A 57,084-nucleotide genomic window follows, 5' to 3' on the forward strand; every position below is an offset into this window, starting at 1 on the left:
GAGGCGGTGGGCGACGACGAGGGTCGTGCGGCGGCCGGCGAGCCGGTCCGTGGCCTGGTTGACCTGTGCCTCGGTGGCCAGGTCCAGTGCGGCGGTCGCCTCGTCGAGCAGCAGCACGTCCGGGTCCACGAGCTCCGCCCGCGCCAGGGCGATGAGCTGGCGCTGGCCGGCCGAGAGGTTGCGGCCGCGCTCGGCGACCTCGTGGAGATAACCGCCGTCCAGCGTGGCGATCATGTCGTGGGCGCCGACCGCGCGTGCCGCCGCCTCCACCTCCGCGTCGGTCGCCTCCGGACGCCCGTACGCGATGGCGTCGCGCACCGTGCCCGGGAAGAGGTACGCCTCCTGCGGGACGACACCGAGCCGGTGCCGGTACGCGGTGAGGTCCAGCTCGCGCAGATCGGTGCCGTCGGCGGTGACCCGTCCGCTCGTCGGGTCGTAGAACCGCGCCACCAGCTTGACCAGCGTGGACTTACCGGCGCCCGTCTCCCCGACGAAGGCGACCGTCTGCCCGGCCGGGATCCGCAGGTCGACTCCGGTCAGGGCCTCTTCGTCGTCGCCGTAGGCGAACGACACGTCCTCGAAGGCGATCTCGCCGCGCAGCGACAGCACATCGAGCGGCTCGCGTGCCTCGGCCGTCGACGTCGGCTCGCGCAGCAGCTCCTGGATGCGGCCCAGCGACACCGTCGCCTGCTGGTAGCCGTCGAAGACCTGCGACAGCTGCTGCACGGGCGCAAAGAACAGGTCGATGTACAGGAGATACGCCACCAGCGCACCCGTCGTGAGGGTCCCCGCCTCGATCCGCCCGGCGCCGACGATCAGTACGGCCGCGGCCGCCACCGACGACAGCAGCTGGACGAAGGGGAAGTACACGGAGATCAGCCACTGGCCGCGCACCCGCGCCTCGCGGTAGCTCTCGCTGCGCTCCACGAACCGCCGGTTGCCCGAGCCCTCGCGGCGGAACGCCTGCACGATCCGCAGCCCGCTGACCGACTCCTGGAGGTCGGCGTTGACGACGCTGATCCGCTCACGGGCCAGTTCGTACGCCTTCACCGACTTGCGGCGGAAGAAGAACGTGCCGACGAACAGGACCGGCAGGGTCGCGAAGACCACCAGCGCCAGCTGCACATCGATCACGACCAGCACGGCCATGATGCCGAAGAAGGTGACGACCGACACGAAGGCGGTGACCAGACCCGTCTGCAGGAAGGTGGACAGGGCGTCCACGTCCGTCGTCATCCGGGTCATGATCCGGCCGGTCAGCTCGCGCTCGTAGTAGTCGAGCCCGAGCCGCTGCAGCTGCGCGAAGATCTTCAGCCGCAGCGCGTAGAGGATGCGCTCGCCGGTGCGCCCGGTCATCCGGGTCTCACCGATCTGCGCGGCCCACTGCACCACGACCGTGAGCATGGCGAAACCGGACGCCGCCCACACCGCGCCCAGCGCCACCTTCTCCACACCGTCGTCGATGCCGTGCCGGATCAGCACCGGCAGCAGCAGGCCCATGCCCGCGTCCATCGCGACGAGCAGCAGGCTGACCAGCAGCGGCGGTCCGAAGCCGCGCAGCAGCTGGCGCAGCCCGTACGCTTCCTCGGCCCTCACCGCCCGTGCCTCGTCGACCTGGGGAGTGTCGGTGGCCGGGGGCAGCGCCGCGACCTGGGCCAGCAGCTCGGGGGTGGCGCCGGTGACCTCGTCCTCCTCGGCCTCCTCCTTGCGCACCCAGAGCGGGGGCGTGATGCCGCGCTCGGCGTCGAACTCCGCCTCCAGCTCCTCCAGGACCGTCCGGTCCTCAGGCAGCTCCACGGGAACGGCGTGTCCCGGCGACACACCGCCCAGCTCGTCGGGGTCGGTCAGCAGCCGCCGGTACAGCGCGGACCGTTCCTGCAGCTCCTCATGGGTGCCGATGTCGGCCAGCCGGCCCTCGTCGAGGACGGCGATCCGGTCGGCGAGGCCGAGCGTGGAGCGGCGGTGGGCGATCAGCAGAGTCGTGCGCCCGGCCATGACGCCGCGCAGCGCCTCATGGATCTCGTGCTCGACGCGCGCGTCCACGGCGGACGTCGCGTCGTCGAGGAGCAGCAGCCGGGGGTCGGCGAGGATCGCGCGGGCGAGGGCGATGCGCTGGCGCTGGCCGCCGGAGAGGGTGAGGCCGTGCTCGCCGACCTTGGTGTCGTAGCCGCCCGGCAGCTCGTCGATGAAACGGTCCGCCTGTGCGGTGCGCGCGGCCTGGACGATCTCCTCCTCCGTCGCGTCGGGCTTCCCGTACGCGATGTTCGCGCGGACGCTGTCGGAGAAGAGGAAGCTGTCCTCCGGTACGAGGTCGATGGCGGCCCGCAGTGAGTCCAGGGTCAGTTCGCGGACGTCGTGGCCGCCGACGAGGACGGCGCCGCGCGTCACGTCGTAGAAGCGCGGCAGCAGCAGCGAGACGGTGGACTTGCCGCTGCCGGAGGAGCCGACGACGGCGACGGTCTCGCCCGGTCGGATCTCCAGCGAGAAGCCGTCCAGCACGGGCCGTGCGGCGTCCCCGTCCCCGTAGGAGAAGCTGACGTCGTCGAACTCGACCGTCGCCGGGGCGTTCGCGGGAAGCTCCTTCGTACCGTCCTTGATCGTCGGCTCGGTGTCGATGAGCTCCAGGACCCGCTCCACACCGGCACGCGCCTGCTGGCCCACGGTCAGCACCATGGCGAGCATCCGCACCGGGCCGACGAGCTGCGCGAGATAGGTCGAGAAGGCGACGAACGTCCCGAGGGTGATCTGCCCGCGCGTGGCCAGCCAGCCGCCCAGCGCCAGCATCGCCACCTGCCCGAGCGCGGGGACGGCCTGCAGGGCGGGGGTGTACGTGGCGTTCAGCCGGATCGTGCGCAGCCGGCCGGCGAACAGCCTGCGGCCGACGTCCCTGAGCTTTCCGGTCTCCTGCTCCTCCTGGCCGAAGCCCTTGACGACGCGGACGCCGGAGACGGCCCCGTCGACCACGCCCGCGACGGCGGCGGCCTGCTGCTGGGCGTACCAGGTGGCGGGGTGCAGCTTCACCCGGCTGCGCTTGGCGATGAACCACAGGGCGGGGGCCACGGCGATCGCGATCAGGGTGAGCGGCAGCGACAGCCAGGCCATGATGCCGAGGGAGATGAGGAAGAGCAGGACGTTCCCGATCGTCATCGGGAGCATGAAGAGCAGGCCCTGGATGAGCTGGAGGTCGCTGGTGGCGCGGCCGACGACCTGGCCGGTGGACAGCTCGTCCTGGCGCCGGCCGTCGAGCCGGCTGATCGTGCCGTACATCTCGGTACGGAGGTCGTGCTGGACGTCGAGGGCGAGCCGTCCGCCGTAGTAGCGGCGGATGTACGTGAGGACGTAGACGACGACCGCGGCGGCGATCAGCAGTCCGGTCCAGACGGCCAGGGACCGTGTGTGCTCGACGATGATGTCGTCGATGACGACCTTGGTGATCAGCGGGACGACGGCCATCACGGCCATGCCGCCGAGGGACGACCCGAGGGCGAGCACGACGTTCTGCCGGTACCGCCAGGCGTATGCGGCCAGCCGTCGTGCCCACGATTGCTCTGACGCCGCCGCCACGGGTGCCTCCCGGCTCCGGATTTTGATCCTGATCTACCGGAAGGCACCAACGCGGGCGCGGGCGGATTTCATCCCGCCGCAACAAAGTACGGTCTCCGGTCCTAGGACCGGCCCTTGTGCGGGAGAAAGGCCTTACGAGGCCGGGCCGCGCTCCGGCACCGCCGGCATGGCCTCCTGCGGGACGGCGGGCGCGGGGACCAGCGAGTACGTCGACGCGGTCGGGTTGAGGTCCCTGTGCACGACGCGGGCGACGGCCTGGATGGTGTTGACGCCGTCGGTCATCGTCGCGTTGTCGTGCGTGAGGACGGTGATCGAGTAGTTCGCCGTGGTGCTGGTGAATGCGCCGATGCTGTGCACCCGCCAGCCGTGCGTGGCACGGGACAGCCAGCCGTTCTTCACGTGGACGGTCACGCTGGTGGGCGCGCCGACCGGGGTGCCCCAGCGCTGCGAGGAGATCACGCGTCGCATCAGGCTCTGCATGTACGCGCGTGAGCTGTCGCTGAGCACACCGTTCTTGTTGGTGACCAGGCCCAGCAGCTTGCGCTGGTCACGAGCGGTGATCTGGGTGAGCCCCCAGTAGCTGCCCGAGCCGGGAACGGTCATCGTCATGCCGGCGGTCTGCAGAAACGCCTTGATCTTGGTGACGCCGAGCTGGTTCCACAGCTGGGTGGTGGCGCTGTTGTCCGACTTGGTGATCATGGCGGTGGTGAGAGTGACCTCGCGGTCGGTCAGCCGCCGCGCCTGCTTGCCGGCGTCCCACAGCAGTGTCGCCAGCACGGTCGCCTTCACGACGCTCGCGGAGTCGAACTTCTGCGTGGCGCGGAGTTCGCAGTGGGTGTTGGTGGGGCGGTCGTAGACGGCGACGGCGGTCATCGAGGAGCGCCCCTTGAGCGCGGCGGCGATGTCGGCCGACAGCTTGGTCGCGAGTCCGGCCTTGTTCGAGGTACAGCTCACGGCTGGGGTCACGGCGGAGGCGGGTGCCGCCGACAGAGCTGTCGGCAGGAGCACTCCCACGGCCAGGGCCGCGCCGAGAGCGCCGCGTCTGCGGCGGCGGGATATGGAGTGGTGAGTCACGCATCGGAAGACTCACCGGATGGCGAAAAGTTGTACGGGAATACGGAAAGCCGTGCGGGCGCGGACACTGTGACGGCACAGTGCCCGCGCCCACACGGACCACGCCTCGAGGCCGCGCCGGATCAGAGGTGCGTCGGCGCGAACATCCTCAGCACGGCGGGCAGCACGACCACCGAAGGCCCGGGCTGGGCCAGCGACTTGGCCAGGTCCTCGCGCAGCGACTCCGTCGACGTGCGGACCGCGGGCACCCCGAAGGACTCGGCGAGCGCGACGAAGTCCGGGCGGGACAGCTCGGTCCCCGTGGCCTCGCCGAAGGCGTCCGTCATGTACTCGCGCAGGATGCCGTAGCCGCCGTCGTCGACGATCAGCCAGGTCACCGGCAGGCCGTACTGCTTCGCGGTCGCCAGCTCGGCGATCGAGTACATCGCGCCGCCGTCGCCGGACACCGCGAGCACCGGTCGGCCGGGGTCCGCCGCTGCGGCGCCGAGCGCCGCCGGGAAGCCGTAGCCGAGGCCGCCGGCGCCCTGGGCGGAGTGCATGGTGTTGGGGCGCCGGGCGTCGAAGGCGGACCAGGCCCAGTAGGCCAGGATCGTCATGTCCCAGAAGCTCGGCGCATCGTCCGGCAGGGCGTCCCGGACCGCGGAGATCAGCTGCTGCTCCAGGGTCAGCCCCTGGCCGGCGATCCGCTCCCGTACCTTCGCCAGCAGGGTCGCGACCCGCTCGGCGGCCGACGGGTCGCGCCGCGCCACCACCGTCTCGAGGAGTGCGGTGAGCGCGATACGGGCGTCGGCGTGGATGCCGAGGCCGGCGTGGTTGGACTCCAGCTTGCCGAGGTCCGCCTCGATCTGGACGACCCGGCCGCGCGGCGCGAACGTGTGGTAGTTCGAGGAGAGTTCGCCGAGACCCGAGCCGACGACCAGGAGGACGTCGGCGTCCTCCAGGAGGTCGGTGGTGTGCCGGTCCTCCAGCCAGGACTGCATCGAGAGCGGGTGCTCCCAGGGGAAGGCACCCTTGCCGCCGAAGGTGGTGACGACCGGGGCGTCCAGCTTCTCGGCGAGCGCCAGCAGCTTGCCGGAGGCGTCGGAGCGTACGACACCGCCGCCCGCGATGATCGCCGGGCGCTCGGCGTTCTGCAGCAGGTGCGCGGCGACGGCGGTCAGCTCCGGGCGCGGCACGAGGTCGCGCGGGGTCGCGTCCATGGCCGTGACGACCGGCAGGCCCGTCTCGGCGAGCAGCACGTCCTGCGGGATCTCCACCCAGACCGGGCCGTGCGGGGCGCTGAGCGCGGACTCCCAGGCGGCGGCGATCGCCGACGGGATCTGCGACGCCGTGCGCACCGTGTGCACGGACTTCACGATGTCGCGGAACGACGCCTTCTGGTCGCGCAGTTCGTGCAGATAGCCATGGCGTCCGCCGCCGAGGCCCGCGGACGGGATCTGGCTGGAGATCGCGAGTACGGGGGCGCTGGCCGCCGCGGCCTCCTGGAGCGCGGCGAGCGAGGTCAGCGCGCCGGGTCCGGTGGAGAGCAGAAGCGGGGCGACCTGGCCGGTGATCCGGCCGTACGCGTCGGCCGCGAAGCCCGCGTTGTTCTCGACCCGGAGGCCGACGTACCTCAGGTCGGAGCGGCGCAGCGCGTCGAACATGCCGAGCGCGTGCTGGCCCGGCAGGCCGAAGACCGTGGTCGCGCCGAGCCCGGCGAGGGTCTCGATGACGAGGTCACCGCCGTTGCGCCCGGCCGGCGGGGTGAGCGCGGCCGCGATCTGTGCCGCCGTGGGGCGCAGTACGAGGTCGTGGTCGTGGGTCATGGGGTGTCCCTTCCTTGATGCCCTTCCGCCGGAACGCGCCGGATGCGCCGGGGCCTTGGCGCGGCCGTTCCCCTGGTGCCGGACCAGCTGTGGCACGGGGGCCTTGGTGCTCCGGCCGCTGGGCCGCAGCCGGCATGGCATGGGCCGCTAGCGGCCCGGGGCGCCGGTGTCCGTTGATGCCTGCCCGGCCACCGGCCCCGGCGATCCGGCCGCGGGGGCCGGTGGCGGCATGGCGTGCGCGCGAGCGACTGGCGTGCCGGTGTCCGATCCTGATGCCGGGCGCCCCGGCCACCAGGGCCACGGGCCACGGTCGCGAGGCCGCCGGACCGCCGGGCGCGGCCCGGCGAGGCCCTGCGCGCGCGGCCGGCGGGCCTGCGCCGTGCCCGCAGGGCCGGGGGGTTACTTCGCGCTCTGCTCCGCGCCGGCGGCGCGGTTCGCGGCGATCTGGCGGGACATGATCGTGGTCAGCTCGTACGCGGTGTGGGAGGCCGCGACCGAGGTGATCTCTGCGTGGTCGTACGCGGGGGCGACCTCGACGACATCGGCGGAGACCAGGTTGCAGGAGGCGAGCCCGCGCAGGATCTCCAGCAGCTCACGGGAGGTCATGCCGCCGGCCTCGGGGGTGCCGGTGCCGGGGGCGTGCGCCGGGTCGAGGCAGTCGATGTCGATGGAGATGTAGAGCGGGCGGTCGCCGATGCGCTGGCGCAGCTGGTCGGCGACCTCGTCGGCGCCGCGGCGGTAGACGTCCGACGAGGTGACGATGCCGAAGCCCATCTTCTCGTCGTCGGTCAGGTCCTGCTTGCCGTACAGCGGGCCGCGGATGCCGACGTGGGAGAGCGCCTCGGTGTCGAGGATCCCCTCCTCGACGGCACGGCGGAACGGGGTGCCGTGGGTGTACTCGGCGCCGAAGTACGTGTCCCAGGTGTCCAGGTGCGCGTCGAAGTGGAGCAGCGCGACGGGGCCGTGCTTCTTGGCGACCGAGCGCAGCAGCGGCAGCGCGATGGTGTGGTCGCCGCCGAGGGTCATCATGCGGGCGCCGGTGCCGAGGATGTCGTCGGCGGCGGCCTCGATGGTCTCGACGGCCTCGTTGATGTTGAACGGGTTGGCGGCGATGTCACCCGCGTCCGCGACCTGGGCGAGCGCGAAGGGCGAGGCGTCCTGCGCCGGGTTGTACGGCCGCAGGAGCCTCGACGCCTCACGGATGGCGTTGCCGCCGAAGCGCGCGCCGGGGCGGTACGAGACCCCGGCGTCGAAGGGCACGCCGACGACGGCGACATCCGTGGTGCCGACCTCGTCGAGCCGGGGCAGCCGGGCGAACGTCGCGGGTCCGGCGTACCGCGGGACGCGGGACGAGTCGATGGGGCCGCGCGGCGTCTCGTTGCTGCTCATGACGTATGCCTTCTTCCTACGCTTTTCCTACTGTTCGCAGTCGTTCGACTGTAACGGGATTCAGAGGGTGGCCTGGACGGCCGGCTCCGCCACCGGCTCATCGACGGCCTCGGGCCCGCGGCCCGCGAGACGCTCGCGCCAGTTGGCCAGGATCGCCTCGTCCGTCGGCTTGGTGGCCAGCGAGACGACGACGTACGTGGCGAGCGAGGCGAGCAGGCCGTAGTAGATGGGCTCGTTGGCGAGGATGCCGTAGTGCCACATCAGGCCGATGACCGCGAGGCCGCCGACGATGACGGAGGACAGCGCGCCGTGGACCGTGCCGCGCTTCCACAGCAGTCCGCCGAGGATCGGGACGAGCAGTCCGCCGACGAGCAGGTTGTACGCGACCGTCAGCGCCTCGATCACATTGTTGAGGGCGATGGCGATGACGATCACCGCGACACCCATCATCAGGATGAACGCCCGGTTGCCCTTGACCTCGTCGTGCGCCTCGCCGTCCGCGCGGTCGTGGGTGATGGCGCCGCGCAGCCGCCGCCAGATGTCGTTGTTGGCGACCGTCGCGCAGGCGATCAGGGCGCCGGACGAGGTGGACATCACCGCGGCGAGCGCGGCGGCGAGGACCAGGCCGCGTACACCGAGCGGGAGTTCGTCCTTGACGATGGTGGCGAAGGCGTCGTCGGCGTTGGCGAGGTTCGGGTAGAGCACCTTGGCCGCGGTGCCGATGACGGCGCCGGCGAGGGCGTAGACGAGGCAGTAGGTACCCGCCACGGTGCCGCCGTAGCGGGCGACCTTGTCGTTGCGGGCGGTGAAGACGCGCTGCCAGATGTCCTGGCCGATCAGCATGCCGAACGTGTAGATCAGCACGTACGTGAAGATCGTCTCGCCGCCGATGCCGAGCGGGGCGAAGTACTCGGTGGGCAGCTGGGCCTTCATCTCGGCGAAGCCGCCGGCCTTGACCACGGCGATCGGGAGCAGCAGGAGCAGCACACCGATCGTCTTGACGACGAACTGGACCATGTCGGTGAGGGTGATCGACCACATGCCGCCGAGCGCGGAGTAAGCGACCACGATCGAGCCGCCGAGGATGATCGCGAGCGTCCGGTTCATGTCGAAGAGGACGTCGAAGATCGTGGCGTACGCGATGGTCGAGGTGACCGCGAGCATCAGCGTGTACGCCCACATCACGACACCGGTGATGAGACCGGCCCGGCCGCCGTAGCGGAGATCGAGCATCTCGGAGACGGTGTAGACCTTCAGCCGGGCGATGCGCGCGGAGAAGAAGATCGAGAGGGCGAGGAGGCCGAGGCCGATGGTGAAGACCATCCAGGCCCCGGAGAGGCCGTACTTGTAGCCGAGACCGACGCCACCGATGGTGGATGCACCGCCGAGCACGATGGCGGCCATGGTGCCGGAGTACATCCAGGGGCCGAGCCTGCGGCCCGCCACCAGGAACTCACTCTTGGACTTGGCGCGGCGCATGCCCCACCAGCCCATGGCCAGCATGCCGGCCAGATAGACGACGATCACTGCGTAGTCGACGGCCATGGGGCCCTCCTTCGCTTCACCTCAGTGGCGTGTCGTGCAGAAAATGAGGGGGACGCAGCGGCTCTTCCGCGGGGACATCCGCCCGTACCCGCGGCCGCTGGGACGTCTCGACGATAGGTGGCCGAAAAGCGACGATGAAGTGTACGTTTCCTCCATTCTGGAAGACGATCACAGATGGAACGTCCACCATGCCGGACCCCACCGCTCACCCCTCCGCCCCTTCGGCCCCACCGGCCCCACCCATCCCGCTGGCCGCACTGCTGGCCCGCGAGGACCTCGGCCTGCGGCTCGTCGCGGGCACCACGAACCCCGAGAGCGTGGCCATCCAGTGGGTGCACACCTCGGAGATGGCCGATCCGTACCCCTATCTGCTGGGCGGCGAGCTGCTGCTGACGGCGGGCGTCCTGCTGAAGGACCCGGAGACGTACGCGGCCCGGGTCGTCGAGGCCGGCGGTGCGGCGATCGGTTTCGGCGTCGCGCCGGTGCACGACACCGTCCCGGCCGCGCTGGTCGAGGCGTGCGAGCGGCACGGGCTGCCGCTGGTCGAGGTGCCGCCGCAGACCCCGTTCACGGCGATCGCCCGCGCGGTCTGGCGGCTGATGGCCCAGGTCCGCCTGCAGGAGGTGCGCCGCGTGAGCGAGGCCCAGCAGGGCCTGGCGACCGCGGCCGCCCGCCCGGACCCGGTCCCGGCGGTCCTCCAGCAGCTGGCATCCCGGCTCGGCGGCTGGGCAACGCTCCTCTCCCCGGACGGCTCGGTCCTGTACGCGTCGGGGCGCCGGCCGGCCGCCGACGCCCGCGAGGCACTGGCACGGCTGGCCACGGTGGTCGGGCCCGCGGCGGACGAGGAGCCCAGGGGCCCAACACCCGCGCCCCGTACGGCGGGAGCGGCCGGTACGGAGACCACGGGAGCCCCCGCCGACGTCCCCGTCGGCAGCGGCCGGCGCGTCGCGCCCTTGTCCGCCACCGACGCCGTCGGCGGGGTCGGCCTCGCGGCGTACGCGCTCGGCGGCGGCGAGCGCCTGGTCCTGGGAATCGCGACCGAGGCGCGGGAGCCCGGCGGCCACACCGTGGCCGGGATGGCCGTCGTCCTCCTGTCACTGCTGACCGCACCGCACCAGGGCGTGGACGCGACCGGGCGCTCGGCCGCGCTGGTGCGGTTGCTGCTGGGGGCGCCGCCCGCCGAGGTGGCGCCCGCGCTCGGGCCGGGCCCGTGGACCGTCGTGCATGCCGCACGGCCCGGCCCGCCGCCCGACCGGATCGCGGCGTCGGCGCTCGGCGCGGCACTGGGCAGCGCACTGGTGGACGCGGACGGCGCGACCGTACGGATCCTGCTCTCAGGGGACCGGCGGATCGAGCCGCAGCCGGGCTGGACCCTCGGTGTGAGCGCCCCCGCCGCCCCGGCCGACCTGACCGCCGCCGACACCGCCGCCGCACGCGCCTTGCGCCGGGCCGAGGCGACGCGGGAGCCGCTGGCCCGCCAGCGCGGCGCCGGGCTCGGCGAGCTGGTCGCACCCGACGACGCCGCCATCCACGCCCGCGCTCTCCTCGCGCCCCTCGCGGGCTCCCCCGCGCTCACCGAGACCCTGCGCGTCTGGCTCTCGCTGCACGGCAGCTGGGACCGCACGGCGGTCGCCCTGGGCGTCCACCGCAACACGGTGCGCCAGCGCATCGCCCGCTGCTCGACGCTCCTCGGGATGGACCTGGACGACGCCGACGTACGGATGGAGCTCTGGTTCGCGCTCAGATGGTTGTGATGTTGACAACCGATGCTGGACAGCGTTGCGAACCGCCGGGTAACTTAACCTGAGCAAGCGCTTAGACAGTGCGTACCCATGCAGTCATGAGGAGGCGTCCGTGCGCCGGACCGTATTCAACGAGGACCACGAGGCGTTCCGGGAGACCATCCGCGCCTTCATCGAGGCCGAGGTCGCCCCCGTCTACGACGAGTGGTTCGCCGCGGGCCAGGCGCCGCGCGACTTCTACTACAAGCTCGGCGAGCTGGGCATATTCGGCATCAACGTCCCCGAGGAGTTCGGCGGCGCCGGCCTGGACACGCACAAGTTCGAGGCCGTGCTCTACGAGGAGACCGCGCGCGCGGGCGTCAATTTCGGCGGCTCCGGCGTGCACGTGCTGCTCGCCCTGCCGTACATCAAGATGCTCGCCTCCGACGAGCAGAAGAAGCGCTACCTGCCGAAGTTCGTCAGCGGCGAGGAGATGTGGGCGCTGGCGATGACCGAGCCGGGCACCGGCTCCGACGTCGCGGGCATGAAGACCACCGCCAAGCTCTCGGATGACGGCTCGCACTACGTCCTCAACGGCGCCAAGACCTTCATCACCGGTGGCGTGCACGCCGACCGCGTCATCGTGTGCGCCCGCACCTCCGCCCCGCGCGAGGACGACCGCCGCTTCGGCATCTCCCTCTTCGCCGTGGACACCAAGTCCGAGGGCTACTCCATCGGCCGCAAGCTGGACAAGCTCGGCCTGCGCACCTCCGACACCGCCGAGCTGGCGTTCGTCGACGTGAAGGTGCCGGTCGAGGACCTGCTCGGCGAGGAGAACAAGGGCTTCCACTACCTCGGCCAGAACCTGCCGTCCGAGCGCTGGGGCATCGCCTTCGGCGCGTACGCGCAGGCCAAGGCCGCCGTCCGGTTCGCCCAGCAGTACGTGCAGGAGCGCACGGTCTTCGGCAAGCCGGTCGCCTCGTTCCAGAACACCAAGTTCGAGCTGGCCGCCTGCCAGGCCGAGGTGGACGCCGCCGAGGCCGTCGCCGACCGCGCCCTGGAGGCCCTGGACGCGGGTGAGCTCACGCCCGCCGAGGCCGCCTCCGCCAAGCTGTTCTGCACCGAGGTCGCGCACCGCGTCATCGACCGCTGCCTCCAGCTGCACGGCGGCTACGGCTACATGAACGAGTACCCGATCGCCCGCCTGTACGCCGACAACCGCGTCAACCGCATCTACGGCGGCACCAGCGAGGTCATGAAGTCGATCATCGCCAAGTCGATGGGCCTGTAGCCCAGGTGACGAAGGCGCTCGACGACCTGCTCGATCTGCTCGACCTGGAGCAGATCGAGCAGGACTACTTCCGGGGCCGCTCGCGCTCGGCGATCGTGCCCCGCGTCTTCGGCGGACAGGTCGCGGCCCAGGCGCTCGTCGCCGCGGGCCGCACCGTCCCCGATGACCGCACGGCCCACTCCCTGCACGCGTACTTCCTGCGGATGGGTGACCCGGGTGCCCCGATCGTCTACACGGTCGACCGCATCCGTGACGGGCAGTCCTTCACGACCCGGCGGGTCGTCGCCATCCAGCACGGCCAGCCGATCTTCCATCTCTCGGCGTCCTTCCAGACGTACGAGGAGGGGCTCGACCACCAGGCGCCGATGCCGGACGCCCCGGACCCGGACACCCTGCCGACGGCCGCCGAGACCCTGCCCGCGCACGCGGACCGGTTCATCCACCCGGACACGGCCCGGCGGATGCTGGAGGCGCGCTCCGCGGTCGATCTGCGCTACGTGGACGCTCCCCCGTACGCCAGCGTCGGCGAGCGCCGCGAACCGCGTTCGCAGGTCTGGTTCCGTACGAACGGCAAGCTCGCGGACGACCCGCTGCTGCACGTCTGCCTCGCCACGTACGTCTCCGACATGACGCTGCTCGACTCGGTGCTGCTGGCCCACGGGCGGGGCGGCTGGGCGGTCGGTGACGTCGTGGGCGCCTCGCTCGACCACGCGATGTGGTTCCACCGGCCCTTCCGTGCCGACGAGTGGCTCCTGTACGACCAGGAGTCCCCGAGCGCGCACGGCGGCCGCGGTCTGGGCCAGGCCCGTATCTACACGCAGGACGGGCAGCTGGCGATCTCGGTGATCCAGGAGGGCGTGGTCCGCGTCCCGCGCGGCTAGGCCGAGACGGACATACGCTCCCCATCATGGCGAGCGAGAAGATCACCGGTGGGCCGGAGGACGCGCCCGTGCCGCCGGCGGAGCGGATCTACCCCGGTGAGGTGCCGCAGAGCACCTTCACGGTGATCGTCGCGGCGCTGGCCAATCTGGGCATCGCCGTCGCGAAGGCCGTCGCCGGGGTCGTCAGCGGATCGAGCGCGATGCTCTCCGAGGCCGCCCATTCGGTCGCGGACACCGTCACCGAGGTCCTGCTGCTGACCGCCCTCAAACGGAGCGCGAAGCCGGCGGACGAGGAGCATCCGCTGGGCTACGGGCCCGAGCGGTACATCTGGGCGATGCTCGCGTCCGTCGCCACGTTCGTCGGCGGCGCGGTCTTCTCCGTCTACGACGGCGTCCACACGCTCACGCAGGGCGAGGAGCTGGGCAATCCGCTGCCCTCGTACATCGTGCTGGCCGTCGCCACCGTGCTCGAGGGCTACTCGCTGCGGACCGGCGTCCGGCTGATCCGCGGCGAGGCGGCCCGCTTCGGCACACCCGCGCGGCGCTATCTGCGCTACACCCCGGACACCGCGGTCAAGGCCGTGGTGATGGAGGACTCCGCCGCGATGAGCGGTCTGCTGCTCGCGGCGGGCGGCCTGGCCGGGACGCAGCTCACCGGCTCCTCCGTCTGGGACGGCGTCGCCTCGATCCTCATCGGTCTGCTGCTGGTCTACGTGGCCTGGGTGCTGGGCCGCAGCAATGCCCAGCTGCTCATCGGGCGGCCGCTGCCGCCGAGGATACGCGAGTCGGTGCGCGAGGAGCTGCTCACGGTGCCGCACATCGTCGAGGTGCTGGAGCTGACCACGCTCATCCAGGGACCGACCGAGATCCTGATCGCCGCGAAGGTGAACTTCCGGGACGTCGCCTCGGCCGAGCAGGTGGAGTGGGCGTGCGAGGACGCCGAGGAGCAGCTGCGCCAGCGCTTCCCGGCGATCCGCAGGGTCTACCTCGACGCGACGCCCGGGGTTCATCAGGTACGGCCCGGGGTGCCCGGTGGGCCCGGCCGGGGGTCCTGAGGTCATCCCCGGGTCAACGCAGCCGGCTCACGGCGGCGGGCGGGCAGCCCGGTCTCAGAGGAGACCCGCCGCGTCCAGGAGATAGGCCGTCATCGGCTCGTAGAAGCGAGGGTCCGTGACGTGGTCGTCCAGCGGGACCGTCACCCGGAGGGTCCCCTCCGCCTCGCCGATGAAGAGCGCCGGGTCGTTGCAGTCGGCGTAGCCGATGGCGTCGATGCCTCGCCGGCCCGCGCAGCCCGCCCAGCCGTGGTCGGCGACCACCAGGTCCGGCAGCGGCCGGCCCTCCCGCTCCAGGCCGTCGAGGATCGCGGCCATCGGCTCCGGCGAGTGGGTGTGCCAGAGGGTCGCACCGCGCTCCAGCATCGCGACATCGGCGAACTGGTAGACCATGCCCTCGTCGGCCGTGAGCCCGGACGGGATGCGGACGATCTCGCAGCCCGCGGATCTGAGCGCGTCCGCGGTCTGCCGGTGCACATCGAGCAGCCCGCCCGGGTGACCGGTCGCGAAGAGCACCGACTCCCTCGCGGCAGCCGCCTCCTTCAGCCGCGCCGCCATCCGGTCCAGGGCGTCGACCGTCAGCTCCGGGTCGATGGTGTCCTGCCCGAACCGGTGCTCCGGGTCGTCGTTGACGCCGCAGCGCTCGGCCATCACGGCCAGCACGTCCTGCTCGTCGGTCCAGCGGTCGCCGAGTTCGAGGCCCAGCCAGTAGTGGCGGTCGCCGTTGGCGAGCTTGCGGTAGTGGGAGAGGTTGTTGTCGCGGGGTGTCGCGACGTCTCCGGCGATACGTGTGCGGACGAGGTGGTCGACAAGGGCGGCACGGTTCGGTATCGGCATGCGCCCATTGTGCCGTCAGGTGTGCGGAGCGTGCTTGGCGTCCCAGCGTCCGGACGCCCGGGACTTGGTCCGGACGCTCTGATCCGGACGCCCCGCCGCGGTCAGGTCACGCGGACAGCGAGGCGAACGCCCCGTGCGCCAGCTTGCGCAGCAGGTCCTCCATGGAGGAGCGGCCCGGCAGCCCATTTCCGTACGACCCGAGGTGCGGGGTCGAGTTGAGCAGCCCGAAGACCGCGTGGACGGCCGCCCGGGCCTGGCCCTCGGGGACGTCCGGGTGCAGCTTGCGGACGACGTCCACCCACAGCTCGACGTACTGCCGCTGCAACTGGCGCACCAGCTTGCGGTCGCTGTCCCGGAGGCGGTCCAGCTCGCGGTCGTGCAGGGTGATCAGCGGGCGGTCGTCGAGGGCGAAGTCGATGTGCCCGTCGATCAGCGAGGCGAGCAGCTGCTCCGGGCCGCCGTCGCCGTCCGCCTCGGCGACGCGGCGCCTGCCGCCGTCCAGGAGCCGGCCGGAGATGCCGACCAGCAGCTCGGCGAGCATCGCGTCCTTGCCGGCGAAGTGGCGGTACAGCCCGGGGCCGCTGATCCCCACGGCCGCGCCTATCTCGTCGACGCCCACGCCGTGGAAGCCGCGTTCGGCGAAGAGGCGGGCGGCCTCCTTGAGGATCTGCTCGCGACGGGTCGGGGCGTCGGTCCGGGTGCTCATGGCACTGATTCTAGACAACGCAGTTAGCGGTCGTTAACCTGAAGGAAATGGGTTAACGCTCATTAACACGAAGGGAGCCCTGCCGGATGCAGCAGGCACCTGTGCTGACGAGCGCGGCAGATCCCGCGTCCGAGGCCTGGCAGGCCAATGAGGCGGCACACCGCGCCCTGGCCGACACACTGCGGGAGAAGCTGGCCGCGGCCCGGCTGGGCGGCGGCGAGAAGGCCCGTGCCCGGCACACCGCGCGCGGGAAGCTGCTGCCGCGGGACCGGGTGGACACGCTTCTGGACCCGGGCTCCCCCTTCCTGGAGCTGGCGCCGCTGGCGGCCGAGGGGATGTACGAGGGACAGGCACCCGCGGCCGGTGTGATTGCCGGGATCGGCCGGGTCAGCGGCCGCGAGGTGGTCGTGGTCGCCAACGACGCCACGGTCAAGGGCGGCACGTACTACCCGATGACGGTGAAGAAGCACCTCCGCGCCCAGGAGGTGGCCCTGGAGAACCGCCTCCCCTGCGTCTATCTCGTCGACTCGGGCGGCGCCTTCCTGCCGATGCAGGACGAGGTCTTCCCCGACCGTGAGCACTTCGGCCGGATCTTCTACAACCAGGCACGGCTCTCCGGCGCCCGCATCCCGCAGATCGCGGCGGTGCTGGGCTCCTGCACCGCCGGCGGGGCGTACGTCCCGGCGATGAGCGACGAGGCCGTGATCGTGCGGAACCAGGGGACGATCTTCCTCGGCGGCCCGCCCCTGGTGAAGGCCGCGACCGGCGAGGTGGTGACGGCCGAGGAGCTCGGCGGCGGCGAGGTCCACTCCCGGATCTCGGGCGTCACGGACCATCTGGCGGAGGACGACGCCCACGCGCTGCGGATCGTGCGGAACATCGTGGCGACCCTGCCGGAGCGCGGCCCGCTCCCCTGGTCGGTCCAGCCGGCCGAGGAGCCGAAGGTCGATCCGTACGGGCTGTACGGCGCGGTGCCGGTGGACTCCCGCACCCCGTACGACGTGCGGGAGGTCATCGCCCGGATCGTGGACGGCTCGCGTTTCGCGGAGTTCAAGTCCGAGTTCGGCACGACCCTGGTCACCGGCTTCGCCCGGATCCACGGCCACCCGGTCGGGATCGTCGCCAACAACGGCATCCTGTTCGCCGAGTCCGCCCAGAAGGGCGCGCACTTCATCGAGCTGTGCGACCAGCGCGGCATCCCGCTGCTGTTCCTGCAGAACATCTCGGGCTTCATGGTCGGCAAGGACTACGAGGCCGGGGGCATCGCCAAGCACGGCGCGAAGATGGTCACGGCGGTGGCGTGCACCCGTGTGCCGAAGCTGACGGTCGTCGTCGGCGGTTCGTACGGCGCGGGCAACTACTCGATGTGCGGGCGGGCCTATTCGCCCCGTTTCCTGTGGATGTGGCCCAACGCCAAGATCTCGGTCATGGGCGGCGAGCAGGCCGCCTCGGTGCTCGCGACCGTCAAGCGCGACCAGATCGAGGGCCGCGGCGAGGAGTGGCCGGCCGAGGACGAAGAGGCCTTCAAGGCCCCGATCCGCGCCCAGTACGAGCAGCAGGGCAATGCGTACTACGCGACGGCCCGGCTGTGGGACGACGGCGTGATCGACCCGCTGGAGACCCGGCAGGTGCTGGGTCTGGCCCTGACCGCCTGTGCCAACGCCCCGCTGGGTGAGCCCGGCTTCGGCGTCTTCCGGATGTGAGGGACGGAATGTTCGACACTGTTCTGGTCGCCAACCGTGGCGAGATCGCGGTCCGCGTCATCCGCACGCTCCGGGCCATGGGGGTGCGTTCGGTCGCCGTCTTCAGCGACGCGGACGCCGACGCCCGGCATGTGCGGGAGGCGGACACGGCGGTGCGGCTGGGCCCGCCGCCGGCCGCCGAGAGCTATCTCTCGGTGGAGCGGCTCCTGGACGCGGCGCGGCGCAGCGGGGCGCAGGCGATCCACCCGGGTTACGGCTTCCTCGCGGAGAACGCGCGGTTCGCTCGGGCGTGCGCGGAGGCGGGCCTGGTCTTCATCGGGCCGCCGGCCGAGGCGATCTCCCTGATGGGCGACAAGATCCGGGCGAAGGAGACGGTGCGTGCGGCCGGGGTGCCGGTGGTGCCGGGCTCGTCCGGTTCCGGCCTGACGGACGACCAACTGGCCGATGCGGCCCGTGAGATCGGCATGCCGGTGCTGCTGAAGCCCTCGGCGGGCGGCGGCGGCAAGGGCATGCGCCTCACGCGCGTCGAGTCGGCGCTGCTGGAGGAGATCGCGGCGGCGCGGCGCGAGGCGCGGGCGTCGTTCGGCGACGACACACTGCTCGTGGAGCGGTGGGTCGACCGCCCCCGGCACATCGAGATCCAGGTCCTCGCGGACGGGCACGGCAATGTGGTGCACCTCGGCGAGCGCGAGTGCTCGCTGCAGCGCCGCCACCAGAAGATCATCGAGGAGGCGCCCTCCGTCCTGCTGGACGAGAAGACCCGGGCGGCGATGGGCGAGGCGGCCGTGCAGGCGGCCCGCTCCTGCGGGTACCGGGGCGCGGGCACGGTGGAGTTCATCGTCCCGGGCGGTGACCCCTCCTCGTACTACTTCATGGAGATGAACACACGGCTCCAGGTCGAGCACCCGGTGACCGAACTCATCACCGGCATCGACCTGGTGGAGTGGCAGCTCCGGGTCGCGGCGGGCGAGAAGCTCCCCTTCGCTCAGGACGACATCAGCCTCACCGGCCACGCCGTCGAGGCACGTATCTGCGCCGAGGACCCTTCCCGCGGCTTCCTCCCCTCGGGCGGCACGGTCCTGTCCCTGCACGAACCGCAGGGTGACGGAATCCGCACCGACTCGGGCCTCAGCGAGGGCACCGAGGTCTCCAGCCTCTACGACCCGATGCTGTCGAAGGTCATCGCCTACGGCCCCGACCGGGCGACCGCCCTGCGCAAGCTGCGCGCGGCCCTGGCGGACACGGTCACCCTGGGCGTCCCGACCAACGCGGGCTTCCTGCGCCGCCTGCTGGCCCACCCCGCGGTCGTCTCCGGAGACCTGGACACCGGTCTGGTGGAACGGGAGGTTGACGGGCTGGTCCCGGACGGGGTCCCGGACGAGGTCTACGAGGCGGCGGCCCTGCTGCGCCGGCCGACCCCGTCCGCGGGTCCGGACGGCTGGGTCGACCCGTTCTCGGTCCCGAGCGGCTGGCGCCTCGGCGGCGAACCGGCCCCGAGGGTGCACCACTTCCGTGTGCCCGGCCACGATCCGGTGACGGTCCGCGTTCCCTTCCCGCCCGTCCACGGCTCGAGGACGGACAGCCGGGTGGCCGTCGAGGTCGACGGCGTCACCCACACCTTCACGTACGCCACGGCCCCCGGAGGGACCTGGCTCGGCAGGGACGGCGACTCCTGGCACCTCCAGGACCACGACCCGGTCGCGGCCGGCCTCAGCGGCGCCGCACACCAGGGCGCGGACACGCTCGCCGCCCCCATGCCCGGCACCGTCACCGTCGTGAAGGTGGCGGTCGGCGACGAGGTGACCGCGGGACAGAGTCTGCTCGTCGTCGAGGCGATGAAGATGGAGCACGTCATCTCCGCCCCGCACGCCGGCACCGTCACCGAGCTGGACGTCGCACCGGGCGCCACGGTCGCCATGGACCAGGTGCTCGCTGTCGTCACCCCGCACGAGGAGGACGCGGAATGACCGAGGCACTGCCGATGGAGGTCTCCGTCGCGGCCCTTCCGCCACGGGTACGGATCCATGAAGTGGGCCCGCGCGACGGGCTCCAGAACGAGAAGGGCGTCGTCCCGACGGACGTGAAGGCGGAGTTCGTCCACCGCCTCGCCGACGCAGGACTGACGACGATCGAGGCGACCAGCTTCGTCCACCCCAAGTGGGTGCCCCAGCTGGCCGACGCCGAGGACCTGTTCCCGCGGCTCGCCGACATCGAGGGCGTCACCCTTCCCGTCCTCGTGCCGAACGAACGCGGGCTCGACCGCGCCATCGCCCTCGGCGCACGCCGGATCGCCGTCTTCGGGTCCGCGACCGAGACCTTCGCGGCACGGAACCTCAACCGGACGATCGACGAGTCGCTCGCCATGTTCGAGCCCGTCGTCGCCCGCGCCAAGGCCGACAAGATCCATGTCCGCGGCTATCTCTCGATGTGCTTCGGCGACCCCTGGGAGGGCAAGGTGCCCGTCCACCAGGTCGTCCGCGTCGCCAAGCGGCTCATGGACCTGGGCTGCGACGAGCTGAGCCTCGGCGACACGATCGGCGTGGCGACCCCCGGCCATGTCCTCGCCCTGCTCGCCGAGCTGAACGAGGAGGGCGTGCCCACCAGCGCCATCGGCGTGCACTTCCACGACACGTACGGCCAGGCGCTGGCCAACACCTTTGCGGCGCTGGAGCACGGCGTCACGACCGTGGACGCCTCCGCGGGCGGCCTCGGCGGCTGCCCGTACGCGAAGAGCGCCACCGGAAACCTCGCCACCGAAGACCTCGTGTGGATGCTCAACGGCCTCGGCATCGAAACCGGGGTCGATCTCGGCCGGCTCACCGCCACCAGCGCGTGGATGGCCGGGCAGCTGGGCCGTCCCAGCCCGTCCCGCACCGTTCGTGCCCTCGCGGGCACGGCCTCCCACAAGGAGTCCTAGTCATGTCGCTCGACCACCGCCTCGCCCCCGAGCACGAGGAACTGCGCCGCACCGTCGAGGAGTTCGCCCACGACGTCGTCGCCCCGAAGATCGGCGACTTCTACGAGCGGCACGAGTTCCCCTACGAGATCGTCCGCGAGATGGGCCGCATGGGCCTGTTCGGCCTGCCCTTCCCCGAGGAGTACGGCGGCATGGGCGGCGACTATCTCGCCCTCGGCATCGCCCTGGAGGAGCTGGCCCGCGTCGATTCGTCCGTCGCGATCACGCTGGAGGCCGGCGTCTCGCTGGGCGCCATGCCGGTCTTCCGCTTCGGCACCGAGGAGCAGAAGCGCGCGTGGCTGCCCCGGATGTGCTCCGGTGAGATCCTCGGCGCCTTCGGACTGACCGAGCCCGACGCCGGTTCGGACGCGGGCGGCACGAAGACGACCGCCGTGCGCGACGAGACGACCGGCGAGTGGGTGATCAACGGCTCCAAGTGCTTCATCACCAACTCCGGTACGGACATCACGGGTCTCGTCACGGTCACCGCCGTCACCGGCCGCACCCCCGAGGGCAAGCCGCTCATCTCCTCGATCATCGTCCCGTCCGGCACCCCGGGCTTCACCGTCGCCGCCCCCTACTCAAAGGTCGGGTGGAACGCGTCGGACACGCGCGAGCTGTCGTTCTCCGACGTCCGCGTCCCGTTCGCGAACCTGCTGGGCGAGGAGGGCCGTGGTTACGCCCAGTTCCTGCGCATCCTCGACGAGGGCCGGATCGCCATCGCGGCGCTGGCGACGGGCCTCGCCCAGGGCTGTGTGGACGAGTCCGTGAAGTACGCCAAGGAGCGGCACGCCTTCGGCCGCCCGATCGCCGACAACCAGGCCATCCAGTTCAAGATCGCGGACATGGAGATGCGAGCGCACATGGCCCGTATCGGCTGGCGTGACGCGGCATCACGGCTGGTGCACGGCGAGCCGTTCAAGAAGGAGGCGGCGCTCGCGAAGCTCTACTCCTCCACGGTCGCCGTCGACAACGCGCGCGAGGCCACCCAGATCCACGGCGGCTACGGCTTCATGAACGAGTACCCGGTGGCCCGGATGTGGCGTGACTCCAAGATCCTGGAGATCGGCGAGGGCACGAGCGAGGTCCAGCGCATACTGATCGCCCGGGAGTTGGGGCTGTCCGCCTGACCCCGGTCGGCCGTCCGGCCGTCCGGCCGGATCCTGCCCCGGCTCCGCGCTCCGGGCGGGGGTTCATCGTCGCTCGGCGGATTCCGCGTGCACCGCGCACCTCGGCGGTGCTCCCGCCCTGCCGGCCGGAGGGCCGCCCAGGAGTTCCGCGCCCATCGGGGTGAGGGTGTGCAGGACCGCGCCCCCGAGCCGACGGGAGCCGCTCAGCCCCGCCTCGCGCAGGACCGCCGTGTGGTGGCTCACGGTGGCGGGCTGATGCCGGCCCTGCGGGCCGGTTCGGTGGTGGTCAGTCCGTCCGCGACGGCCTCCAGCACCGCGGCCCTCGCGCGTCCCAGCAGCGCGGCGAGCGCGTGATGCGGCGAGCCGCCGGCGCCGGCTCCGTAAGCGGAGGGGGCGAGCCGGCGCGGGTCGTGGGTGAGGGGATGGACGAGCACGGGCGGCAGCTTCTCGTCCCTGAGCACGATCGGCCTGGGCCGGCAGAAGAACGAGGGGATGATCCGCAGGCCCCGCCCGTTCAGGTACAGATCTCCGTCCAGGTGCGGGCCCCCGGCCTCCAGCACCGGTGGCATCCAACGGATCGTGGGGTGCAGCCCCTCCACCATCGCCGCGAACCCGTTCTGCAGCAGGGCTCTCGCGGCGATGGACCGCTCCGCCTCGAACTGCGCCCGGACATGCGTCCAGTACGGGGCCACGAAGAGCTCGTGATGCCGCCGGACCAACCCGGCCATGCCGTGCAGTGCCTGTGGGTCGCCGTCCGCCAACGGCCCCACCCAGCCGGGTAATCGGCGCGCCGGGCCAGTTCCGTCAGATCGGTGCGGAGCCGGGCCCGTGGGGTGGCCAGCAGTGCGTCGATCCCCGCCTACAGACCCAGCGATGCCTCCGCAGGCGTGAGCAAGTCCGCCGAATAGCCCACCGGCGGGGCCGGCGCCCGCAGCCGGAACAGCGCCGGCTCGGCCGGGCGCTCGGCGGATGCACGCCGCCACCGGCCGAAGACCAGCGGTCCGTCGCGGTTCTGCAGCAGATGCAGACTGAGCAGCGCCTCCCACAGCGGGTCCGGTGCGTCCGCAAGTACCACCCGGGTCAAATCCTCATAAGTGAAGTGGATCCGCAGTCCCATTGGTGCCCCTGTTCGTCCTGTCTCGCGCGAACGGCCTGGCAGCGGTTCCAGCCCCCTATGGACAAGATGTGAGGTTAGGCTAACCTACCTTCGAACTTGCCCAGTGGCCGGAATCCGGCACGTACGAAAGTGACCCCGCCATGCCCAACGCCCGAGCCACCCGACTCACCCGCCGCGGCCTGCTGGCCGCCGGAGGCGCCCTCGGGCTCGGCGCCGCACTCACCGCCTGCGGCGGCGAGAAGAAGAGCGGCTCGGCCGCCGACGCCAAGTCCGGCCCCTGGGAGTTCAAGGACGACCGCGGACAGACGGCCAAGGCGAAGTCCGCCCCGAAGAACATCGTCGCCTTCACCGGAATGGCGGCCGCCCTGCACGACTTCGGCATCGAGGTGAAGGGCGTCTTCGGCCCGACGTACGTCGAGGACAAGGCGAAGGGCACCAAGACCCCGGACGTCCAGGCGGGCGACCTCGACATCGACAAGGTCAAGGTCCTCGGCAACGTCTGGGGCGAGTTCAACGTCGAGCAGTACGCGGCGCTCGCCCCGGACGTCCTGATCACCGACATGTGGGAGAAGGACGCCCTCTGGTACGTGCCGGACCAGTCCAAGGACAAGATCCTGAAGCTGGCCCCGTCCGTCGCTCTGTGGGCCTCCGACTACTCGATGCCCAAGGTGCTCCAGCGCCACGTCGACCTGGCCAAGTCGCTGGGCGCGGACGTCGCTACGAAGAAGGTCACCGACGCCAAGGCCGCCTTCGAGAAGGCCGCCGCCCGGCTGCGCGCCGCTGCGAAGGCCAAGCCCGAGATCAAGGTGCTCATCGGCTCCGCGAGCGCCGACCTCTTCTACGTGTCCACCCCGGGACGCCCGACCGACACGCTGTACTTCAAGGAGCTCGGCGTCAACTTCGTGACGCCCACCAAGCTCGATGCCGGCGGCTGGTTCGAGGGCCTCAGCTGGGAGAACGTCGACAAGTACAAGGCCGACATCATCATGATGGACAACCGCGCCTCGGCCCTTCAGCCGGATGCCCTCAAGTCCAAGCCGACCTGGGCCCAGCTGCCCGCCGTCAAGGCCGGCCAGGTCGTCCCGCGCGTCACCGAGCCGATCTACTCGTACGAGAAGTGCACGCCGATCCTCGAGGACCTCGCGAAGGCCATCGAGAACGCGAAGAAGGTCGCCTGACGATGACGGCAGCCGCAGCCGCCCCGTTCCGTTTCTTCCCCCTTCAGGTCGTACGGACGCGGCGGCTCGGCCCGTCGCTGGTCCGTGTCACCTTCGGCGGGGAAGCCCTCGCGGACTTCGCGTCCGGGGGCCGTGACCAGTCCCTCTCGCTCTTCCTGCCGCACCCCGGCCAGGAGGCACCCGTCGTGCCGGTTCCGGAGGACGGGGACATGTACGCCGCGCTCGGCGCCTGGCGTGCGCTGCCCGACGACGTACGGGCCGTGATGCGCTCGTACACCGTGCGGGAGCAGCGCCGGAACCCGGATGAGCCAGGCGAGATCGACATCGACTTCGCCGTCCACACTGTGACATCAGCCGCTGACGCGATGGGCGTCGGACCGGCCTGCCGCTGGGCGCAGAAGGCTTCCGCCGGTGACCGGGTGACGGTGCTCGGCCCCGCGGTCGCCGACAACACCGCCGTACGCTTCCAACTGCCCGACAACGCCGATTCGGTGCTGATCTGGGCCGACGAGACGGCGCTGCCCGCCGCATCGGCGATCCTCGAGTCCCTGCCCGCCGGAATCCGCGCCCAGGTCTGGCTCGAAGTCCCGTGCGCCGAGGACCGGCTGGAGCCGAGTACGTCCGCCGACGCCACGCTCACCTGGCTGGTGAGGGAGGAAGGGGCGCCGTCCGCCGTCGAGGCCGTGCGCGCCGCCGAGTTCGCCGGCTCGGACCCGTACGTCTGGATCGCGGGCGAATCGGGATCCGTGAAGGCGCTGCGCCGCCATCTGGTGAACGAGCGCCAACTCGACCGTCGCCGCATCACGTTCGTCGGCTACTGGCGCAGGGGCCTCAGCGAGGACGCCCTGCGCGAAGTCCCGGACGACGAGACGTAAGCGACAAACAGCGTTTTATTTACGAACTGCCGTGCCCCGAGGGGGGTGAGGGGCCATTGCGCGTCGAAGTTAGGTTAGGCTAACCTAACTTCGACGTCGTCCCCTCGCCCCCCTCTCCCCTGTCCGGAGGGGCGACGAAGTCCCCGCATCCGGGAGGACCCTCCATGCGCTCGCACCTGCTCAACGACACAACGGCGGAGCGTTACCGGCGCTCCGTGACCGAAGGAGTCGAGCGGGTGGCGAACAAACTCGCCATGACTCGACGGCCGTTCACCGGAGTCACCCCCGACGAGCTCGCCCCGGCGATCGCCGCCGTCGACCTGGACCAGCCGCTCGGCGACACCACCGCCGCGCTCGACGAGCTGGAGCAGGTCTATCTGCGCGACGCGGTCTACTTCCACCACCCCCGTTACCTCGGCCACCTCAACTGCCCGGTCGTCATCCCCGCCGTGCTCGGCGAGGCGGTTCTCTCCGCCGTCAACTCTTCCCTCGACACCTGGGACCAGAGCGCCGGCGGCACCCTGATCGAGCGCCGCCTCATCGACTGGACCGCAGGCCGCATCGGTCTCGGCCCGGCCGCCGACGGCGTGTTCACCAGCGGCGGCACGCAGTCCAATCTCCAGGCGATGCTGCTGGCCCGCGAAGAGGCAAAGACCGACGACCTGTCGAAGCTCCGCATCTTCTCCTCCGAGTGCAGCCACTTCAGCGTGCAGAAGTCCGCGACCCTGCTCGGCCTCGGCCGCGACGCGGTCGTGTCCATCCCCGTCGACCGGGACAAGCGCCTCCAGACCGCGGCCCTCGCGGCCGAACTGGAGAGGTGCAAGGAGGACGGTCTCGTGCCCATGGCGGTCGTCGCCACCGCCGGCACCACCGACTTCGGCTCCATCGACCCGCTCCCCGAGATCGCCGATCTGTGCACGTTGTACGGCGCCTGGATGCACGTCGACGCCGCGTACGGCTGCGGACTGCTCGTATCCCCCACCCGCCGCCACCTCCTGGACGGCATCGAGCGGGCCGACTCCGTCACCGTCGACTACCACAAGTCCTTCTTCCAGCCGGTGAGTTCGTCCGCCGTGCTGGTACGGGACGAGGGGACGCTGCGGCACGCCACCTATCACGCGGACTACCTCAACCCCCGCCGCACGGTGGAGGAGAGGATTCCCAACCAGGTCGACAAGTCCCTCCAGACCACCCGCCGCTTCGACGCCCTCAAGCTGTGGATGACGCTGCGCGTCATGGGCGCCGACGGTGTCGGCGGGCTCTTCGACGAGGTCTGCGACCTGGCCGCCGACGGCTGGCAGCTGCTCGCCGACGACCCGCGCTACGACGTCGTCGTCGAGCCCCGGCTGTCCACGCTCGTCTTCCGCTACATCCCGGAGCGCGTCACCGCCCCGGCCGAGATCGACCGCGCCAACCTCTACGCCCGCAAGGCCCTGTTCGCCTCCGGCGAGGCCGTCGTCGCCGGAACCAAGGTCGACGGCCGCCAGTACCTGAAATTCACCCTGCTGAACCCCGAGACGACCGTGCACGACATCGCCGCCGTCCTCGATCTGATAGCCGGCCACGCCGAGCAGTACCTGGGAGAGACCCTTGTCCACGCCTCTTGACTTCATCGGGATCGGTCTCGGTCCGTTCAACCTGGGCCTCGCCTGCCTGACCGAGCCGATCGACGAGCTGAACGGCGTCTTCCTGGAGTCCAAGCCGGACTTCGAATGGCATGCGGGAATGTTCCTCGAAGGCGCCCACCTCCAGACGCCGTTCATGTCGGACCTGGTCACCCTCGCCGATCCGACGTCCCCGTACTCCTTCCTCAACTATCTGAAGGAGAAGGGCCGGCTCTACTCCTTCTACATCCGCGAGAACTTCTATCCGCTGCGGACCGAGTACAACGACTACTGCCGCTGGGCCGCCGCCAAGCTGAGCAGCATCCGCTTCAGCACGACGGTGACGAAGGTCGCGTACGAGGCCGGGAGCAAGCTGTACGTCGTCCACACCGCCGACGGCGAGACGTTCCGCGCCCGCCGGCTCGTCCTGGGCACCGGCACCCCGCCGTACGTCCCGGACGCCTGCCAGGGCCTCGGCGGCGACTTCGTCCACAACTCGCGCTACCTCCAGGCCAAGGAGGAGCTGCAGAGGAAGCAGTCCATCACGCTGGTCGGCAGCGGCCAGAGCGCCGCGGAGATCTACTACGACCTGCTCGCCGAGATCGACGTGCACGGCTACCGACTCAACTGGGTGACCCGCTCGCCGCGGTTCTTCCCGCTCGAGTACACGAAGCTGACGCTGGAGATGACGTCCCCCGAGTACGTGGACTACTTCCACGCGCTGCCGGAGGCCACCCGCGACCGGCTCGAGTCGCAGCAGAAGGGCCTGTTCAAGGGCATCGACGGGGATCTGATCAACGAGATCTTCGATCTGCTCTACCAGAAGAACCTCAAGGGCCCGGTCCCGACCCGGCTGCTCACCAACTCGGCCCTGCACACCGCCTCGTACGAGCCCGGGAGCGGGACGTACACCCTGGGCCTGCGCCAGGTGGAGCAGGAGAAGGACTTCGAGCTCCGGACCGAGGGCCTGATCCTGGCCACCGGCTACAAGTACGTCACCCCCGCGTTCCTGGAGCCCGTGCGCGACCGGATCCGCTGGGACGGCCAGGGCCGCTTCGACGTCGCCCGCAACTACGCGATCGACACCACCGGGCGCGGCATCTTCCTGCAGAACGCCGGCGTGCACACGCACTCCATCACCTCGCCCGACCTGGGCATGGGCGCCTACCGCAACGCGTACATCATCCGTGAGCTGCTGGGCACCGAGTACTACCCCGTCGAGAAGACCATCGCGTTCCAGGAGTTCGCCATATGAGCACCATCGCCCCCGGCCTCGGGACGTTCAGCTTCCGTCCCCTCGATCCGCTCACGGACGCCGAGCTGCTGCACGGCTGGGTCACCCACCCCAAGGCCGCGTTCTGGATGATGCAGGACGCCGGACTCCACGACGTCGAGCGCGAGTACATGGCGATCGCGGCCGCCGAGCACCACGACGCGTTCCTCGGACTGCACAACGGGGAGCCCGCCTTCCTGATGGAGCGGTACGACCCGTCGAAGGTCGAGCTGGTCGGTCTGTACGAGCCCGAACCGGGCGATGTCGGCATGCACTTCCTCGTCGCGCCGACCGACACACCGGTGCACGGCTTCACCCGGGCCGTGATCACCGCGGTGATGCGCGAGCTCTTCGCGGCCCCGGCGACCCGGCGCATCGTCGTCGAGCCGGACGTCTCTAACAAGGCCGTGCACGCGCTGAACGAGGCGGTCGGCTTCGTACCCGAGCGGGAGATCCACAAGCCCGAGAAGAAGGCGCTGCTGAGCTTCTGCACCCGGGAGCAGTTCGAGGCCGCAGTGGGAGCGGCCCGGTGAACGCGATCGACAGCGTCTCCCACCTCACCCCCGAGCTGTGGGCCGAGGCCAACCGGCAGCTGATCCGCAAGGGCCTCGCCGAGTTCTCCCACGAGCGGCTGCTCACGCCGACGGCTCTCGGTTGGGGCACCACCCAGGCCGAAGGCTCAGGGGGAGACCGCTACTCCGTCCTGAGCGACGACGGCAGGACCGAGTACCGGTTCACGGCCGGCCGCCTCGCCCTCGACCACTGGCAGGTCTTCGCCGAGTCCGTCACCCGCCACCGGGACGGCAGCGAGCTCCCGCTGGACGCCCTGGAGTTCATCACCGAGCTGCGCGGCGCGCTCGGGCTGTCCGACGAGATCCTGCCGGTCTATCTGGAGGAGATCTCCTCCACCCTGTCCGGCACGGCCTACAAGCTCACCAAGCCGGAGGTGGCCGCCGCCGAACTGGCCCGCGCCTCCTTCCAGGCGATCGAGACCGGGATGACCGAGGGCCACCCCTGTTTCGTCGCCAACAACGGACGGCTGGGCTTCGGCGTGCACGAGTACCACCGGTACGCGCCCGAGGCCGCCGCCCCGGTCCGGCTGCTGTGGGTCGCCGCGCACCGCTCCCGCGCGAGCTTCACCGCCTGCGCGGACCTCGGATACGAGAACCTGCTGCGGGCCGAGCTGGGCCAGGAGACGCTCGACCGCTTCGACGCCCGGCTGAGCGGGCTCGGTCTGGACCCGGACGACTATCTGCTGATGCCGGTCCACCCGTGGCAGTGGTGGAACAAGCTCTCCGTCACCTTCGCCGCCGAGATCGCCCGGCATCGTCTGGTGCCGCTCGGCGAGGGCGACGACGAGTATCTGGCGCAGCAGTCGATCCGTACCTTCTTCAACACCAGCGACCCGGCCAAGCACTATGTGAAGACGGCGATGTCCGTCATCAACATGGGCTTCATGCGGGGCCTGTCCGCCGCGTACATGGAGGCCACGCCCGCCATCAACGACTGGCTGGCCGGGCTCGTCGCGAGCGACGACGTGCTGAAGGCGGCCCGCTTCTCGATCATCCGCGAGCGCGCGGCGGTCGGCTACCGGCACCTCGAGTACGAGGCCGCCACGGACCGCTTCTCGCCGTACCGCAAGATGCTCGCCGCACTGTGGCGCGAGAGCCCGGTGCCCACGCTGGAGGACGGCGAGCGGCTCGCGACGATGGCCTCGCTGCTCCATGTCGACCGCGCGGGGAAGTCGTTCGCGGGCGCGCTGATCGCGGAGTCGGAGCTTGCCCCCGAGGTGTGGCTGCGCCGCTACCTCGACGCGTATCTGCTGCCGTTGCTGCACTCCTTCTACGCGTACGACCTGGTCTACATGCCACACGGCGAGAACGTGATCCTCGTCATCGGCGAGGACGGGGCGGTACGGCGGGCGATCTTCAAGGACATCGCCGAGGAGATCTGTGTGATGGACCCGGACGCGGTCCTTCCGCCGGCGGTGGAGCGGATCCGCGCCGAGGTCCCCGAGGACATGAAGCTGCTGTCGATCTTCACGGACGTCTTCGACTGCTTCTTCCGCTTCCTCGGCGCCACGCTGGCGACGGAGGGCGTCGTCGACGAGGAGACGTTCTGGCGGACGGTCGCCGAGTGCGTCACGGCGTACCAGAAGTCGGCGCCGCATCTGGGGGACAAGTTCGCCCAGTACGACATGTTCGCGGACGAGTTCGCGCTGTCCTGCCTCAACCGGCTGCAGTTGCGCGACAACAAGCAGATGGTCGACCTCGCGGACCCGTCGGGCGCGCTCCAGCTGGTGGGCAGCCTGGAGAACCCGATCGCGCGGTTCAGGTAGGCCTTCGGGCGGCAGACGGGCGGGCGCCCTTCGAGTACGCAGCAGTCGACAGCGGCTGCGCCGCGGGTCGGAGGGCGCCCGCTTCCTGTCCGCGCGCGGCTACTCGGCGGGCCAGGGAACCTGCGGCGAGCGGTAGTAGTCGATACCGAGCGCCGACATCCGCGGCCCCTGGGCCGCGAGCCGCACCTTGTACGCGTCCCAGTCGTGCGTCGACGCCGGGGACCAGCCGAGCTCCGCGACGCCGGGGAGCCGCGGGAAGGCCATGAACTCGATGTGGTCGCTGGTCGAGACGGTCTCGGACCAGAGCGGCGCCTCGACCCCGGCGATCGACGACGCGGGCGCGCCGGGCAGATAGGCCCCCGGGTCCCAGTCGTACGAGCGCTGCACCTCGACGTAACCGGCCCAGGCCAGGCCCAGCGGGGTGTCCTTGGTGTACTTCATGTCGAGGTAGAGCCGGTCGGCGGGCGACAGGATCAGCTTGGTGCCGTTGCGCGCGGCGGCGGCGACCTGTTCCTTCTCGGCCGTGCTCGTGCCGTCCAGTCCCCAGTACTGGGCGACGGCGCCCTCGGCCGGCGTCGCCCCGGTCAGCTGGTGCCAGCCGACCACCGTCTTGCCGTACTTGGCGACGACGGCCTGGGCCTTGTCCATGAACGCCACATAGTCCTCGTGGCTGGTGGAGTGGGCCTCGTCGCCGCCTATGTGGAGGTACTTGCCGGGGGTGAGCGCGGCGAGCTCGCGCACGACGTCGTCGACGAAGTCGTACGTGACGGCCTTCGGCACGCACAGGGAGCTGAAGCCGACGTTCGTGCCCGTGTAGAGCGGCGGGGCGACGCCGTCGCAGTTCAGCTCGGCGTAGGAGGCGAGCGCGGCGTTGGTGTGGCCCGGCATGTCGATCTCCGGGACCACCTCGAGATAGCGCGACGCGGCGTGGGCGAGGATCTCCTTGTACTGGGCCTTGGTGTAGTAGCCGCCTGGGCCGCCGCCCACCTGGGTCGAGCCGCCGTAGGTGGCCAGGCGCGGCCAGGAGTCGATGGCGATGCGCCAGCCCTGGTCGTCGGAGAGATGCAGATGCAGCTTGTTGATCTTGTAGAGGGCGAGCTGGTCGATGTAGCGCTTGACCTGGTCGACGGTGAAGAAGTGCCGGGAGACGTCGAGCATCGCGCCGCGGTGGCCGAAGCGCGGGGAGTCCGTGATGGTGCCGCCGGGGACCTGCCAGGGTCCGGCCTGCCGGGTGTCCTTCTCGACGGCGGCGGGCAGCAGCTGCCGGAGCGTCTGCACGCCGTGGAAGAGTCCCGCGGGCTTGCGGGCGGTGATGGTGACCCCGCCGGCGCCCGACTCCAGCCGGTAGCCCTCGTCACCGAGGCTCCTGTCGCGCGACCCGAGCGCGAGCCGGATCCCGCCGCGCCCGTGGTCGTCGTCGACGACGGGCAGCGCGTACCCGGTGGAGGGTCGCAGCACGTCCGCCAGATACGCGCCGATGCGCCGCGCCTCGCGCGAGTCGTCGTCGACCCTGATACGCGTCGCGGGGGTGAGGACGTACGGCGTGCCGGAGGGCTTCACGGATGCGGGCGCGGGGACGACCTCGCCGAGCGGTCTGACGGCGGCCTCCGCGGGGGCGGGCGCGGCCCCGACACAGGCGGCACCGGCGGCGACGACGAGCAACAGTGAACCGAGGAGCCGGGGGAACGTTCTGCGCTGTCTCACAGGCTGGGTCCCTTCCGAGGGGCGTCACGACTGTGGTGCCGAGCAACCGAACGGTCACCATGCGTACCGTGCGCCCCACGAGCGGTCAAGGTGTAGACCACTTCTCGCAGCCGCCGATGCGACAATCGCCCCCGCCACCGGAGCGGCCGGAGCCACGGCCTCCGCCACACCCGGTGCGACAATCGCCCGCATGGCGACCCCACCTCCTGGGGGACAACCCCCACCCCCGGCAGTGGCGACGGCACCACCTTCGACGGCGAGCGGATCCGGCTGGAGTGGGCTGGAAGACGACCCGTTTGCCGTCGAGCTCCGGGGCTTCCGCATCCGTACGCCCCGAAGGACGCCGTCCCGCCCCCCGCGCCCGCCGCCGCTGACCATGACGTACTGCTCCGGAGACTGCGCGAGCTGGGCGAGCTGGGCGAGCTGCACCAGGCCGGAATGCTGACGGACGAGGAGTTCGCCACGGCCAAGCAGGCCGTCCTGAGGCGCATGTAAAACGACCAAAGACGGACGTAACGCCCGGGTGTAACCATGATCACCTGGGATTCTGCCCGAAATCGGGCAGGATTCTTGCGTACGGGCCGTGCCAGCCCTCAATATCTACGGGTGCTCGAACGCCGCCCGCCGTCGCATGACGACCTCGTCGACCACCTGGTGCGCAGCACCGCGCTCCAGCGCGGTGAGGCGGCCCGGGTGGTGCTCGACGTGCTGGCGTTCTTCGACGAGACGACCGAGGAATTCGTCCGCCGCCGCCACCGCGAGCTGCAGGCCGGCGGAGCCATGAACACGGAGATCTTCGAGCGGATCGCGGCCGAGCTGCCGTACCGCGCCGTCGCGCCGCCCGAGCTCTCGCTCCGGCAGCTGCGCCGCATCGTCTACGGCTGAGCACACACCTGAACGTCTTCGGAGGGGCATAGCTCTATGTGCGGAATCGTCGGTTACATCGGGAAGCGGGATGTCGCTCCGCTGCTGCTGGAAGGCCTGGCGCGGCTGGAGTACCGGGGTTACGACTCCGCGGGCATGGTGATCACCAGCCCCAAGTCCACCGGCCTGAAGATGGTCAAGGCCAAGGGCCGCGTCCGTGACCTGGAGGCCCGGGTCCCCAAGCGCTTCGCCGGCACCACCGGCATCGCCCACACCCGCTGGGCCACCCACGGCGCCCCGAGCGACCACAACGCGCACCCGCACATGGACCCCGAGAACCAGGTCGCGGTCGTCCACAACGGCATCGTCGACAACGCGTCCGAGCTGCGCGCCAAGCTCGAGGCCGACGGTGTCGTCTTCGCCTCCGAGACCGACACCGAGGTCCTCACCCACCTGATCGCCCGCTCCCAGGCCGAGTCCCTGGAGGAGAAGGTCCGCGAGGCGCTCAAGGTCGTCGAGGGCACGTACGGCATCGCCGTCATGCACGCCGACTTCAACGACCGCATCGTCGTCGCCCGCAACGGCTCCCCGGTCGTCCTCGGCATCGGCGAGAAGGAGATGTTCGTCGCCTCCGACGTCGCCGCGCTGGTCGCCCACACCCGCCAGGTCGTGACCCTCAACGACGGCGAGATGGCCACCCTGAAGGCCGACGACTTCCGCACCTACACGACGTCGGGCACGCGGACCACCGCCACCCCCGAGACCGTCGAGTGGGAGGCCGCCTCCTACGACATGGGCGGCCACGACACGTACATGCACAAGGAGATCTCCGAGCAGCCCGACGCCGTGGACCGCGTGCTGCGCGGCCGCATCGACGAGCGGTTCTCCACCGTGCACCTGGGCGGCCTGAACCTGGACGCCCGCGAGGCCCGCGCCATCCGCCGCGTCAAGATCCTCGGCTGCGGCACCTCGTACCACGCGGGTCTGATCGGCGCCGGGCTCATCGAGTCCCTGGCCCGGATCCCCGCGGACTCCGAGCCGGCCTCCGAGTTCCGCTACCGCAACCCGGTCGTGGACCCCGACACCCTGTACATCGCCGTCTCCCAGTCCGGTGAGACGTACGACGTGCTCGCGGCCGTCCAGGAGCTCAAGCGCAAGGGCGCGCGCGTCCTCGGCGTCGTGAACGTGGTCGGCTCCGCGATCGCCCGCGAGACGGACGGCGGCGTGTACGTGCACGCCGGTCCCGAGGTCTGCGTCGTCTCCACGAAGTGCTTCACCAACACGGTCGTCGCCTTCGCGCTGCTCGCGCTGCACCTGGGCCGCATCCGTGACCTGTCGGTCGCCGACGGCAAGCGGATCATCGAGGGCCTGCGCAAGCTGCCCGCCCAGATCTCCGAGATCCTCGAGACGGAGGACGAGATCAAGAAGCTGGCGGACGAGTACGCGAACGCCAAGTCGATGATGTTCATCGGCCGGGTCCGCGGCTACCCGGTGGCGCTCGAGGCCTCCCTGAAGCTCAAGGAGATCTCGTACATCCATGCCGAGGCCTACCCGGCCTCCGAGCTGAAGCACGGCCCGCTGGCGCTCATCGAGCCCGCTCTGCCGACGGTCGCGATCGTCCCCGACGACGACCTGCTGGAGAAGAACCGTGCCGCGCTGGAGGAGATCAAGGCCCGCAGCGGCAAGATCCTCGCGGTCGCGCACCAGGAGCAGGAGAAGGCCGACCACACCATCCTCGTCCCGAAGAACGAGGACGAGCTCGACCCGATCCTCATGGGCATCCCGCTCCAGCTCCTCGCGTACCACACGGCCCTGGCCCTGGGCCGGGACATCGACAAGCCGCGGAACCTCGCCAAGTCCGTCACGGTGGAGTAGTCCTCCGCCTCAGGACGTCGGCAGCGACAATTGAGCAACCCGGACGGCGAGTTACCACCTCCGCGAGAGCGGCGGCGGCTCAGCCGCGAAAAGGGCGGCCCCCCTTGCACACGCCACCATGTGCGCAAGGGGGGCCGCCTTTTGGTCGCCGGCGTTGCCCTCACGCCGGCCCGTGGCCGCTCAGCCGGTGGCCGTCACCCCCCGGCCGGCAGCGCGCCCCGTGAAGGTGGGCCAGTGCGCGAGCGCCGCCGTGGCGCCGTACCAGGCCGCGAGTCCCGCGACCGCGCCGGCCCAGCCGCCGGCCTTCGCGAGGCCGTCGTTACCGGCGAACGACGCGATGGCGAGCAGCAGGAGCGAGATGAACAACAGCCCGTAGACGCCCTGTCCGAAGAGTCCGCTGCCCGCGGAGGCGGCGGTGAGCGTCAGTGCCAGAAGCGCGAACAGCAGCAGGAAGAGTCCCGCGGCTTCCGCCGAGACCTCCGTGCCGGCGCCGGTGCCCCAGGTGAACCAGAAGGCGCCGAGGCCCGCGAAGGCCGTACCCGTACCGCCGTTGCCCGCACGGAACTCGAGCAACCCGACGATGAACAGTGCGACCCCGCCCACCCAGGTCGCGAGCGATGCGGCGTCGGACGCCGCGACATTGTCGATCACACCGGTGTGGCCCATGCCGAAGGCCAGCAGGGTCAGTCCCAGTGCGAGGTGGCCGAGAGTCGATGACGTTGCGCTTCCCGCGGAGACTTCATTGTCCACGGCGGGCTCCCTTCATGCGCGGGTAGGTGCTGCTTCCCAGCCACGGTTATGTACCCTTCACAAGCGCACAATCCACCTCTACGGGCGAGTAGATTTGACGGTCGTCAAAAAGTTATATACGAGGCCCGACCAGGAGGAACGAGGGGTGGAGCGGAGGCCCGGAGCGGGTTACGGGATGACGACGACGGGCCGCTGCGCGCGCCGCGCGAGCCGGCCGGCGACCGAGCCGAAGATGCGCCCCACGATGCCGTGCGTGGAACCGACCACGATCGCGTCCGCCGAATACTCCCGGCCGACTTCCTCGAGCTCATGGCAGATGTCGCCGCCGCGCTCCACGAGGATCCACGGCACCTCGGAGAGGTAGTCGGCACAGGCGAGCTCGAGCCCGAGGACCTCGGTGCGGTGGTCCGGTACGTCGACGAAGACCGGCGGCTCGCAACCCGCCCACACCGTGGTGGGAAGGCGGTTGGCGACGTGCACGATGATCAGGCCGGAGCCGGAGCGCCTGGCCATGCCGATGGCGTACGCGAGGGCCCGCTCGCTGGAGGTCGATCCGTCGAAGCCGACGACAACTCCGTGCCGGAAGGCGGGATCGCAGGAATGGCGTGACTCTTCCGCCGCTCGCAGATCCGACAGGGAGTCGGAGACCTGCTTGCGGTCCGCGGGTTCGGGGAATTCGTGACCGGCCATCGGTGTCTCGGCGATTAGATCCTCATGTGAGGGCGACGGTGGGCGGCGGAGCTGTGTCCGGGAATCATCTTCCCAACCCCATACCCCCAAGGGTACGGCGACACTCCTCCTCTGCCCAGAGGCAGCAGCCCTACTCACGGCGTTCCAGGGAGCATGCACGAGCACGCTCCGTATGGCAATGGCGCCTGTCCCATACAGGCTTCGGCGGCCGCCGGCGCCGCGGGCCGTGCGGCCCGCCCCGACGCGCGTCGCGGGCGCAGTGACCGGAGCACTCCGTTCCTCGTTGGTACACGGTCACCCCACCACTGCCAGGAGTTCTCCGTGCCCGCATCACCGGCCGCCCGCGCCTCCGTCCCGACGCCGACGCAGGTGGACGGCCGGCACGGGTCGCCGCACCCGGAGCAACGCCAGGAGCGGCGACCGGATCCGCACCTTCCGCACACGCCTCCGGAGTGCACCCCGGGCCCCGGGGCGGGCGTCCGCGCCGACTCCGCGGACGACGTGGTCCGCTGGGGGGCCTTCAGCTGTCTCCTCGTCCCCGTCGTGCTCGTGGCGTACGGCACATCCGTGGGCGGGGCCGCGGCAGCGGCACTCGGACTCGCGGCCGTGACCGCCGTCTGCCGGGTCCTGCTGCGCCGCTCGGAACGGGCCGCGGCACTGCCCGTTCGCGCGAGGGCGCACAGGGGCGGAGGCCGGCGCGGACGGAACGCACCGAGAGCCTGATGGTTTCGTACGCACGCACCCGTCTATTTTCAGCCAACTTCCCGCCTGCGGCCGGTCCTTGCCCGAACAGCCCGTCAACCCCCTTGTCACCAGGCAAGAAAGGACCGACGCGGTCGCTCGCACCCTACGGGGACGGGCCATGCACGCGAGACGCACTTCCCTGCAGGGCCCGCGAGTGGAACGCTTCGTGATCGAATGCTTCGCGCCAAGTTGCCTTGTCGACAATGTGCCGGTTTCCGAACTTGTCACGCCGGCACCACGGGACGCAGTAGATTCGATCATGAGTATCGAAGGCTGGGGACTCGTGCAGAACCGAGGGGAAACGTGCAGGAGCGACAGGCCCGAAACGAACGGGGAGACGCGAACACCGAGGGGGGCTTAGCGTCATGAGTCAGGACTCCGCCGCACCGGAGGTCGCGCGGAAACTTTCCGGGCGCCGCCGCCGTGAGGTCGTCGCGGTGCTGCTGTTCAGCGGCGGCCCCATCTTCGAGAGTTCCATCCCGCTCTCGGTGTTCGGAATCGACCGCCAGGACGCCGGAGTTCCCCGCTACCGGCTGCTCGTGTGCGGCGGTGAGGAAGGACCCCTGCGGACCACAGGGGGACTCGAACTCACCGCGCCGTACGGGCTGGAGGCGATCGGCAGGGCAGGCACCGTCGTCGTGCCGGCCTGGCGGTCCATCACGTCACCGCCACCGCCGGAGGCGCTCGACGCGCTGCGCCGCGCCCACGAGGAGGGCGCGCGGATCGTGGGGCTGTGCACCGGGGCGTTCGTGCTGGCCGCCGCGGGACTGCTGGACGGCCGCCCGGCGACCACGCACTGGATGTACGCACCGACGCTGGCCAAGCGCTATCCGTCGGTGCACGTCGATCCGCGCGAGCTCTTCGTGGACGACGGCGACGTCCTCACGTCCGCCGGTACCGCGGCCGGAATCGATCTCTGTCTGCACATCGTGCGGACGGACCACGGCGCGGAGGCCGCCGGGGCGCTGGCCCGCAGGCTCGTCGTACCGCCGCGGCGCAGTGGCGGGCAGGAGCGCTACCTCGACAGGTCTTTACCGGAGGAGATCGGCTCCGACCCGCTCGCCGAGGTCGTGGCCTGGGCCCTGGAGCACCTCCACGAGCAGTTCGACGTGGAGACGCTGGCCGCGCGCGCGTACATGAGCAGGCGGACCTTCGACCGCAGGTTCCGCTCGCTCACCGGCAGCGCTCCCCTGCAGTGGCTGATCACCCAGCGGGTGCTGCAGGCACAGCGGCTGCTCGAGACGTCCGACTACTCGGTGGACGAGGTCGCGGGCCGCTGCGGCTTCCGCTCGCCGGTGGCGCTGCGCGGCCACTTCCGGCGCCAGCTCGGCTCGTCCCCGGCCGCGTACCGGGCCGCGTACCGGGCCAGACGCCCGCAGGGCGAGTCCGCCGTGCCGGCGCCGGCGGTGGAGGCCGTCGTGCCGCCACAGGCCTCGGGTCCGCAGGTGCGGCGCCCCGCGACCGCGACGGCCCCGGGCGGCCTGCCGGAGGCGGGCAAGCCCAGCTCCGACGCATACGCCCCCGGACGTCCGGCGCTCCCGGGCCAGCGGAGTGCGCCCTGACGAGTGATCGGGAGGACGGGCGGGGACCGGTCCGCGGGACGGGTCCGGGCCCTGGCCCATGTTCCGGCCCGGGCCGACCGGCGATCGGGCGTACGCGACGCCGCCCACCGCACGCCGGTCGGCCTAAGGTAGGACGCATGAACGATCGCATGGTGTGGATCGACTGCGAGATGACCGGGCTCTCGCTGACCGACGACGCACTCATCGAGGTGGCCGCACTGGTCACCGACTCGGAACTGAACGTGCTCGGTGAAGGGGTGGACATCGTGATCCGCCCTCCCGACGCGGCCCTCGAGACCATGCCCGAGGTGGTGCGGCAGATGCACACCGCCTCGGGCCTCCTCGACGAGCTCGCGACCGGCACGACGCTGGCGGACGCCGAGGAGCAGGTCCTCGCGTACGTACGCGAACACGTCAAGGAGCCGGGCAAGGCGCCGCTGTGCGGGAACTCGGTCGGCACCGACCGCGGCTTCCTGCTGCGCGACATGCCGAAGGTGGAGGAGTATCTCCACTACCGGATCGTCGATGTCTCCTCGGTCAAGGAGCTGGCCCGCCGCTGGTACCCGAGGGCGTACTTCAACAGTCCGGAGAAGAACGGCAACCACCGGGCCCTCGCCGACATCCGTGAATCCATCGCCGAGCTGCGCTACTACCGCGAGGCGATCTTCGTCCCGCAGCCCGGCCCCGACTCGGACACCGCGAAGAAGATCGCGGCCCGTCACGTCGTCCCGGCGGAGGTCACGACGGAGTAGCCGCGACCGCTCGTACGCGGGTCCCGCCACGTGGACGTAAACGCGGGCGCGAGCACCCTCCCGGACCCTGTACACTTTTTCTCGGCCGGTCGGAAAAGGGACCGGTCGTGGTGGGTGTAGCTCAGCTGGTAGAGCACCTGGTTGTGGTCCAGGATGCCGCGGGTTCGAGTCCCGTCACTCACCCTGATTGATCAAGGGCCGGCCTGTGAGAACAGGCCGGCCCTTCGTCATGCCGCAACCCTTTGGCCCGTTCACCACCGTCGGCCGCCGTCGGGCCCCGGAGTCAGGACGAGTCGCGGACCACCAGTTCCGTGGGGAGCACCATCTGCGGACGGTCCGCGGTGCCGCGGGCGGCGATCTGCTGGATCAGCAGGCCGGCCATCGTGCGGCCCATCTCCTCGATCGGCTGGCGCACGCTGGTGAGGGCCGGGTCCATGTGGCGGGCCACCGCCGAGTCGTCGAAGCCGATCAGGGCCACGTCGTCCGGGATGCGGCGGCCCGCCTCGCGCAGCACCTGGCGGGCGCCGGCGGCCATGACGTCGGAGGCGGCAAAGACCGCGTCCAGATCCGGGCGGCGCTCCAGGAGGGCCCGCATGGCGCGGCGGCCGCCCTCCTCGGTGAAGTCGGCGGGCGCGATCAGCCGCTCGTCGGAGGGAAGGCCCGCCGCGTCGACGGCCTCGCGGTAGCCGTCCAGGCGGCACTGGGCACCGTACACATCGAGGCGGCCGGTGATCGTCGCGATGGTGCGGCGGCCACGGGACACCAGATGGCCGACGGCCGCGCGGGCGCCTTCGGTGTTGTCGGAGTCGACGGCGGCGAGCGGTTCGTCCGCGGAGCGTCGGCCGCTGATGACGGCCGGGATCGTGAGCTGCTCCAGCAGGTCGGGCAGCGGGTCGTCGGCGTGCACGGACACCAGCAGGACGCCGTCGACGCGGTCCGCGGCCAGGTACTGGGCGAGCCTGCGGCGCTCCCGGTCCGAGCCGGCGAAGGTCAGCAGCAGCTGCAGGTCGGTGTCGGCGAGGGCCGCTCCGACACCCCGCACGATGTCGGAGAAGTACGGCTCGGCGAAGAACCGCGCCTCGGGCTCCGGCACGACGAGGGCGATGGCGTCGGTGCGATTGGCCGCGAGCGCGCGGGCCGCGCGGTTGGGTACGTAACCGAGCTCGGCGACCGCCGCCTCGACGGCGGCCCGGGTCGCGTCGCTCACCCGGGGCGATCCGTTGATCACCCGGGAGACCGTGCCGCGGCCGACCCCGGCGTGTGCGGCGACCTCTTCGAGGGTCGGCCTGTGCCCGCTCCTGTCTCCGGACCTGGCGCCCGGGGCGCCCGCCCGCACACCGGTCTTCCGGCGATCCACCATGTCCGCCTCCCCTGGGTCCCCCTGGCCGAGAACATAACCTGTCGAGTGCCTTGACACCCCTCCCGGGAGCCGCGACCCTTCAACACATCACGTATGGGAGCGCTCCCACCGTACCTCACTCATACAGAACCCGCACGTTCCCCGCCCGAGCCGCATGCTCCACCGAACGGGCGCAGCACGTCAGTTGGCCGGGGGGTCGGCACGTCAGGGCACAAGGAGGACGCAATGCGCAGGACCGTAATCCTCGCGGTCGTCGCGGCGCTCGGCGCCGGGCTGCTGGCCGGCTGTGCCGAGGACAGCGACGAACCCGCCGGCGGCAGTTCGAAGGGCGGGGGCGACGGCAAGGGCAAGACCACGATCACGGTGGGAGTGTTCGGCGCCTTCGGGCTCAAGGAGGCCGGGCTCTACGACGAGTACATGAAGCTCCACAAGGACATCGTCATCGAGCAGACCTCGATCGAGCGCAACGAGAACTACTACCCGCAGCTGCTCACCCACCTGGGCAGCGGCAGCGGACTCGCCGACATCCAGGCCGTCGAGGTCAACAACATCGCCGAGATCACCTCGACACAGGCCGGCAAGCTCGTCGACCTGGGCAAGGTGGAGGGGGTCAGCAAGGAGAGCTTCCTGCCCTGGAAGTGGGCGCAGGCCACGACCGAGGAAGGCAAGACGGTCGGTCTCGGCACGGACATCGGTCCGCAGGGCATCTGCTACCGCAAGGACCTCTTCGCCAAGGCCGGGCTGCCCACCGACCCCGAGGCCGTCGGCAAGCTCTGGGCGGGCGACTGGAACAAGTACCTCGACGCAGGAAAGCAGTTCAAGGCGAAGGCGCCCAAGGGCACGGCCTTCGTGGACTCCGCGACCGGCGTGATGAACGCGATCACCGGCAGCAGCGCCAAGCGGTTCTACGACGAGAACGGCAAGATCATCTACAAGACCAACCCGGCCGTGAAGGAGGCCTGGGACATCGCCGCCGCCTTCGCGACCGAAGGACTGACCGGCAAACTCCAGCAGTTCACGCCCGCCTGGGACCAGGGCTACGCCAACGGGACCTTCGCCACGGTCTCCTGCCCGGCCTGGATGCTCGGCTACATCCAGGACAAGGCGGGGGCTGCCGGCAAGGACAAGTGGGCCGTCGCCCAGGCCCCGAAGCCCAGCAACTGGGGCGGCTCGTTCCTGATCGTCCCCGAGGCGGCCAAGAACAAGACCGAGGCGGCGAAGCTCGCTGCCTGGCTGACCGCTCCGGAGCAGCAGGCGAAGCTCTTCGAGAAGCGCGGCAGCTTCCCGAGCGCGTCCGCCGCGTACGCGCTGCCCGCCGTGTCCGGCGCCAAGCACGAGTACTTCGGAGGCGCCCCGATCGGCGAGATCTTCTCGAAGGCCGCCGAGGGCATCCCGGTCACCATCGTCGGCCCGAAGGACCTGGTCATCGCCCAGAACCTGGGGGACATCGGCATGCTCCAGGTCGACCAGAAGGGCAAGTCCCCCGAGGAGGGCTGGGACGCCGCGGTGAAGGCCATCGACAACGCGCTGGACCAGTGACAGGGACCGGATCCTTGACCGGAATGGCACAGGACGCCACAGCCGCCGCGCCCTCCCCGGGGGAGGAGGGCGCGGCCCCGGCGCGACCGACGAAGGACGACACCGCCGCGGCCGAACGGCGCCGCGCGCGGCGCAGCCGCTGGTACCGGCGGGACGTGCGGTGGAGCCCGTACGCCTTCGTCGCACCGTTCTTCGTGTTCTTCGCCGCCTTCGGGCTCTTCCCGCTGCTCTACACCGGCTGGGCCTCGCTGCACCGGGTGGAGCTCACGGCGCCGAACGACATGGAGTGGGTGGGGCTGCGCAACTTCTCCCGGCTGCTGGAGGACGAGTTCTTCTGGAACGCGCTGCAGAACACGGTCACCATCGGGCTGATATCCACCGTCCCGCAGCTGCTCATGGCGCTCGGCATCGCGCATCTGCTCAACTACCGGCTGCGCGCCTCCATGTTCTTCCGGGTGGCCGCCCTGACCCCGTACGCCACGTCGGTGGCCGCGGCGACGCTCGTCTTCGTGCTGCTCTTCGGCCGCGACTACGGAATGATCAACTGGGCGCTGGGGACGGTGGGGGTCGACCCCGTCGACTGGCAGAACGGCACATGGACCTCGCAGATCGCGGTCTCGACGATCGTCATCTGGCGCTGGACCGGCTACAACGCGCTGATCTATCTGGCGGCGATGCAGGCCATCCCCAACGACCTGTACGAGTCCGCCGCACTGGACGGGGCCTCGCGCTGGCAGCAGTTCGTCCATGTCACAATCCCCTCGCTGCGGCCGACCATCCTCTTCACCTGTGTCGTGTCGACGATCGGCGCGACCCAGCTCTTCGGCGAGCCGCTGCTCTTCAACGGGAGCGCGGGCGCGACGGGCGGCGCGGACCACCAGTTCCAGACGCTCGGGCTCTATCTGTACGAGCAGGGCTGGGTGAATCTCCATCTCGGCCGGGCCTCGGCGATCGCCTGGACGATGTTCCTGATCCTGCTGGTGATCGGCGCGGTGAACTGGCTGCTCGTGCGCCGGCTCCGCAAGAGCGTGTAGGGGGCTGATGTGCTGACGACGAAACGGCCGGCTGTTCCGGCGACGAAGCAGCCGACGGCGGAGCAGCCGGTGGCGGAGCGGACGCGACGCGGCGCCGGACGGCAGCTGCACGGCGGACGGATCACCTACGCGATACTGGTGATCTTCACCATCGGCTCGCTGTTCCCCCTGGTGTGGACGGCGATCGCGGCGTCCCGCAACAACACCCGGCTCGCGCAGACTCCCCCGCCTTTCTGGTTCGGCGGAAATCTCTTCAAGAACCTGGAGATCGCCTGGACCGACGCCAACATGGGCACGGCGCTCCTCAACACCACCGTCGTCGCGGGCTCGGTGGCGGCGGGGACGGTGGTCTTCTCCACGCTCGCCGGATTCGCCTTCGCCAAACTCCGGTTCCGCTTCAAGAACCTCCTGCTGCTCCTCGTGATCGGCACGATGATGGTGCCGCCGCAGCTCAGCGTCGTACCGCTGTACATGCTGATCGCCGAGCTGTCCTGGACCGACCAGCTGCAGTCCGTGATCCTCCCGACCCTCGTCAGCGCCTTCGGCGTGTTCTTCATGCGGCAGTACCTGAGCGAGGCGCTGCCGTCCGAGCTGATCGAGGCGGCCCGGGTGGACGGCGCGAGCAGCTGGCGCGTGGTGTGGCACGTGGTCTTCCCTGCCGCACGGCCCGCGATGGCGGTCCTCGGCATGCTGACCTTCGTGATGGCCTGGAACGACTTCTTCTGGCCGATCATCGCGCTGACCCAGACCGGCAGCCCCACCGTGCAGGTGGCGCTGACCGGGCTCGGCCGCGGCTACATCCCCGACCAGTCGGTGATCATGGCGGGTGCGCTGCTCGGCACGCTGCCGCTGCTGATCGCCTTCGTGATCTTCGGCAAGCAGATCGTCGGCGGCATCATGCAGGGCGCGGTCAAGGGCTGACGACTGTCGTTGCCTCACCTTTCTGTTCCTACGCACTTGTTGGGAGCTCCTCCATGTCCGAGTCCGTCAGCTTCCCGCCCGGCTTCCTGTGGGGCGCCGCGACCGCCGCGTACCAGATCGAGGGCGCCGTACGGGAGGGCGGCCGTACGCCGTCGATCTGGGACACCTTCAGCCACACCCCCGGCAAGGTGGAGAACGGGGACACGGGAGACGTCGCCGTCGACCACTTCCACCGCCGCGCCGAGGACGTCCGGCTCATGGCGGACCTCGGTGTCAACGCGTACCGCTTCTCGGTCTCCTGGCCGCGTGTCCAGCCCACCGGCCGCGGTCCCGCCGTCCAGCGCGGACTCGACTTCTACCGGGCCCTCGTCGACGACCTGCTGGAGCACGGCATCAGGCCTGTGCTCACCCTCTACCACTGGGATCTGCCGCAGGAGCTGGAGACCGCGGGCGGCTGGCCCGAGCGGGACACCGCGAGCCGCTTCGCCGACTACGCCCGTATCGTCGCCGAGGCGGTGGGCGACCGGGTCGAGCGGTGGACCACCCTCAACGAGCCCTGGTGCAGCGCCTTCCTCGGATACGGCTCCGGTGTGCACGCCCCGGGCCGCACCGACCCGGTGGCCGCGCTGCGCGCCGCCCACCACCTCAACCTGGGCCACGGTCTTGCCGCCCAGGCCCTGCGCACCGCCCTGCCCGCCCGGGCCCAGCTGTCCGTGAGCCTCAACCCCAGCGCGGTCAGGGCCCGCACGCAGTCGGACGCGGACCTGGACGCGGCGCGCAGGATCGACGCGCTGGCCAACAGGATCTTCAGCGATCCGATGCTCCACGGCTCGTACCCCGAGGACCTCCTCGCGGACACCGCACGTCTCACCGACTGGTCGTTCGTCCACGGCGACGATACGGCCGTCATCCGGCACCCCCTGGACTCGCTCGGAATCAACTACTACTCACCCGCCGTTGTATCAAGCGTCACTGACAGTGACGGTCGGCCGCCGGAGCGGAACGACGGTCACGGCGCGAGCGAGCACTCCCCGTGGCCCGGCGCGGACTCGGTCGCATTCCACCAGCCGCCCGGCGACGTCACGGAAATGGGCTGGTCCATCGACCCGACCGGGCTGTACGACCTGCTGCTGCGCTACACGCGCGAAGCTCCGGGGCTGCCGCTGATGATCACCGAGAACGGGGCGGCCTACCCCGATAAGCCCGCGGCGGACGGCAGCGTCCACGACCCCGAGCGGATCCGCTATCTGCACGGCCACCTCTCCGCCGTCCACCGGGCGATCGCCGACGGGGCCGACGTCCGCGGCTACTTCCTCTGGTCCCTGATGGACAACTTCGAGTGGGCGTACGGCTATGCGAAGCGCTTCGGCGCCGTGTACGTCGACTACGACACGCAGGCCCGCACCCCGAAGTCCAGCGCCCACTGGTACGGGCAGCTGGCCAGGACCGGTGTGCTGCCCGGTGCATGACGCGTGCCCCGGCCGGGTGGGGGGCGGTCCGGCCGGGGCACGCTGTGTGGGGGCGGGTAGTGGCTGGTTTCCGTGCGGTGGCTACTTGTAGGCGGCGAACGCCTTGGTGAAGGCCAGCGGCTCCTGGAGGATCGAGCTGCAGGTCGCGTCGGCGCGGTTGACGGCACCCTCCGCGCACTGCTTGTCACGGGTCGAGGACCACATGGCCAGCCACCCGATCCCCTTCGACCTGGCGAAGTCGACCAGCTGGGTCGCGTCGTCGACCTTGAAGATCTCGCTCGTCACGTCGTTGACGCCGATCATCGGGGTGACGGCGACTGCCTTCCAGGCGGCCGCGTCCGAGAGCCCGAGCACACCCTTGATCTGCGCCTGCGTCGCGGTGGCGGCCTGGATCGCGTACGTACCCATGTCGCCGCTGTACGCCGGCCCGTAGTCCATCGCCATGATGTTGACGGCGTCGGTCCTGACGCCGTTCTTCTTCGCGTCCGCGAGCAGATCGACACCGGGCTGCGTGAGGCCCTCCGGCATCACCGGCAGGGTGAAGGAGACGTCCAGCCCGGGGTGCTCCTTCTGGAGCTGCGCGATGGCCTGCGAGCGGCGGGTGTTGGCGGCGGTGTCCGGGAGGGCCGCGCCCTCGATGTCGAAGTCGACCTTCGTGAGCTTGTACTGGTCGATGACCTTGCCGTACGCCTTCGCCAGCTCACCCGCCGACGAACAGTTGAGGGCCAGCTCGTGGCCCGCCGCACCGCCGAAGGAGACCCGGACGTCCCCGCCCTTGGCACGCAGGGCGGATATCTGCGCCGCGACCTTGTCGTCGGCAAGGCCCGTGACACCGCCCCAGAGCGGGGCGCAGCTGCCGCCGGAGGTGATGAAGGCGAGGGTGAAGTCCTTCACCCCGGTCCTGGCGGCGGTGTCGAGCATGTCGTACGCCGGGTAGAGCGAGGTGTCGATGTACGGCGCGAACTTCGCGCCGCCGGCCGCCGGAGAGGTGGCGGTCGCGGTCGGCACCGGGGTCGGCGTCACCGTCTGCGTCGGCGTGCCGGTCGGGCTGGGCGGAGTCGTCGGGGCGGTCGGGGCGGGCGTGGGCTGCTCGGTGGGGCGGCCGCTGGGCTGCGGCGTCGCGCCCTCGTCGACCGAGCAGGCGATCTCGTTGATGCGGCAGCCGGACGGGTCGCCCGCCCGGCCGCTCGCCGAGGTCACGAATCCGACGGTGACGGACGCGCCGGGCGCCAGCTCCTTGTTCCAGCTCGCGGGCTTCACGGTGACGTGCTGCCCCTGGACGGTGTGCTCGCCGTTCCAGAGGGAGCCGATCTTTGTGCCGGCCGGCAGGTCGAACTCGAGGGTCCAGCCCGACCGGGCCGTGCCGGTGTCGTTCGTGATGACGTACTGGCCGGTGTAGCCGCTGTCCCAGGAGCTGGTCCTGGTGTACGCGGCACCGACCGCGGCGGCCTGCGCCGTGCCGGTGAGTGCGAACGCCACGCCGCCGATGACCGCCGCGGCCACGACCGCGCCGATCGCCTTCGTCCTGCCGCTCGCCCTGCGCCGGTGCGTGCTGCTGCTGCCCATCGCGTGCCTGCCTCTGTGTAACGGGGGTGGGGTGCGGCAGCACGCTAGCGGCAGCGGAACGGACAATTCCCCCGAGCCGGACAGCGGTTGAGGTTCTTAGGGTGCGCTTAAGGGCGGCATGGGTGGCGATTAATGGTTGAGACCTCTGCGCCTGCGCCGCCCCGCCCTGCTGCCCAGCCGCCGCTGCACCGGACCGTGCGCCGCCCCGCCGAGACCGATCCAGATCCGGACCTCCGTGCCGCCGAGCACCGAGTGCCCGATGCGCACGTCGCCGCCGGTCGACTCCGCGACCCGCCGCACGATGTCGAGGCCGAGTCCCGTCGAGCCGTCCCTGTGCCCGCTGTTGCCCCGCACGAGCGCCGCCTCCGGGTCCGCGATACCGGGCCCCGCGTCCGACACGAGCACGATCACGGCGTCGTCGCCGTTGTGCACGTCCACGGAGAAGGCCGTGCCCTCCGGGGTGTGGCGGAAGACGTTGCCGAGCAACGCATCCAGCGCGGCGGCCAGTTCGGGCCGGGCGACGGGGATGCGTACGGTACGGTCCACGCCCGCGAGGCGCACCTTGCGTCCCTCGTCCTCGGCGAGCGCCGACCAGAACACCATGCGCTCGCGTACGACTTCGGAGACGTCGCAGCCGGCGCCGGGACCCGTGGCCTGCGTCTGCGGCTTGGCCTCCCGCGCCGTACGGATGATCGTGTCGACCTCACGCTCCAGCTGCTCGACGGCGGCCCTGGTCTGATCGGCCGCGGGGCCCGTGCCCAGCGAGGCGGCGTTCAGCCGGAGCACGGTCAGCGGTGTGCGCAGCCGGTGCGACAGGTCGGCGGCGAGCTCCCGTTCGTTGGCGAGCAGCTGCACCACCTGGTCGGCCATCGCGTTGAACGCGACCGCGGCGGACCGCAGTTCGGTGGGCCCCTCCTCCGGGACGCGCGCCCCGAGCCTGCCCTCGCCCAGGTCGTGTGCGGCGCCCGCGAGCCGCTGGGCCGGCTGCACCATCCGTACGCCCAGCCGGTCGGCGACCGCGACCGAGCCGACGATCAGCGCCACGCCGACCACCCCGAGGACCAGCCAGGCGGTGGTCACACCGTTGCTGACCTCGTCCTCCGGTACGAATACCTCGACGACCGCGATCTTCCCGGAGCTGAGCGCGGTCGGCTGCAGCAGCGCCGAGCCGCCGGTGACCTCGGTGATGGAGGCGCGGCCCATCTGCTCGGTGGTGGCGATATCCCGTACGGCCGCCCGCCGCGTGCCGATCGCCGGCTCCTGGCCACCGGTCTCGTCCGACGCGGGTATGTGGAGCGCCATCCGCCCGGCCGCGCCCGCCTGGGTCGAGGCGACGGCCCGCTCCAGCTGGTCGCGGTCGGTGGTGATGGACAGCGTGGGGCCGATGGCGGCGGCCTGCCGCTCGGCGTTGGAGAAGGCCCGGTCCCTGGCCATCTCCTGGATGACGAGTCCGAGCGGTATCGCGAAGGCGATCACGACCATGGCCGTGACCGCCAGGGACACCTTGACCAGCGCCCATCTCACTGCGGCGGCTCCAGCTTCACTCCCACCCCGCGAAGGGTGTGCAGATAACGGGGGCGAGCGGCCGTCTCCCCCAATTTCCTTCTCAGCCAGGACAGATGCACATCGATGGTCTGGTCGTCGCCGTACGACTGCTGCCACACCTCGGCGAGCAGTTCCTTGCGCGGTACGACGACCCCCGGCCTCCCGGCCAGGAAGGCGAGCAGATCGAACTCACGGCGGGTCAGATCGAGCCGGGCCCCGTCGAGTTCGGCCTGCCGGCGCAGCGGATCGATCGACAGGCCGCCGACCTGGATCACCCTGCTCGGCGGCGCCTCGCCGGCGGCCGCCCGCGAGCGCCGCAGCACGGCCGCCATCCGCGCGGACAGATGCTCCACCGAGAACGGCTTGGTGAGGTAGTCGTCGGCGCCGTCGTTGAGCAGCCGCACGATCTCCGTCTCGTCGTCGCGCGCCGTCGCGATGATCACCGGAACGTCGGTGATGCCGCGCAGCATCTTCAGCGCCTCGGCCCCGTCCAGGTCGGGCAGCCCGAGGTCCAGGATCACCACGTCGAACCGGAAATGGGCCACTTCGCGCAGCGCCTCCAGGGCCGTCCCGACGCTCCGTACGGTGTGGGAAGCCTCGGTCAAGTGCCTGATGAGGGCGGAGCGCACGAACTGGTCGTCCTCGACCACGAGCACACTTGCCATGGGCGGCACCGTACGCCATTCGATGGAACGGAGTCCCCCTCGGGACATGGGCGCGGGCGTAGGGCAGTATGGCCCGGATGCGGAGAGGACTCGTACACGCCATGGCGTGGTCGCTCGCCACGGGCGCGGCGGTCACGCTCTCCTGGTGGGGTGTGCACACGGTGATGGCGGGGACGGCGTACGACCGGCCCCGAGCCCTGCCGATCACGACCGACGACCGCACCACGCAGGCCGGCCTGCCCCAGTCGTCGTCGACGCAGCACCCCAAGTCGCCGTCGCCCTCCCCGTCCTCCGGTGCGAAGCCGGGCAACACCCCTGAGCCTTCGACGTCCTCACCGGCCGAAAAGCCGGGCGACAAGCCGTCCACGGCCAAGCCGCCGTCCTCGCCCACCCCTTCGGGGAATGTGAAGAGCTACACGGTCGAGGGCGGCCGGGTCGCCTACGACATCGGGCCCGCCTCGGCGGAGCTGGTCTCGGCGACCCCGGCCTCCGGCTGGACGATGCAGGTCTGGAAGCAGCCCACGTACATCCGCGTGACGTTCTCGCAGGGCAGCCGGGAGATCGACGTGTTCTGCACCTGGCACGACACGGCTCCGCGGGTCGAGATCGAGGAGCGCTGACGCTCCGGGCGCAGGGCCCCGACCCAAGGGAGCGGCCCTGGGGGTGTCCGGTGGATCTTGCCGGGCTCCCCCCAGGCCCGCTCCCTAGCGGAACACCGACGGCGGCGGTACGGGCGACGGCCTGGCGCTCGCGTCGGTGACCACGGCCGCGCCACCGGTGAAGTCGGCCAGCGCCCTTCCGTGTTCGACCCGGCCCGCGTGGGGGTCGCCCGCGACCCTGCGGGTCAGTTCGGCGACGGGCAGCGGCAGGTCGGAGGCGAGCAGTACGGCGTTGCCGAAGCGGCGGCCGCGCAGCACGGTCGGGTCGGCCGCCAGCGCGAGCTCGGGAAAGACGGTGGCCGCGGTCGCGATCTGGCCGCGCAGATGGGCGAGCGGTGGACCGTCGGCGAGGTTCGCGGCGTAGTGCCCGCCGGGCTTCAGTACCCGGCGCACCTCGGCGAGGAACTCCGCACTGGTGAGGTGGGCGGGCGTGCGCGCGCCGCTGAAGACGTCCGCGATGACGAGATCGGCCCAGCCGTCGGGCAGCTTGCCGAGCCCTGCGCGGGCGTCCGCCGACCTGACCCGGATCCGTGCGTTCGGGTCGAGCGGGAGGTGGGCCCGGACGAACTGGACGAGGGGTCCGTCGACCTCGACGATCTGCTGCGTCGAGCGCGGACGGGTGGCGGCGGTGTACCGCGCGAGGGTGAAGCCGCCGCCGCCGAGGTGGAGGGCGTTCACGGGCCGCCCGGCGGGCGCGGCGAGGTCGATGACATGGCCGAGGCGGCGCTGGTACTCGAAGGTGAGCAGGGCGGGGTCGTCGAGGTCGATATGGGACTGGGGGGCGCCGTCGATGACCAGCGTCCAGCCGCGGGGGCGCTCACGGTCGGGTATGAGCTCGGCGAGCCCGCCGTCCACGGTCTCGGCGACGGTCTCGGGAGCCGCCGTGCGACCGCGCTGCTTCTTCCTTGCCACCTGCTCATTATCGGTGGCGCCGCCCCGGGCCCGTCCGCGCTGCGGGCGGTGGGCGGTGGGGCGTGCCCGGACAGCACACCTAGATGCTGTCGGCGGCCTCGATCATGCGGGCGGCCTCGCCGAGGGCCTCCCGGAGCACGGCCGGATCGGTCACGGGCCCGGTGTCGCCGGGAGGCAGCAGCCAGCCGCTGCCGGAGACAGGGGGCTCCGCCGGGATGCGCAGTCCGCGGCCCGACGTCTGCGTACAGGCGCTGCCCGGCATGTCCCAGCCGGCCGCGGTGCCGGGCGGCACCAGGAAGCCGAGGGTGTCGCAGCTGCCGTCGTGGAGTACGGGGCCGACGGCCGGGGAACCGCCGCGGCGCAGGATGTCGACCGCCTCCAGGCCCTGGCGGGCCGGAACGGTCACCAGGTCGCAGGGCACGGAGTGCTCGCCGGCCTCCTCGGTGCCCGGGCGCGCCGGGCCCGGTGCCGCGCTGTACTCCTCGGTGGGCAGGTGCTGAGCGCTCGTCGCGCTCGTCCGCGAGCCACTGCTGGTCTCCATGCCGACCTCCAACAAGGGACGCCTCCTCGCCGAGTGGGAACACGTTCCGTGTCCCCGCATGGTTCAACGCCCGTCCGCGTCAAGGGCTACGGCGGCACGCCGCCGCAAAGGATGGCAGTTCATGGCGGATCGTGGGTGAGATATCCCGTTTGTAGCTAAACCCTGCGTACCCGGCTCGTCACAGCAGGTACGTTCTTGCCCCGCCGGAGCAAGGAAATCTCAGTACCGGAGAAGGCGCCGGCAGTACAGGAGAGGGCTCGGCCATGGCGGCGTCACGGGCAGTTCCCAACCTCGCGTTCCGGCGGCTGCGCGGACAGCGCTCGCCGGGGGAGTTCGCGGCTCTCGTGCGCAGGGCCGCCCGGGAGATCGGCGAGCAGGTCGCCTGCGACGCCCGCTACATCGGGCGCGTGGAGGCCGGCGAGATCCGGTGCCCCAACTACGCCTACGAGCGGGTCTTCCTGCACATGTTCCCCGGCTCGGCCCTTGCGGACCTGGGGTTCTCGGCCCGCGAGACGGTACGGGGCCGGGGCGCGCGGATCACGGACGGCGGCCCCGCGAGCACCATCGGCCCCCACGGGACCCCCGGCTCCCCCGGCACGACCGACCCCATCGGCTCCGACAGCAGCAACAGCACCTACAGCAACGAGGAGAGCGACGTGCTACGTCGCGCATTCATGACCAGCGGCACCGTCACCGTGGCGGCCGCATCCCTGGGCTTCGGCTCCCTGCCGGGTACCGAAGCGCTCCGCACCGACGGGCTCCGTGCCGGCCTGCCCCGGCCGCGGATCGGCGAGTCCGAGGTGAGCGCCGTCGAGGAGGCGGTGCGCCAGATCCGGCTGCTCGACGACCGCCACGGCGCGGAAGGGCTCTACCAGCGCGCCGCCCAGCCCCTGCGTACCGCGTACGCGCTGCTCGACGCGGGCACGACCACGCGTGGCTCGACCGCCGACCGGCTGGCCTCCGGCGCGGGCGAGCTCGCCATCTCGGTCGGCTGGCTGGCCCATGACTCGGGCCGCAAGGACGAGGCCCGCTCGCACTACGCGGAGGCCCTGGCGACCGCCCGCGTCGCCGGTGACCCGGCCCTGGAGGCGCACGCCTTCTGCAACACGTCCTTCCTGGCCAGGGACGCCGGCCGGTACCGGGAGGCGGTACGGGCCGCTCAGGCCGGGCAGCGCGCGGCCGGACAACTGGCGTCGGCGCGGCTGCTGGCGCTGCTGAACCTGCGGGAGGCGGGTGCCTGGGCGGGACTCGGCGACCGGGCCGGGTGCGAGCAGGCGCTGTCCCGGGCCCACACGCTCTTCGACCGGGGGCCCTCGGACGCGGACCCCGAGTGGATGTCCTTCTTCGGCGAGCCCGAACTCCATGCGCTCGAGGCCCAGTGCTGGTCGACGCTGGGCGAGTGGGCCCGCGCGGCCCGCCACTCCCATCGCGCGGCGGCCCTCCAGGACCCGCACTTCGCCCGCAACCTCGCCCTCTACCGCGCCCAGCTCGCCGCCGACCTCGCCCGCGCGGGTGCGCCCGCGGAAGCCGCGGCGGCGGCCGGTCAGGTCCTCGACCTGCTCGGCGACGTCCAGTCCTCCCGCATCCACGCGATGCTCGCGGAGACGGCCCGCGTGCTGACCCCGCGGCGCCGGGCGGCGGGCGTGTCCGACTTCCTGGACCGCTACGCGCAGACGGCCAGGACGAGGGCGGCACTTCCCCGGTAGGCGGGGGTCACGAACCCGGGCGTCTCGAACCCGGGCGGGTCACGTACCCAGGTATCACCAGGTGGGTCACGTACCCAGATGCCCCGTGTCGTTCCAGCGGTCGATGGCGGGAGCCCCGTACGCCCGCCCGAGGGCGGACAGGCTGGTCGGATCCAGCTTGATGCGCGCGGCGAAGGACACGTCCTCGCCGATCCAGCGCGCGCCCAGCACGCGCAGGATGTGCCCGTGCGCGAAGAGCAGGACGTCCCGGTCGGCCGAGCACGCCCACTCGATGATCCCATCGGCGCGGGCGGAGAGCTGCGCCATGGTCTCGCCCTCGGGGACACCGTCGCGCCAGATCAGCCAGTCGGGGTCGATCGCATGGATCTCGGCCTGGGTCATGCCCTCGTACGCCCCGTAGTCCCACTCCATCAGCGCGTCCCAGGGCTGCGCACGGTCCGCGAATCCGGCGAGCTCGCAGGTCTCGTAGGCGCGTACGAGCGGGCTGGTGCGGATCTCGGCGTCCGGGAGCCCCGACCAGGGGGCCCTGTGCAACCGCTCGCCCAGCAGCTTCGCGCCGCGGCGTCCCTCGTCCAGGAGGGGGATGTCCGTCCGCCCCGTGTGCTTGCCGAGCAAGGACCATTCCGTCTGCCCGTGACGGGCGAGAAATATGCGCGGTGCCATACCTCCATCATCGCCCACCTGAACTCGCGGTGACATGCGGGCAACCCCCGCGCCTCCCGTCGCGTCCTGTACACCGTACGGTTGATCGCCGGCCGCCGGCCGCACCGATGACACGATGGAGACGCGTCCGGATGCCGCAGACCGCGCACAGGAGCCGCCGACCGCGCCGGGAATCGGACCACGGACCCGACCGGCGGCCCGCCGGACAGCCGGACCCGCGACCGGCCCCGCAGCCGCTCCGCCGGCCGCTCCGCTGGTGGACCGAACTGCCGCTGATCGTCGTGGTGTACGTCGCCTACTCGGCCGGCAGGCTGCTCGCGCGCGGGGACAGGAAGGACGCGATCGGCCACGGTGTGGGCATCCTGCACCTGGAGGAACGTTTCCGTATCGACTTCGAGCATCCGCTCAACCGGCTCTTCAGCGACACCCCGGGCCTCGGCATACCCGCCGACTTCGCCTACGCCTCGCTCCACTACCTGGTCACCCCGGCGATCCTGGTCCGGCTGTTCCGCCGGCGCCCCGCCCGCTACCGGGCGGCGCGGACCTGGCTGATGATCTCCACCCTGCTCGGGCTCGTCGGCTTCACGCTCATGCCGACCTGCCCGCCGCGGCTGCTGGACGCGGGGCACGGGTTCCTCGACACGATGGCGCAGTTCAGCTCGTACGGCTGGTGGGGCGGGGAGGCGAGCGCGCCGCGCGGTCTCGGCGGGATGACCAACCAGTACGCGGCGATGCCGAGCCTGCACGTCGGCTGGGCGCTGTGGTGCGGGGTGATGCTGTGGCTGCACGGCCGGGGCGTGCTCGCGAAGGTGGCGGCGGTCGCGTATCCGACGGCGACGGCGCTCGTGGTCATGGGCACGGCGAACCACTACTTCCTCGACGCGGTCGGGGGCGTCGCGGTGATGGGGACCGGGCTGCTGCTCACCCGGCCGGCGATGCGGCTCGCGGACCGGGTGCGGGCCCGCTTCGGGCGGGGTTCCGGGGACAACCCGTCCACGATTGTCGGTGGCGGATGCGAGACTTCCGCGGGTGAGCACATCCCTGGACAGCGGACCTCCACCGCAGGCGCCGGTGACAGCACTCCGGCAGCGACTCGCTGAGCTGCGCGGCCCGTCCGCCGCGCCGCATGCGCTCGACGCACGGGCGCTGGCGGCCCTCGCCGCGAACCCCGGGTGCAAGCGGCGCGCGCTGCTGGACGGGGCCGGGGTGGACAAGGCGGCTCTCGCCCAGGCGCTGGGTTCGCCCGCGGCGTTCGGCCAGTCCCAGTTCGCGTTCATGCGGGGCAACGCCTTCGAGGCCCGCGTCAAGGCCGACGGGGGTGCGGAGCTGCTGCGGCTGCTCGGCGTCGCCGACCCCCAGGAGGCCCGGGTCCCCGACCTCGCGGCGGCCGGGCCCGAGGGGCGCGCTGCGCGTACGGCACTGGCTCTGCGGGAGGCGACCGGGGCGGGGGTGTGGTCGCTGCTCGACCACCCGATGCTGGCGCTGGGGGTGGCGGGGTCGCCGGCGTACCTGGAGCCGGACGCGGTGGTGGTGCATCCCGACGGCCGCTGGACGGTCGTCGAGATCAAGTCCTTCCCGATGGTCGACGGTTCGGCGGACGCGGCGAAGGTGGGCGCTGCGGCGCGCCAGGCCGCGGTGTACGTGCTGGCCCTGGAGCGGGTCGCGGCCCTGACCGAGGGCGCGGAGGTCGGGCACTCGGTGCTGCTGGTCTGCCCGAAGGACTTCTCGAACCTGCCGGCGGCGTCCGTGGTCGACGTACGCAAGCAGCTCGCGGTGACCCGTCGGCAGCTCGCCCGTCTGACCCGCGTCGAGGACATCGCGGCCGCCCTGCCGGACGGGGTGAGCTTCGACGTGGAGACCTGCTCGGCGGACGAACTCACGGCCTCCGTCGAAGCGGTCCCCTCGGCCTACGCCCCCGAGTGCCTGGCCGCCTGCGAGCTGGCCTTCCACTGCCGGGAGCGGGCGCGCACGGCGGGCGCGGTGGAGTCGCTGGGGCGCGCGGTGCGGGGTGAGCTGGGCGGCCTGACGGCGGTCGGCGAGGTCCTCGCGGCAGCCCGCGGCGAGTCGGGTGACGCGGCGGACCCGGCGGTCGAGGCCCTGCGCCGCGCGGCCGCGCTCCGGGCGGAGGCGCTCAGCGCCTCCGGCGCGGGTGGGTCGCCCCTCGGCCTCGGGTGCCCGCCCGGTGATGCGCGGGCGGGGCAGGGGAGGGACGTGTGTCGCTGATCACCACCCTCGCCCGGCTCGAGGCCGTCGAGACGGGGCGGGCGCAGCCGATCGCCACCGTGCGGCACCGCCATGTCTCCGACCGGCCGCTCGTGTTCGTGCCGCTCACGACCGCCGGCGAGGCGGGCGCGCCGCTCGGGGCACTCGTCGGGACGGACCGGGAGGCGCCACGGCTGCTGGCCGTCGCGCAGCCGCGGGACCGGGATCTGCGGTTCGCCTTTCTCGCCGAGCTGGCCGATGCGGTGCTGCCGTATCTCGACGCGTACGCGGAAGACGTCGAGGCCGCCGAGCGGAGCGAGACGGATCCGGAGACCGGCAAGAAGGTCAAGGTCGAGGTCGAACTGTGCGCGGACGCCCCGCAGTTGATCGTGCCGAGCCGGGCCGGTGTCGAGTTCGTGCGGCTGCTCGGGCGGTCGATGCGGTTCCGGCGGACGGCGGAGCAGGACCCGGACACCCCCTATCCCGCGCCACCGCGCGTGCCGCTGCTCGGGCGCTGGCTGACGCACTACGGGGAGCGTGCCCGCGTGCCCGGCTCGTCGTTGCTGCTCGCCATGACGGATCTGCTGGGACGTCACTGGGCGACCGGGCAGTCCCGTCTGGAGGACCAGCATCTGGGCGCGCTGCTGGCCTGGACGGCTCCTCCCGAGGGCGAGTCGGGCGCGGAGGCGGCCCTGCGCGCCGAGCTGGCGCGGGACGCGGGCGGGCAGTTGCTGTGCCCGCCGGCCGGTCCCGCCACGGACCCTGCGTTCGACAACAGGCTGCTGGCGCCCGCGATGGAGCGGTACGACCGGGCGCGCCAGGCGCTCGCCGCCGCCGAGGACGGTGCTGCGGCGGACGAGCAGTTGGGCCGGCTGACGGCCGCCGAGCGGGAGATCCGCGGGCTGCTGGAGGGCGTCATGCGGCCGACCTGGGACGCCGTGTGGCAGGGCGTGGATCTGCTGCGGGAGCTGCCGGTGGGCGCGCGGGTCGCCGACCGCTGGACCCGTGACCGCTGGTCGTTCACCGGCCACCGCGACCGGGTGCGCGCGGGCGAGCCACCGCAGCCGCGCCGCGACGACGCGGTGAGCGCGGCGCAGAAGCTCGCCGCGCGCGAGACGGCCCAGGCACAGCTGGAGGCGCAGGAGGCACTGGACGATCCGCTGGTGCTGGCCGGGCGCAGGCTGTCCGGCGAGGCGTTCGTGGCGGAGGTGACCGACGTGACGATGGCCTGGTCGGAGTCGAAGCGGCCGTCGCCGCGTCCGCTGCTGACCGTGGACACGGACGACCGGCCGCGTCTGGGCGCGGGCGTGAAGGTGTACCGC

48 protein-coding genes, 1 tRNA gene and 1 pseudogene (2 of these 50 running past the window's edge) are annotated in these 57,084 nt (G+C 71.3%); 30 read left to right on the top strand and 20 right to left on the bottom strand.

Annotated elements, in window-relative coordinates; translation table 11 throughout:
* The 5 genes from ACFV9O_RS08595 to ACFV9O_RS08615 all read right to left on the bottom strand — a co-directional run.
* Positions 1-3,564, bottom strand: partial view of an ABC transporter ATP-binding protein gene (locus tag ACFV9O_RS08595; protein WP_385414107.1) — the 5' portion only. The gene continues 150 nt to the left of window position 1, outside the view; only the first 3,564 of its 3,714 coding nucleotides appear in the window; it begins with the start codon at positions 3,562-3,564; the stop codon falls past the left edge of the window.
* A 132-nt stretch (positions 3,565-3,696) separates the two neighbouring features.
* On the bottom strand, positions 3,697-4,638 hold the full coding sequence (locus ACFV9O_RS08600; protein WP_385414110.1) for a serine hydrolase: 942 nt from the start codon (positions 4,636-4,638) through the stop codon (positions 3,697-3,699).
* A 122-nt stretch (positions 4,639-4,760) separates the two neighbouring features.
* The gene (locus tag ACFV9O_RS08605; RefSeq protein WP_385414113.1) at positions 4,761-6,443 is read right to left on the bottom strand and encodes a thiamine pyrophosphate-binding protein; all 1,683 of its coding nucleotides are present in this window, start codon (positions 6,441-6,443) and stop codon (positions 4,761-4,763) included.
* Positions 6,444-6,842: 399 nt separating this feature from the next.
* A complete protein-coding gene (speB, locus tag ACFV9O_RS08610) occupies positions 6,843-7,832 on the bottom strand; it encodes an agmatinase (RefSeq protein WP_385414116.1) in 990 nt (329 codons plus the stop codon).
* 60 nt (positions 7,833-7,892) lie between these two features.
* Entirely contained in the window at positions 7,893-9,377 is a 1,485-nt protein-coding gene (locus tag ACFV9O_RS08615) for a sodium:solute symporter (protein ID WP_385414118.1), read from the bottom strand.
* A gap of 188 nt (positions 9,378-9,565) precedes the next feature.
* Between ACFV9O_RS08615 and ACFV9O_RS08620 the strand changes: the two genes are divergently transcribed.
* From ACFV9O_RS08620 to ACFV9O_RS08635, 4 genes are all read left to right on the top strand, one after another.
* Positions 9,566-11,131, top strand: coding sequence for a PucR family transcriptional regulator (locus ACFV9O_RS08620; RefSeq protein ID WP_385414121.1), 1,566 nt, complete (start codon positions 9,566-9,568; stop codon positions 11,129-11,131).
* 100 nt (positions 11,132-11,231) lie between these two features.
* Positions 11,232-12,389, top strand: a complete 1,158-nt coding sequence (locus ACFV9O_RS08625; RefSeq protein ID WP_385414122.1) for an acyl-CoA dehydrogenase family protein — start codon at positions 11,232-11,234, stop codon at positions 12,387-12,389.
* A 5-nt stretch (positions 12,390-12,394) separates the two neighbouring features.
* The gene (locus ACFV9O_RS08630) at positions 12,395-13,270 is read left to right on the top strand and encodes an acyl-CoA thioesterase (RefSeq protein WP_385414125.1); all 876 of its coding nucleotides are present in this window, start codon (positions 12,395-12,397) and stop codon (positions 13,268-13,270) included.
* Positions 13,271-13,296: 26 nt separating this feature from the next.
* The gene (locus tag ACFV9O_RS08635; protein WP_385414128.1) at positions 13,297-14,325 is read left to right on the top strand and encodes a cation diffusion facilitator family transporter; all 1,029 of its coding nucleotides are present in this window, start codon (positions 13,297-13,299) and stop codon (positions 14,323-14,325) included.
* Between the two features lie 54 nt (positions 14,326-14,379).
* Here the strand turns inward: ACFV9O_RS08635 and ACFV9O_RS08640 are convergent, their stop codons facing one another.
* Positions 14,380-15,159, bottom strand: coding sequence for a phosphatase (locus ACFV9O_RS08640; protein ID WP_385414131.1), 780 nt, complete (start codon positions 15,157-15,159; stop codon positions 14,380-14,382).
* Between the two features lie 106 nt (positions 15,160-15,265).
* Positions 15,266-15,865 (bottom strand): TetR/AcrR family transcriptional regulator, encoded by a 600-nt coding sequence (locus ACFV9O_RS08645; protein WP_385414134.1) that lies wholly within the window; start codon positions 15,863-15,865, stop codon positions 15,266-15,268.
* 86 nt (positions 15,866-15,951) lie between these two features.
* Between ACFV9O_RS08645 and ACFV9O_RS08650 the strand changes: the two genes are divergently transcribed.
* The 4 genes from ACFV9O_RS08650 to ACFV9O_RS08665 are packed head-to-tail and all read left to right on the top strand — an operon-like array spanning position 15,952 to position 21,654.
* Positions 15,952-17,568 (top strand): carboxyl transferase domain-containing protein, encoded by a 1,617-nt coding sequence (locus tag ACFV9O_RS08650; RefSeq protein WP_385414136.1) that lies wholly within the window; start codon positions 15,952-15,954, stop codon positions 17,566-17,568.
* 8 nt (positions 17,569-17,576) lie between these two features.
* Entirely contained in the window at positions 17,577-19,535 is a 1,959-nt protein-coding gene (locus tag ACFV9O_RS08655) for an acetyl-CoA carboxylase biotin carboxylase subunit (protein ID WP_385414138.1), read from the top strand.
* Complete coding sequence (locus ACFV9O_RS08660) at positions 19,532-20,485, top strand: hydroxymethylglutaryl-CoA lyase (RefSeq protein ID WP_385414141.1); 954 nt, start codon at positions 19,532-19,534, stop codon at positions 20,483-20,485. Before ACFV9O_RS08655 ends, ACFV9O_RS08660 begins: the two co-directional genes overlap by 4 nt.
* Positions 20,486-20,487: 2 nt before the next feature.
* Positions 20,488-21,654 (top strand): acyl-CoA dehydrogenase family protein, encoded by a 1,167-nt coding sequence (locus tag ACFV9O_RS08665; protein WP_385414143.1) that lies wholly within the window; start codon positions 20,488-20,490, stop codon positions 21,652-21,654.
* 63 nt (positions 21,655-21,717) lie between these two features.
* Here ACFV9O_RS08665 and ACFV9O_RS08670 read toward each other — a convergent pair whose 3' ends face one another.
* The 3 genes from ACFV9O_RS08670 to ACFV9O_RS08680 form a co-directional block, all read right to left on the bottom strand.
* Positions 21,718-21,897 (bottom strand): hypothetical protein, encoded by a 180-nt coding sequence (locus ACFV9O_RS08670; RefSeq protein ID WP_385414146.1) that lies wholly within the window; start codon positions 21,895-21,897, stop codon positions 21,718-21,720.
* The gene (locus ACFV9O_RS08675; RefSeq protein WP_385414147.1) at positions 21,894-22,382 is read right to left on the bottom strand and encodes a hypothetical protein; all 489 of its coding nucleotides are present in this window, start codon (positions 22,380-22,382) and stop codon (positions 21,894-21,896) included. The genes ACFV9O_RS08670 and ACFV9O_RS08675 overlap by 4 nt, the downstream gene beginning before the upstream one ends.
* Positions 22,383-22,513: 131 nt before the next feature.
* Positions 22,514-22,729, bottom strand: coding sequence for a hypothetical protein (locus tag ACFV9O_RS08680; protein ID WP_385414149.1), 216 nt, complete (start codon positions 22,727-22,729; stop codon positions 22,514-22,516).
* Positions 22,730-22,911: 182 nt separating this feature from the next.
* Here ACFV9O_RS08680 and ACFV9O_RS08685 point away from each other — a divergent pair, with 182 nt between their 5' ends.
* The 6 genes from ACFV9O_RS08685 to ACFV9O_RS08710 all read left to right on the top strand — a co-directional run bounded on the left by ACFV9O_RS08685 (position 22,912) and on the right by ACFV9O_RS08710 (position 30,039).
* Positions 22,912-23,949 (top strand): ABC transporter substrate-binding protein, encoded by a 1,038-nt coding sequence (locus ACFV9O_RS08685; RefSeq protein WP_385414151.1) that lies wholly within the window; start codon positions 22,912-22,914, stop codon positions 23,947-23,949.
* Between the two features lie 2 nt (positions 23,950-23,951).
* Complete coding sequence (locus ACFV9O_RS08690) at positions 23,952-24,824, top strand: siderophore-interacting protein (RefSeq protein ID WP_385414154.1); 873 nt, start codon at positions 23,952-23,954, stop codon at positions 24,822-24,824.
* Positions 24,825-24,988: 164 nt separating this feature from the next.
* Positions 24,989-26,431 carry a pyridoxal phosphate-dependent decarboxylase family protein gene (locus ACFV9O_RS08695; RefSeq protein ID WP_385414156.1) on the top strand — a complete coding sequence of 481 codons (1,443 nt, stop codon included), beginning with the start codon at positions 24,989-24,991 and terminating at the stop codon, positions 26,429-26,431.
* Positions 26,415-27,683 (top strand): lysine N(6)-hydroxylase/L-ornithine N(5)-oxygenase family protein, encoded by a 1,269-nt coding sequence (locus ACFV9O_RS08700; RefSeq protein WP_385414159.1) that lies wholly within the window; start codon positions 26,415-26,417, stop codon positions 27,681-27,683. The genes ACFV9O_RS08695 and ACFV9O_RS08700 overlap by 17 nt, the downstream gene beginning before the upstream one ends.
* Positions 27,680-28,234 (top strand): GNAT family N-acetyltransferase, encoded by a 555-nt coding sequence (locus ACFV9O_RS08705; protein WP_385414161.1) that lies wholly within the window; start codon positions 27,680-27,682, stop codon positions 28,232-28,234. The genes ACFV9O_RS08700 and ACFV9O_RS08705 overlap by 4 nt, the downstream gene beginning before the upstream one ends.
* Positions 28,231-30,039, top strand: coding sequence for an IucA/IucC family protein (locus ACFV9O_RS08710; protein WP_385414163.1), 1,809 nt, complete (start codon positions 28,231-28,233; stop codon positions 30,037-30,039). Before ACFV9O_RS08705 ends, ACFV9O_RS08710 begins: the two co-directional genes overlap by 4 nt.
* A 99-nt stretch (positions 30,040-30,138) precedes the next feature.
* Here ACFV9O_RS08710 and ACFV9O_RS08715 read toward each other — a convergent pair whose 3' ends face one another.
* Positions 30,139-31,743, bottom strand: a complete 1,605-nt coding sequence (locus tag ACFV9O_RS08715; protein ID WP_385414165.1) for a beta-N-acetylhexosaminidase — start codon at positions 31,741-31,743, stop codon at positions 30,139-30,141.
* A gap of 348 nt (positions 31,744-32,091) precedes the next feature.
* On the opposite strand from ACFV9O_RS08715, the pseudogene ACFV9O_RS08720 reads away from it, so the two are divergent.
* The 3 genes and pseudogenes from ACFV9O_RS08720 to glmS form a co-directional block, all read left to right on the top strand.
* Positions 32,092-32,238, top strand: a pseudogene (locus ACFV9O_RS08720) (SHOCT domain-containing protein); the annotation flags it as partial.
* 111 nt (positions 32,239-32,349) lie between these two features.
* Positions 32,350-32,628: a hypothetical protein gene (locus ACFV9O_RS08725; RefSeq protein ID WP_385414168.1), complete on the top strand. Its 279-nt coding sequence runs from the start codon at positions 32,350-32,352 to the stop codon at positions 32,626-32,628.
* Between the two features lie 36 nt (positions 32,629-32,664).
* Positions 32,665-34,482 (top strand): glutamine--fructose-6-phosphate transaminase (isomerizing), encoded by a 1,818-nt coding sequence (gene glmS, locus ACFV9O_RS08730; RefSeq protein WP_385414171.1) that lies wholly within the window; start codon positions 32,665-32,667, stop codon positions 34,480-34,482.
* 180 nt (positions 34,483-34,662) lie between these two features.
* On the opposite strand, the gene ACFV9O_RS08735 is transcribed toward glmS, so the two are convergent.
* Both ACFV9O_RS08735 and ACFV9O_RS08740 read right to left on the bottom strand, forming a co-directional pair.
* Positions 34,663-35,232, bottom strand: a complete 570-nt coding sequence (locus ACFV9O_RS08735) for a GPR1/FUN34/YaaH family transporter (RefSeq protein ID WP_385414173.1) — start codon at positions 35,230-35,232, stop codon at positions 34,663-34,665.
* Between the two features lie 168 nt (positions 35,233-35,400).
* Positions 35,401-35,922 carry a universal stress protein gene (locus tag ACFV9O_RS08740; RefSeq protein WP_385414176.1) on the bottom strand — a complete coding sequence of 174 codons (522 nt, stop codon included), beginning with the start codon at positions 35,920-35,922 and terminating at the stop codon, positions 35,401-35,403.
* A gap of 321 nt (positions 35,923-36,243) precedes the next feature.
* Between ACFV9O_RS08740 and ACFV9O_RS08745 the strand changes: the two genes are divergently transcribed.
* The 4 genes from ACFV9O_RS08745 to ACFV9O_RS08760 all read left to right on the top strand — a co-directional run bounded on the left by ACFV9O_RS08745 (position 36,244) and on the right by ACFV9O_RS08760 (position 39,163).
* A complete protein-coding gene (locus ACFV9O_RS08745) occupies positions 36,244-36,645 on the top strand; it encodes a hypothetical protein (protein ID WP_385414179.1) in 402 nt (133 codons plus the stop codon).
* A 386-nt stretch (positions 36,646-37,031) separates the two neighbouring features.
* Positions 37,032-38,228, top strand: a complete 1,197-nt coding sequence (locus tag ACFV9O_RS08750) for a GlxA family transcriptional regulator (RefSeq protein WP_385414182.1) — start codon at positions 37,032-37,034, stop codon at positions 38,226-38,228.
* Positions 38,229-38,365: 137 nt separating this feature from the next.
* On the top strand, positions 38,366-38,980 hold the full coding sequence (orn, locus tag ACFV9O_RS08755) for an oligoribonuclease (RefSeq protein WP_385414185.1): 615 nt from the start codon (positions 38,366-38,368) through the stop codon (positions 38,978-38,980).
* Positions 38,981-39,090: 110 nt separating this feature from the next.
* Positions 39,091-39,163 (top strand) — tRNA-His (locus ACFV9O_RS08760).
* Between the two features lie 100 nt (positions 39,164-39,263).
* Here the strand turns inward: ACFV9O_RS08760 and ACFV9O_RS08765 are convergent.
* Positions 39,264-40,340, bottom strand: a complete 1,077-nt coding sequence (locus ACFV9O_RS08765; RefSeq protein ID WP_385414187.1) for a LacI family DNA-binding transcriptional regulator — start codon at positions 40,338-40,340, stop codon at positions 39,264-39,266.
* A gap of 225 nt (positions 40,341-40,565) precedes the next feature.
* On the opposite strand from ACFV9O_RS08765, the gene ACFV9O_RS08770 reads away from it, so the two are divergent.
* From ACFV9O_RS08770 to ACFV9O_RS08785, 4 genes are all read left to right on the top strand, one after another.
* On the top strand, positions 40,566-41,879 hold the full coding sequence (locus tag ACFV9O_RS08770; protein WP_385414190.1) for an ABC transporter substrate-binding protein: 1,314 nt from the start codon (positions 40,566-40,568) through the stop codon (positions 41,877-41,879).
* Positions 41,880-41,902: 23 nt separating this feature from the next.
* Positions 41,903-42,913: a carbohydrate ABC transporter permease gene (locus ACFV9O_RS08775; protein WP_385414303.1), complete on the top strand. Its 1,011-nt coding sequence runs from the start codon at positions 41,903-41,905 to the stop codon at positions 42,911-42,913.
* A gap of 69 nt (positions 42,914-42,982) precedes the next feature.
* The gene (locus ACFV9O_RS08780; protein WP_385414306.1) at positions 42,983-43,834 is read left to right on the top strand and encodes a carbohydrate ABC transporter permease; all 852 of its coding nucleotides are present in this window, start codon (positions 42,983-42,985) and stop codon (positions 43,832-43,834) included.
* Positions 43,835-43,887: 53 nt separating this feature from the next.
* Positions 43,888-45,303, top strand: coding sequence for a GH1 family beta-glucosidase (locus ACFV9O_RS08785; protein ID WP_385414193.1), 1,416 nt, complete (start codon positions 43,888-43,890; stop codon positions 45,301-45,303).
* Between the two features lie 81 nt (positions 45,304-45,384).
* On the opposite strand, the gene ACFV9O_RS08790 is transcribed toward ACFV9O_RS08785, so the two are convergent.
* The 3 genes from ACFV9O_RS08790 to ACFV9O_RS08800 all read right to left on the bottom strand — a co-directional run bounded on the left by ACFV9O_RS08790 (position 45,385) and on the right by ACFV9O_RS08800 (position 49,079).
* The gene (locus ACFV9O_RS08790; RefSeq protein ID WP_385414196.1) at positions 45,385-46,869 is read right to left on the bottom strand and encodes a cellulose binding domain-containing protein; all 1,485 of its coding nucleotides are present in this window, start codon (positions 46,867-46,869) and stop codon (positions 45,385-45,387) included.
* Positions 46,870-46,998: 129 nt separating this feature from the next.
* Positions 46,999-48,393 (bottom strand): sensor histidine kinase, encoded by a 1,395-nt coding sequence (locus tag ACFV9O_RS08795; RefSeq protein ID WP_385414199.1) that lies wholly within the window; start codon positions 48,391-48,393, stop codon positions 46,999-47,001.
* The gene (locus tag ACFV9O_RS08800) at positions 48,390-49,079 is read right to left on the bottom strand and encodes a response regulator transcription factor (protein WP_385414201.1); all 690 of its coding nucleotides are present in this window, start codon (positions 49,077-49,079) and stop codon (positions 48,390-48,392) included. The genes ACFV9O_RS08795 and ACFV9O_RS08800 overlap by 4 nt, the downstream gene beginning before the upstream one ends.
* A gap of 68 nt (positions 49,080-49,147) precedes the next feature.
* Between ACFV9O_RS08800 and ACFV9O_RS08805 the strand changes: the two genes are divergently transcribed.
* Positions 49,148-49,699, top strand: coding sequence for a hypothetical protein (locus tag ACFV9O_RS08805; RefSeq protein ID WP_385414203.1), 552 nt, complete (start codon positions 49,148-49,150; stop codon positions 49,697-49,699).
* An 84-nt stretch (positions 49,700-49,783) separates the two neighbouring features.
* Here the strand turns inward: ACFV9O_RS08805 and ACFV9O_RS08810 are convergent, their stop codons facing one another.
* Both ACFV9O_RS08810 and ACFV9O_RS08815 read right to left on the bottom strand, forming a co-directional pair.
* Positions 49,784-50,650, bottom strand: coding sequence for a spermidine synthase (locus ACFV9O_RS08810; protein ID WP_385414206.1), 867 nt, complete (start codon positions 50,648-50,650; stop codon positions 49,784-49,786).
* Positions 50,651-50,729: 79 nt separating this feature from the next.
* Positions 50,730-51,191 carry a hypothetical protein gene (locus ACFV9O_RS08815; RefSeq protein ID WP_385414210.1) on the bottom strand — a complete coding sequence of 154 codons (462 nt, stop codon included), beginning with the start codon at positions 51,189-51,191 and terminating at the stop codon, positions 50,730-50,732.
* 263 nt (positions 51,192-51,454) lie between these two features.
* Between ACFV9O_RS08815 and ACFV9O_RS08820 the strand changes: the two genes are divergently transcribed.
* Complete coding sequence (locus tag ACFV9O_RS08820) at positions 51,455-52,897, top strand: tetratricopeptide repeat protein (protein ID WP_385414212.1); 1,443 nt, start codon at positions 51,455-51,457, stop codon at positions 52,895-52,897.
* 66 nt (positions 52,898-52,963) lie between these two features.
* On the opposite strand, the gene ACFV9O_RS08825 is transcribed toward ACFV9O_RS08820, so the two are convergent.
* Complete coding sequence (locus ACFV9O_RS08825; RefSeq protein ID WP_385414214.1) at positions 52,964-53,560, bottom strand: histidine phosphatase family protein; 597 nt, start codon at positions 53,558-53,560, stop codon at positions 52,964-52,966.
* A gap of 131 nt (positions 53,561-53,691) precedes the next feature.
* Here ACFV9O_RS08825 and ACFV9O_RS08830 point away from each other — a divergent pair, with 131 nt between their 5' ends.
* The 3 genes in view from ACFV9O_RS08830 to ACFV9O_RS08840 are tightly spaced (each overlapping or abutting the next) and all read left to right on the top strand, a layout consistent with a single transcriptional unit that may run on beyond the window.
* On the top strand, positions 53,692-54,660 hold the full coding sequence (locus ACFV9O_RS08830; RefSeq protein WP_385414215.1) for a phosphatase PAP2 family protein: 969 nt from the start codon (positions 53,692-53,694) through the stop codon (positions 54,658-54,660).
* Positions 54,590-55,783 carry a hypothetical protein gene (locus tag ACFV9O_RS08835; protein WP_385414217.1) on the top strand — a complete coding sequence of 398 codons (1,194 nt, stop codon included), beginning with the start codon at positions 54,590-54,592 and terminating at the stop codon, positions 55,781-55,783. Before ACFV9O_RS08830 ends, ACFV9O_RS08835 begins: the two co-directional genes overlap by 71 nt.
* Positions 55,774-57,084, top strand: the 5' portion of a protein-coding gene (locus ACFV9O_RS08840; protein WP_385414219.1) for a hypothetical protein. The gene runs 279 nt beyond the window's last position; the window shows 1,311 of its 1,590 coding nt (coding positions 1-1,311); it begins with the start codon at positions 55,774-55,776; its stop codon lies off the right edge, out of view. Before ACFV9O_RS08835 ends, ACFV9O_RS08840 begins: the two co-directional genes overlap by 10 nt.

It is taken from the genome of Streptomyces sp. NPDC059909, assembly GCF_042730885.1.
Lineage (GTDB): Bacteria > Actinomycetota > Actinomycetes > Streptomycetales > Streptomycetaceae > Streptomyces.

What these genes read in the sequence shown, in the direction of transcription:
- ACFV9O_RS08605 (WP_385414113.1), bottom strand. Translation starts at nt 6,443, where the DNA reads ATGACCCACGACCACGACCTCGTACTGCGCCCCACGGCGGCACAGATC.
- speB (WP_385414116.1), bottom strand. Translation starts at nt 7,832, where the DNA reads ATGAGCAGCAACGAGACGCCGCGCGGCCCCATCGACTCGTCCCGCGTC.
- ACFV9O_RS08615 (WP_385414118.1), bottom strand. Translation starts at nt 9,377, where the DNA reads ATGGCCGTCGACTACGCAGTGATCGTCGTCTATCTGGCCGGCATGCTG.
- ACFV9O_RS08620 (WP_385414121.1), top strand. Translation starts at nt 9,566, where the DNA reads ATGCCGGACCCCACCGCTCACCCCTCCGCCCCTTCGGCCCCACCGGCC.
- ACFV9O_RS08635 (WP_385414128.1), top strand. Translation starts at nt 13,297, where the DNA reads ATGGCGAGCGAGAAGATCACCGGTGGGCCGGAGGACGCGCCCGTGCCG.
- ACFV9O_RS08640 (WP_385414131.1), bottom strand. Translation starts at nt 15,159, where the DNA reads ATGCCGATACCGAACCGTGCCGCCCTTGTCGACCACCTCGTCCGCACA.
- ACFV9O_RS08645 (WP_385414134.1), bottom strand. Translation starts at nt 15,865, where the DNA reads ATGAGCACCCGGACCGACGCCCCGACCCGTCGCGAGCAGATCCTCAAG.
- ACFV9O_RS08650 (WP_385414136.1), top strand. Translation starts at nt 15,952, where the DNA reads ATGCAGCAGGCACCTGTGCTGACGAGCGCGGCAGATCCCGCGTCCGAG.
- ACFV9O_RS08655 (WP_385414138.1), top strand. Translation starts at nt 17,577, where the DNA reads ATGTTCGACACTGTTCTGGTCGCCAACCGTGGCGAGATCGCGGTCCGC.
- ACFV9O_RS08660 (WP_385414141.1), top strand. Translation starts at nt 19,532, where the DNA reads ATGACCGAGGCACTGCCGATGGAGGTCTCCGTCGCGGCCCTTCCGCCA.
- ACFV9O_RS08665 (WP_385414143.1), top strand. Translation starts at nt 20,488, where the DNA reads ATGTCGCTCGACCACCGCCTCGCCCCCGAGCACGAGGAACTGCGCCGC.
- ACFV9O_RS08675 (WP_385414147.1), bottom strand. Translation starts at nt 22,382, where the DNA reads ATGGCCGGGTTGGTCCGGCGGCATCACGAGCTCTTCGTGGCCCCGTAC.
- ACFV9O_RS08685 (WP_385414151.1), top strand. Translation starts at nt 22,912, where the DNA reads ATGCCCAACGCCCGAGCCACCCGACTCACCCGCCGCGGCCTGCTGGCC.
- ACFV9O_RS08690 (WP_385414154.1), top strand. Translation starts at nt 23,952, where the DNA reads ATGACGGCAGCCGCAGCCGCCCCGTTCCGTTTCTTCCCCCTTCAGGTC.
- ACFV9O_RS08695 (WP_385414156.1), top strand. Translation starts at nt 24,989, where the DNA reads ATGCGCTCGCACCTGCTCAACGACACAACGGCGGAGCGTTACCGGCGC.
- ACFV9O_RS08705 (WP_385414161.1), top strand. Translation starts at nt 27,680, where the DNA reads ATGAGCACCATCGCCCCCGGCCTCGGGACGTTCAGCTTCCGTCCCCTC.
- glmS (WP_385414171.1), top strand. Translation starts at nt 32,665, where the DNA reads ATGTGCGGAATCGTCGGTTACATCGGGAAGCGGGATGTCGCTCCGCTG.
- ACFV9O_RS08740 (WP_385414176.1), bottom strand. Translation starts at nt 35,922, where the DNA reads ATGGCCGGTCACGAATTCCCCGAACCCGCGGACCGCAAGCAGGTCTCC.
- ACFV9O_RS08750 (WP_385414182.1), top strand. Translation starts at nt 37,032, where the DNA reads ATGAGTCAGGACTCCGCCGCACCGGAGGTCGCGCGGAAACTTTCCGGG.
- orn (WP_385414185.1), top strand. Translation starts at nt 38,366, where the DNA reads ATGAACGATCGCATGGTGTGGATCGACTGCGAGATGACCGGGCTCTCG.
- ACFV9O_RS08765 (WP_385414187.1), bottom strand. Translation starts at nt 40,340, where the DNA reads ATGGTGGATCGCCGGAAGACCGGTGTGCGGGCGGGCGCCCCGGGCGCC.
- ACFV9O_RS08770 (WP_385414190.1), top strand. Translation starts at nt 40,566, where the DNA reads ATGCGCAGGACCGTAATCCTCGCGGTCGTCGCGGCGCTCGGCGCCGGG.
- ACFV9O_RS08775 (WP_385414303.1), top strand. Translation starts at nt 41,903, where the DNA reads ATGGCACAGGACGCCACAGCCGCCGCGCCCTCCCCGGGGGAGGAGGGC.
- ACFV9O_RS08785 (WP_385414193.1), top strand. Translation starts at nt 43,888, where the DNA reads ATGTCCGAGTCCGTCAGCTTCCCGCCCGGCTTCCTGTGGGGCGCCGCG.
- ACFV9O_RS08790 (WP_385414196.1), bottom strand. Translation starts at nt 46,869, where the DNA reads ATGGGCAGCAGCAGCACGCACCGGCGCAGGGCGAGCGGCAGGACGAAG.
- ACFV9O_RS08800 (WP_385414201.1), bottom strand. Translation starts at nt 49,079, where the DNA reads ATGGCAAGTGTGCTCGTGGTCGAGGACGACCAGTTCGTGCGCTCCGCC.
- ACFV9O_RS08805 (WP_385414203.1), top strand. Translation starts at nt 49,148, where the DNA reads ATGGCCCGGATGCGGAGAGGACTCGTACACGCCATGGCGTGGTCGCTC.
- ACFV9O_RS08815 (WP_385414210.1), bottom strand. Translation starts at nt 51,191, where the DNA reads ATGGAGACCAGCAGTGGCTCGCGGACGAGCGCGACGAGCGCTCAGCAC.
- ACFV9O_RS08820 (WP_385414212.1), top strand. Translation starts at nt 51,455, where the DNA reads ATGGCGGCGTCACGGGCAGTTCCCAACCTCGCGTTCCGGCGGCTGCGC.
- ACFV9O_RS08825 (WP_385414214.1), bottom strand. Translation starts at nt 53,560, where the DNA reads ATGGCACCGCGCATATTTCTCGCCCGTCACGGGCAGACGGAATGGTCC.
- ACFV9O_RS08830 (WP_385414215.1), top strand. Translation starts at nt 53,692, where the DNA reads ATGCCGCAGACCGCGCACAGGAGCCGCCGACCGCGCCGGGAATCGGAC.